A 57161-nucleotide genomic window follows, 5' to 3' on the forward strand; every position below is an offset into this window, starting at 1 on the left:
TGTAGCGGTAAAAAAGAATATCAATGTTAAATATTACGACCCAAGGGACTTGGATATCACGGCTTTTAAACTAGAAAATGAAGGTAAAAACGTGTTAGTGGTTGGTCACAGCAATACCACCCCAACCTTTGTAAACAATATGCTTGGAATTGAAAAATATAATCAGATGGATGATACCGACAACAGTAGTCTTTTTATTGTGAGGATTATCGATGGCGAAGCAACAGATATTCTACTAAAAATGGACTAGTTTTCAGTTACGTGAATTTTCGAAAGCTCTATTTTAGAAAGTAAATCCAATTCATCTTTTTCAAACAATTGTCCTATTTCCATAATGTCTGAACCTTTGGTTTTAGGTTTATAATTGTTGTAGTCCACAAAGCGGATTCCATCCACATAGCGTTCATTATATGCCTCTCTAAAACGCTGACCACCCCCATTCACATGAAAATCATAAGCTAGATAATCCGGTTTATACGTTTCCTTGTTAAACCAATACACATAGGTGTCATCAAAATCGTCTCCTCCGCCTACTTGATCAAACGTCACTTTTACTTTATAATATTCTTTTCCTTTAACAGTTTCTTCTCCAAGCAATTCCTTGTTCACCGCATTATCATTCAAGCCATAAGGCAACCTTGCAAAATAGTGCACAGAATTAACCGAATTCGCATAGCGGGTTGAAATAGAATCCGGCAGATGCACCAGGGTGTCGTTCATAAAACGCTGAAAAGCACTATTGGTTTTGATATCAAGAATGGTCACAGAGTCCATAACCAAGATTCTCTTAAATACCTTCTTCCCGTCAACATTTTGAGATATATATTTTCTATTGCGGAATTCGAATGAGCTCCCCTTGTTCGCATATTGTTTTCCCCCGCTCACTTCTATAGACTTATTTACAATCTCTTGAACGGTAATAACCTCCTTGGCTTTTTCCTTGCAGGATAAAACGGTCAGTGTTAAAATTCCGATTAAAGCTCTTCTCATTGGTCTTGTTTTTCTTTACAATCGCAAAATACACCGTAACATTACAATTTTCTTTACTAAGAGTTTCTATTTTTGCCAACAATGCAGAAAAATATCAACATAAAGAATAAACGCGCCCGATTTGATTATGAAATCCTGGACACCTATGTCGCCGGATTGGTGCTTGGAGGTACGGAGATAAAATCCATTCGGTTGGGCAAGGCATCCATTTCCCAAAGTTTCTGCGAGTTCAATGATTCGGGAGAACTTTATGTCATCAACATGCAGGTAGACGAATACAGTCATGGTGGATATTACAATCATAAACCAAAAGCCGAACGCAAACTGCTTTTAAATAAAAAGGAGTTAAAAAAATTACGCAAAGAAGTAACCACCTCAGGACTTACCATAATCCCCCTCAACTTATTTATCAATGAAAGAGGCCTGGCCAAATTGAACATCGGGCTAGCAAAGGGTAAAAAATTATACGACAAAAGAGAAACTATCAAGGACCGGGACAATAAACGTGACCTATCTCGAATCAAGAAAGATTTTAAGCGCTAGTTTTTATTTTCCAATAAGGGCACAAAGCGAAATGCCCCCAATTCCTGTTTTTCAAATTCTTTCTCAGATTTCCGGGTGAATAATGTCATTACCTGTTCATCTTCTCCTACCGGGATAACAAGTCTCCCTCCTATCTTCAACTGTGACATTAGTGGTTTTGGAACCATAGGAGCGCCTGCGGTTACAATTATTCCATCAAAAGGGGCTTCTTCTGGCAGTCCTTTATACCCATCACCAAAAATCACCTTTTTAGGTCGGTAGTGCATTTTATTAAAAAAGAGTTTAGTCTTTTTAAAAAGTTCCAACTGCCTTTCTATGGTATAAACTTTGGTTTTTAGATTTAACAAAACGGCGGTTTGATAGCCACTGCCTGTGCCAATCTCCAAAATCTTGTCGTTGGGTTTTATCTGGAGCAATTCAGTCTGAAACGCAACCGTATAAGGTTGCGAAATGGTTTGTTCCGCCCCTATTGGAAATGCTTTATCTTGATATGCATGGTCCTCAAAACCACTATCTAAAAATAAATGTCTGGGAATCGTTTTTATGGCATCCAAAACCTTTTTGTCCTGTATCCCCTTGGCAGATAGTACTTCTGCCAATTTATTGCGCATTCCCTTATGCTTCAATGTATCCTTCATGTATTTGGTCTGGTACACGAATTTAAAAAGTTCTGAAGGATTTTATCAATAGAAGCACTCTTATTTTTGCTGAAGAATCATCCCATATCCGTATTTTTGACAAAAACAGGAAGTATGTTAAAAGTAGGTGTTCTTGGTGCCGGACATTTAGGGAAAATCCACCTTCGGCTCTTAAACGAATCCAATAAATATGAACTCGTAGGCTTTTATGACCCCGACGAGATCAATGCTAAAAAAGTAGCTGATGAATTTGGCTATTCCTACTTTGAAAATATTAATGCATTAATGGATGCGGTAGATGTGGTTGACATTGTTACTCCGACCCTTTCCCATTTTGATTGCGCAAAAAAGGCCATTGAAAAAGGCAAACACATCTTTATCGAAAAACCCATTACCAATACTGCCGAAGAGGCTGAAGAGTTATTGAGTTTGTCAAAAAAGCATGGCGTGAAGGGGCAAGTTGGACATGTAGAACGGTTCAATCCAGCATTTCTCTCCGTTAAAGACAAGATTGAAACCCCTATGTTCATCGAAACACATCGCTTGGCGGAATTCAATCCACGTGGCACGGATGTTCCTGTTGTGTTGGACTTGATGATTCACGATATTGATGCAATTTTGAGTGTTGTGAACTCCGATGTAAAGAATATAAATGCCAGCGGTGTCTCTGTTATCAGTAAATCCCCTGATATTGCCAATGCCAGGATTGAATTTGAAAATGGGTGTGTCGCCAACCTTACTTCCAGTAGAATTTCGTTGAAAAACATGCGCAAATCCAGATTCTTTCAACGTGATGCCTATATCTCTGTCGATTTTCTGGAAAAGAAGGTAGAGGTTGTTAAAATGAAAGATGCTCCAGAAAAACCTGGTGATTTTGACATGATTCTTCAAAACGCGGAGGGAGAGAAAAAGCAAATCTATTTTGAGAACCCGGATATAGAAACAAACAATGCCATTCTGGACGAATTGGAAACCTTTGCAGAGGCAATTAATAACAATACAGAACCAGTGGTGACCTTGGAGCAGGGAGCAAAAGCCCTTAAGGTGGCTTTGCAAATCATCGAATCCTTTAAAAATTAAATTGATGAAGACAATTGCTGTAATTGGAGCAGGTACAATGGGTAATGGAATTGCCCACGTTTTTGCCCAAAGTGGATTTCAAGTAAAACTAATCGATATTTCACAAGCGTCTTTGGATAAGGGAATAGCCACTATATCGAAAAATCTGGATAGAATGGTCGCCAAAGGCACCATAGAGGAGAAAGACAAGGAAAATACCCTTGGAAATATCGCAACTTTCACGGAGCTAAAAGAAGGTGTGCAAAAGACCGATTTAGTTGTAGAAGCAGCCACGGAAAACCTAGATATTAAACTACAAATTTTTAAAGATCTGGATGAAATCTGCGATGCAAATACCATATTGGCCACAAACACTTCATCCATTTCAATAACGCAAATAGCGGCAGTTACAAATCGGCCAGATAAGGTCATTGGAATGCATTTTATGAATCCTGTACCCATAATGAAACTTGTTGAAATAATTAGAGGGTATAGCACATCAGATGAAATCACCAAAACCATAATGGAATTGTCCAAACAGTTGGGTAAAACCCCTACAGAAGTTAATGACTATCCTGGTTTTGTCGCCAATAGGATTTTAATGCCCATGATCAATGAGGCCATCGAAACACTTTACAATCAGGTGGCAGGGGTGCACGAAATCGATACGGTAATGAAATTGGGCATGGCTCATCCTATGGGCCCGCTTCAGCTTGCTGATTTTATTGGATTGGATGTATGCCTGTCTATTTTGAATGTCATGTACGATGGGTTCAAAAATCCAAAATATGCCCCATGTCCCCTATTGGTCAACATGGTTATGGCAGGAAAACTAGGTGTAAAATCAGGTGAAGGTTTTTATGACTATTCCGAATCCAGAAAAGCGGAAAAAGTTGCTGCCCAATATAAATAGAGAGCAATGGCCCTAATTCAACCTTTCAAGGCCATTCGCCCTACCCCGGACAAGGCGGCATTTGTTGCTTCGCGCTCTTATGAGGAATATTCAAAGGAAGAACTCAAATCCGTGCTGAAGTACAATCCTTTTTCCTTTCTTCATATCATAAATCCAGGTTTTAAATTCCATAAAAGTATTTCCGGAAAAGAACGGTTTAAACTCGTTCATAATCGATATATGGAGTTTTTGGAAGATAATATTTTCCTGAAAGACAATAAACCTTGCTTTTATCTGTATGAAATCACTAAGGGGGATTTAACAACCCTGGGATTCTTTTGTGCTTGCAGTGTATCGGATTATCGAAAAGATGTTATCAAAAAACATGAAGACACTATTCAAAGAAGGGAAAAGCTTTTTGCAGATTATTTGAACACGGTTGGCTTCAATGCTGAACCTGTGTTGATGACATATTCAGATGATAGCAACGTTAGCTCAATTTTGGAAAAGGAGGCCGTCAAACGGCCTGACTATGATTTTACCACTCCAGATAAGGTAAGTCACAAACTTTGGAAAGTGGAGGACGCAAAAGTTATTGCAAGTCTTCAGCGTTCATTTGATAAAATGGACGCTTTGTATATTGCTGATGGACATCATCGAAGTGCTTCTTCCAACCTTTTGTCTGAAAAAATGAGAACTAAGAATCCATCGCATTCAGGAGATGAATCATACAATTTTTTTATGGCCTATCTGATTCCCGAATCGAATATAAAGATTTATGAGTTCAATCGTATGGTCAAGAATCTTAATGGATATTCAAAAGAAGAATTCCTGATTCAACTTGACACCTATTTCAGAATTGAAAAAAAAGATGATGGCTTATATAAACCTACTCGAAAACATCACTTTAGCATGTATTTGGATGGAGATTTCTATTCCCTTTATTTGAGAAAACGAGTGTATGAGTTTACAGATGCGCTCAGTGAATTAGACACGCAAATTCTATATAAAACCATACTGGAGCCCATTTTGGGGATTTCAGATTTAAGAAATGACAAACGTATTGCCTATGGCTATGGAAAACACAATGTCCTTAAAATGAAGGATGGCATAGACAAAGGAGAATTTGCTGTTGGGTTCAGTTTAGTTCCTATAAATATGAATGAAATTAAAGCTATTGCTGATGCGGGATTGGTAATGCCCCCTAAAAGCACTTATATTGAACCCAAACTGCGAAGCGGTTTAACCATTTATGAGTTATAAATTTTGATTACTAAAAGTATGTCCATAAAAGACAATCTTATCGGGCTAAAAGCAAGGATTTCTGAGGAAACAACTTTGGTAGCTGTCTCCAAAACCAAGCCCAATGAAGCCATTTTGGAAGCCTACGAAGCTGGTCAACGTGTTTTTGGAGAGAACAAAATTCAGGAAATGACCCAAAAGTGGGAAACGTTACCAAAAGATATTGAGTGGCATATGATTGGTCATGTGCAACGTAACAAGGTCAAATATATGGCCGAGTATGTCTCTTTGATTCATGGTGTGGACAGTTTTAGGTTGTTAAAGGAAATAAATAAACAGGCAGAAAAGCATAATCGGGTCATCCAATGCCTGTTTCAAATGCATATTGCTGAAGAAGAGACCAAATTTGGCCTTGATAAAAGGGAATTGGAAGAAATCATAATCTCAGAAGAGTTCAAACATCTCAAGAATATTAAAATTGTTGGGGTGATGGGAATGGCGACCTACACCCAGAATGAGTCCCAAATACGAAAAGAATTTGCCCATTTAAAAACTATATTCCAGTTTTTGAGCACTAAATTATCTGATATCAAGGTGTTGTCTATGGGCATGAGTGGAGACTATAACATTGCCATAGAAGAAGGCAGCACCATGGTACGCATTGGAAGTAGTATCTTTGGTGCACGAAACTATTCATAATATACTACCACATTTCATGTACGCCATACTCGATATTGAAAGCACTGGAGGAAAGTATAATGAAGAGGGCATTATGGAAATCGCTATCCATAAATTTGATGGACATAAGGTTGTAGACAAATTCATGAGTTTGGTGAATCCTGAGCGGGAAATTCAACCTTTTGTGGTAAAACTCACGGGTATCAATAATAAAATGCTGCGGACGGCTCCAAAGTTCCATGAAGTGGCCAAGCGTATTATTGAAATAACCGATGGCACCATACTCGTAGCCCACAACGCGCAATTTGATTATCGAATACTAAGGACAGAGTTCCGACGTCTAGGGTATGATTTCCAAAGAAAAACACTATGTACAGTAGATCTTGCAAAAAAATTGTTGCCAGATGCCGAATCACATAGTTTGGGCAAACTAGTGCGCTCATTAGGTATACCCATGAGTGACCGTCATCGCGCAAATGGCGATGCAATTGCCACCTTAAAGCTTTTTAAATTGTTATTGGATAAAGATTCCCAAAAGACCATAATCAAAGAGGTGCTTCGCGAGGAATCACAAGGCGAATTATCCCCGACTCAATTGGATATCGTTTCCGGACTTCCTTCTGAAACCGGTGTATATTATATGCATGATAAGGATGGAGAAATTATTTTTCTAGGTAAGACCAAAAACGCCAAAAAAAGGGTCAACCAGCATTTTACCAACCTAGGCCAATTGGCCAGAAAGCTTCAGAAAGAAACGAAGAAAGTTTCATTTGAGCCCACGGGTAGTGAATTGCTCGCCATCCTAAAAGAATATGTCGAACTGAAAAAGACAAGACCCAAGCATAATAACATTACCAAAAAAAGTCTTTTTTCACATGTGATTAATTTTTCAAAAAATGGAAGCCCACATATTGAATTGGAAATTGTAAAAAACAAGTTCAAAAAAAGACAGAAAATTGGATTCAACGGAATTCCTTCAGCCAATAGCTTCCTGAAAAAAATTAGTCAAGAGTTTGAGTTATGTCCTTCTTCCCTAGGTCTTGAAGATACCTGTGACCATTCAAAAAATGGATGTTCCGACGGCTGCTCCGATTTGGAAAATGCAATGGAGTTCAACCAGAAAATTGAAGATGCCCTAGATAAATACAGTATTAAAGGTAAGACCATCGTTTTGCTTGACAGGGGTCGGGAACATGGTGAACAAAGTTTTATCTTAGTGAAAAATGGGATATTGAAGGGCTTTGGATATGTACAGCTTAATCATCAAATAAATAATATTCATATCTTAGAATCGATTATCACCCCTATGCCAAGTGACGAAAACACCACTTTTATTGTCGAATCTTATTTGAGAAAAAATAACAATCTCAAAATTTTGGAGTTAACACCCGCCCTTTGAAAAAACAAGAAGTACATTCCGGTTGGAAACATAGGTTACATGAAATTATTTATGAAGCCGATACACCATTAGGAAAATTCTTTGATATTGTTCTTGTTGGATTAATCGTCCTAAGCGTCATTTTGGTGATGCTCGAGAGCATCAAGGAAGTAGACCAGAATTACCATCGGGTTTTGCTCACATTGGAATGGGTAGTTACCATTTTTTTTACGCTGGAATACATCGCCCGACTGATTAGTATCAAAAAGCCTTTGAAGTACGTATTCAGCTTTTATGGGATTATTGATTTTGTTTCTACCATTCCGCTTTACTTATCCTATATTCTGGCAGGCTCTCAAGTCTTATTGGCGGTGAGAGCATTCCGACTATTGCGGATTTTTAGGATTTTAAAACTGGTCAAATTTATGGGTGAGGCCTCCCAGCTGAAAGCTGCATTAAGAGCGAGCAGGGCAAAAATCGCTGTTTTTATCTATGTGGTTCTTATTCTTTCTGTGATTATGGGAACTATCATGTATCTTATTGAAGGTGACGAAGCCGGTTTTACGAGCATTCCCAGAAGTATCTATTGGACCATTGTGACCTTGACCACAGTTGGGTATGGAGATATTGCCCCACAGACTAATCTGGGACAATTTTTGGCTACGGTCATTATGATATTAGGATATGGAATTATTGCGGTTCCAACGGGTATCGTTACCGTTGAATTCTCCAGACATAAAAATGGTGATAAACAGAAGAGTGTAGTGCACACCAACACCCAGGCCTGTCCAACCTGTGCCGCCGAAGGCCATAGAGACGATGCCACTAACTGCTATAAGTGTGGCGAATTGTTATGACTTCCAAAACATTGATTGCAGTTGTTGGCCCCACTGCCATTGGAAAAACCAAGTTGGGAATTCAACTGGCCGAACATTTTAACACCGAAGTTGTTTCGGCAGATTCCCGCCAGTTTTTTAGAGAAATGAATATTGGCACTGCTGTTCCGTCGGAAGAAGAACTAAATACGGTTCCTCATCATTTCATTCAACACAAAAGCATTTTTGAACCCTATTCCGTAGGTGATTTTGAAAAAGATGTTCTCGCAACCCTCGACAAAATCTTTAAAATTAAAGATCATGCCGTTATAGTGGGAGGAAGTGGATTATATGTGGATGCAGTAATCAAGGGACTAGACGAATTTCCCAAAGTTAAACCCCAACTTCGCGAAACCTTGAATCAAAAATTTAAAGAAGAAGGACTACCTTACCTTCAAAAAGAATTATTATCAAAGGACCCTGAATATTATGCAATTGTAGACATTGAAAACCCCCATAGACTAATTCGAGCTTTGGAAATCTGTATGACCACAAACCAACCCTATTCTTCCTTCCTCAATCAAAAAAAGGCAGTAAGAATGTTTGATTCGTTATACGTCGGAATTGATGCAGATAGGGAGGTTATTTATGAACGTATCAATAATCGGGTCGATTTGATGATGGAGGCTGGTTTACTAACCGAAGCTGAAAAATTATATCCCAATCGACACTTAAATGCACTACAGACTGTTGGATATCGCGAGCTTTTTCAATATTTTGACGGTAATTTCACTTTGGACTTCGCAATTTCCGAAATCAAAAAGAATACCCGGCGATTTGCAAAAAGACAGCTCACATGGTTGCGAAAAAACAACTCCATTTTATGGGTGGGATATGACGATGAACCGGAGGCAATTGCATCGAAAATTAAACAGCATCTTTTAAACACGTCAGATGAGTGATTTTGGTAAAGTTTTATTTATCATGGGAGTTTCCGGGACCGGAAAGTCCACCATAGGAACAATGGTTTCCGAATCATTGGGAGTTCCTTTTTATGATGGAGATGATTTCCACCCTGAGGAGAATATAAAAAAGATGAGTGCCGGACTACCTTTGGATGACAATGATAGACAAGGTTGGCTCGAAAAGTTGAATGCCTTGGCAAAAGAACAAAAGTCCAAAGGAGCTGTAATTGCTTGTTCGGCTTTAAAGGAGCGTTATAGAGAGATATTGCGAAACGAAATTGAGGGTTTCGTTCATTTTATTTACCTGGAAGGTTCTTTTGAACTCATAAAATCACGCATGGAGCTTAGAAAAGGGCATTTTATGCCAGCAGAACTGCTAAAATCCCAATTTGAAACTTTGGAACCTCCAACGGATGCTATCAATGTTTCCATATCACATCCTCCTGAAAAAATTGTTCAATTAATTTTAGACCAAACGCAATGGTAGAGACTAATTTGATTTTCGCCGTTTTGGGCGGTATCGCTATACTCTTATTTTTAATCCTGAAACTGCGAATCCATGCTTTTTTGGCATTACTCATCGGTAGTATAACGGTAGGACTGATTGCCGGTTTAGATGCCAAGGAAATCATCTCTACCGTTCAAGAAGGAATGGGCAATACCCTCGGGTTTGTTGCTACGGTGGTAGGATTGGGAGCTATGTTTGGGGCTATTTTGGAAGCTTCCGGAGGCGCTAAAACCATTGCTGATTTTATGGTCGCAAAATTTGGTTTGAAAAAGGCTCCTTCAGCTATGGTAATTTCTGGTTTTTTAATCGCTATTCCCGTATTTTTTGATGTTGCCTTTATCATTTTGGTTCCGATGATCTATGCTTTGCAACGTAAAACTGGAAAGTCCCTTTTACTCTATGCAATTCCGCTTCTGGCCGGGTTGGCCATAACACATGCCTTTATTCCACCTACCCCAGGACCAATCGCCGTTGCTGATATTATAGGTGCCGACTTGGGATGGGTAATATTGGTAGGGTTTCTAGCGGGGATTCCAACTGCATTAATAGCCGGATTATTATTTGGAAGGCACATCGCGAAGAAAATCTTTGTTGCGGCTCCCGAGCAAATCGAAAATTCCACCCCTTCGGCTTTACCTCCAATAGGTCAAACCTTGTGGATCATTGCTTTTCCGATTGTGTTGATTTTATTGAATACCATCGCTTCTACTGGAGCTTTGGGAATTTCGTCCCCTATCGTATTAAAAACGATTGCGCTCGTTGGACATCCATTTTCTGCTTTAATAATCGCAAATCTATTGGCATGGTACTTCTTTGGATTAAAAAGAGGGTTTACAAAAGCTCAACTTTTCGATATATCCACCAAATCCCTGGCACCGGCAGGAACTATTATTCTTCTTACAGGTGCTGGCGGTGTTTTTAAGCAGGTGTTAACCAACACCGGTGCTGGTGAGCTATTGGCAACTTCCCTTAGCAATGCTGGATTTCCCATTTTGGCCTTTGCTTTTATCAGTGCGGCGATTGTAAGAATTGTCCAAGGTTCCTCAACTGTGGCAATGATAACCGCGGCAGGATTGGTATCTCCCTTGTTGATAAATGCTTCTTTGAGTCCAATAGAATTGGCTTGTATGGTAATTGCCATAGCATCTGGAGCCAGTATTTTTTCGCATGTAAATGATAGTGGGTTCTGGTTGGTGGGCCAATATTTGGGTATTTCGGAAAAACAGACCTTCAAATCCTGGACCATCATGACCACAATTTTGGCATTTACAGGAATGGCAACGGTCTCTGTACTATACTTTTTTGTATAAAAAAACCACCTTTAAAAGGTGGTTGAATTTATAGTTGGGTAAATCTTTATTGATTTTCTGCTTTGACTACTAATCGGAATCCTTCTCCATGGATATTCAAGATTTCAACTACATCATCCTTCTTCAAATATTTTCTGAGTTTGGCAATATAAACGTCCATACTTCTAGACGTAAAATAGTTGTCATCTCTCCATATTTTTGTCAGTGCCAATTCTCGAGGCATTAAATCATTCTCATGCAACGCCAGGAGTCTCAATAATTCGTTTTCCTTTGGTGAAAGCTTTACAGGCTCTTCCTCCATATATTTTAGGAATCGAAGTTTTGAATTCAAATGGAAATTTCCAATTTCAAATTCAAATTGTTTGCTGTCTGCCAATGTGCTAGATGCTTTTCTTTGAAGTATTGCTTTAAGCTTCATGAGCAACACCTCAGAATCGAAGGGCTTGTTCAAATAATCGTCGGCTCCAGCTTTGTAACCTTTTAAAACATCTTCTTTCATGGTCTTGGCCGTCAGGAATATAATTGGAACGTTTTCATTCTTTTCCCTGATTTCCCTAGCTAGTGTAAATCCATCTTTATAAGGCATCATAACATCTAAAATGCAGACGTCATAATTATCTTTTTTGAACTTCTCAAAACCTTCCATACCGTTTTTGGCCAATACAACATCAAAGTCGTTCATGGACAAATAATCCTTCAACACAATCCCAAAATTTGGGTCATCCTCAACCAACAATATTTTCTTCTTCTCTGTTTCCATAATTCTGTTTTTCTATATTAAAGGAAGCTTTATATAAAAAGTACTTCCTTTTCCTTTTTCACTTTCAGCGTATACTTCGCCCTGATGATCTTCAATAATTCGTTTAACATACGCCAGACCCAATCCATGGCCTTTTACGTTGTGAATATCTCCTGTGTGTTCCCTATAAAATTTCTCGAACACCTTTTTTAGAACCACCTTGCTCATTCCAGCTCCTTGGTCCTGTATTTTAATAATTATACTATTCTTCACCATTTCGGTGTACACGTCAATCTTGGGTGGTTCTGGCGAGTACTTAATAGCGTTGTCCAACATGTTAACCACCACATTGGTAAAGTGCATGTCATTTGCCAAAACCTCTGACCTCTCAGCATCTAAATGAGCATTGATATAACCTCCACGGTTCTTCACAATCAGTTCTACATGGGTTATGGCATCTGTAACAATATCATGTGCATCTACCCTATCTTTATTGATATCCAATTGGTTTTTTTCCAATTTGGAAATCCGCAATACATTTTCAACCTGGGCATGCATTCTTTTGTTCTCCTCTCTAATCATCCCCAAATACCGTAGCACCTTTTCTTTATCTTCAATAGACTTTGGATTTCGTATCGCTTCAACCGCCAAGTTTATTGTAGCAATCGGAGTTTTGAACTCGTGTGTCATATTGTTAATGAAGTCTGTTTTTATCTCGGATATCTGTTTTTGTTTTATAAGTTGATAAATAGCGCTTGAGTAAGCAATCACTATAACCAAGGTAAAAATCAAAGACAACAGCGCCATTCCCATTACAGATTCAAATATGAACTTCTTCTCTTTTGGAAAAGTCAGCAACAAAGAGAAGTTTGTATTTCCCTCACTATCTTTAAAAATCGGAGCCTCATACATTCTAGACTTTGAAAACTTGAACTTTTTCGATTTAATTTTTGTTGGATAGCCTTGGCTATATACACCATATTCAAAATCGATACCTATGTTTCTGTTCCGTAGTTCCTGATCCAGGAGTAATTCCAATTCTGTTTTTGAAACTCTTTTATGAATTGGTTGACTCTTGGCGTATTCTGTAAAGACATCTTCCAAAGCAGCTTTATCAATGCTAGAAAGTCCGCCAATCTTCTCTGCTCTCTGAATTGGAGTAAGGCTATAACTCTTTCCGTCCAAACCGTACTCCTCCTTGAACACAGCTCTAGTGCGTTTACTGGTGTAATTTTTTATTATGGTGCTGTCTTCACCACTCGAATTATCAAAGAACGTTGATGTTATATTGTAATCTTCTTCTAATATCCCATGGGAGTAGAAGAGAATTTCGTCAGAGTTCACATCCCTGTCAACGAAAAAAAAGTTCCTGAACTGGGTTGTTTTGGGTTCTCCAACACTGTCCGCCAGTGAAGCTATCCGGTCAAGGTAAAAATTCATTTCACTCTTCTCCACCCTGCTTGCTACCTTGTCCAATATGTCTGTAACCGTTCTTGAGAATTGCTCCTCTTTGTCGTCAACCGATGTTCTTATCCAATACACTTGAACAAAGATTATCCCTGTTAGAGATAAACTCATAAGAATGACGAGAAGAACGAATAGCTTCTTGTTCATCGGGGTAAAATTAGAAATTTAACATTTAGGCTTTCCACCGTTTAACCTAACCTTAACAAAAATGTTAAAATTTTGAATTAGTGTGCGTACACATCTAGCATGCGGTGAAGTTTTTTCACCTCTTTTTGTGTAGTCGTCAAATGGATGTTTTCAATACAAAAATCTGCCAATTCAATTTTGTCCAAATCATCCATTTGGTTCTTCATCCTATCTAGAACCTCTTTTTCGGAAACACTATCTCTATCCATTACGCGTTGAAGCCTAAGTTGAACTGGAGCAGTCACCAACAATACGTAATCATAGTTATCTTGAGCATTATTTTCAAAGATCAATGCGGTTTCTTGAATCACATAGTTTGAGGTCTGAGTATTGGTCCAATTCAAGAAATGCTTTCGAACCTCAGGATGCACAATATCATTTAATTGCTTCAAAAGGCTAGGGTCTTTAAAAACTTTGTTCGCAATAAAACGTCTGTTCAATTTACCTTTGGAATATGCTTTCGTGCCTAGTAGACCCACTATAGACTCTTTTATTACCGGGGATGAAGTCATTAACTCTTTAGCTTCCAAATCAGAGTCATAAACAGGCACATTAAGTTCGCGGAACATATTTGCCACAGTGCTCTTGCCACTTCCTATCCCTCCTGTAAGTCCAACAATAATCATTTTTGCTCTAAAACGAAGTTTACCTTATTCTCCAATAATCGTACCCCATGTGCTTTTGATGGTTCACGGGTTATCTGCAAAAAGAGCACGTTATCTTTGGAGTTTGCCAATTGACCATAATCTCCTTCTACTTCAAAGTCACTGGGTGTTATAACCTTTAGTTGTTCAATTGTGGCTTTGCAAAGCACAGGCACAGTTGCCGGAAAGGTCTTTATTTTATACTCATCTGGTAAGTTCAAGACTTTTACGGGCACCTCATAGACCTTCTCCGAAAACCGAACCACCTTGCCTGATATGTTGACCCGACTAATTGAAAAAATACTATTGGTCATGTTTTTGGGGAACACCAATGGAATGTCTTCAGAAAAATCAGAAGCAATATTGCTCAATTCAATTTTGGTCGTTGTTATTTGTTGTAAAGTATCAATTTCGTTTGGTGGGCCTTTCACCAAAACCGTTTGTGGCTCAATAACTGGCTCGCCTTCCAAAATGTAGTTTTGTTGAAATTGGATGTCCAAGACTGCCTTTACCGGGACCTCTTTGGATGCTACCTGGTACATATCAACAAAAAGTTCATCACGATATAAATCTATTAGTGAAATATTTTGCGAAAGCTGACTTTCAATCTGTTTTTTGAGCGCATCCTCGGTCAACTTGTACCCCTGGTTTTCATAAACAGATTGCGATAAGTCTATATTAATTTTTTTATTGAATATGTTGAAATAAAAATGTCTAAAACCACTTGTCTTGATTTTTGCCTCCATAGACCTGGAAGAATTGTTCCCCAATAGCAGCGTATCAGGTAAATTTTCGTAATAGAGATAAAAATTGGCCCTTGACTCATAGGACTCTGACAAGTTGCTCAAAAACCAAGCTAAAAAAGAGCACAACAAAAAAAGTGAAAACACTTTCACCTTTCTGTTATTGACTCTTGTCAAAAGCTTTTTGAACACCCTATCGTTTTTTAAAAAACAGTTTTGGAAGCAGTTCTTCAGGTTCCTTGCTACTAAAATTAAGCAACATTGTCGATTTGAGAAAACCTATCCCATATCCTGTAAACTGTATTATGGCCGCGAAAATTGCAAGAAAGGCAACTTTTAAATTTTTAGCACTGGCCAGAGCATCAATAAATAACACAAAAAAATAGGCGGAATATACGATTATTGGTATAGCAAATCCCATTAGTAACAACACGAGAGACAGACTGAGACCAAGAATAAAAATCGTCGGAAACCAATAAGTTATTTTAGCGGTACCGGGGTGCCATTTATTCAAAATAGGTCTGACCATCCCAAATTTATTGACTTGAATATAGAATTTGTTCCAATCTATTCGTCTTTTATGGAACACAAATGCATTTGGAAATAATCTAGACGTGTAACCCGATTTCCAAATACGAAAAGTGAGGTCTGGATCCTCACCTGGGTGTATTCTTCCAAAACCACCTACCTTTTCATAGGCTTCTTTGGAAATTCCCATGTTAAAACTTCTCGGCTGAAATTTGCCCACCGACTTTTTCCCACCACGAATTCCTCCAGTAGTAAAAAATGAAGTCATTACATAGTTAATCGCCTTCTGTACGATGGTAAAAGATTCATCAGCCGCATCAGGACCTCCAAAACAATGCACAAAGTCCGTTTCAAGTTCCTTATGGACTTCAGCAAGATATTGTTTGGGTAGAATACAGTCTGAATCCAGAATGATAAAATAGTTTCCTTTGGCCTTAGACATTCCAAAATTTCTGGAGTCACCTGGGCCTGAATTTGGTTTGAAGTAATAGGCTATCTGCAATTGATTTTTGAATCTCTGTACCACATCCTCTGAACTTTCATTGGATCCATCTTCAACAATCACAATTTCAAAATCCTTCTGAGTAGTTTGCAAACAAAGACTCTCCAGTAGTTCCCGAATTTCTTCTGGCCTATTGTACACGGGTACTATTATGGATAACTTCAATTCCATTAAAAAACAGAAAAGCCATCCTTTGAAGGATGGCTTTTTTATTTATATTTTTTGATTATTCGCTAAACTCATCGACAACCTCTTGGCTTACGCCGGTGTTCGAAAATCCGCCGTCGTGAAATAGATTCTGCATAGTCACTTTTCGAGTCAAATCCGAAAAAAGGCTGATAGTATAATCTGCGCAATCCGCAGCGGAGGCGTTTCCTAGCGGTGACATTTTCTCAGCATAACTGATAAATCCACCAAAACCTTTCACACCTTGTCCAGCTGTTGTAGGAGTCGGGGATTGGGAAACCGTATTCACTCGTACCTTCTTTTCCTTTCCGAAGAAATATCCGAAACTACGTGCAACTGATTCCAAATAAGCTTTGTTATCTGCCATATCGTTATAATCAGGGAACGTACGTTGTGCCGCCATATAGGTAAGAGCCACAATACTACCCCATTCATTCATGGCATCTGCCTTAAAAAGTGTTTGCATCACTTTATGAAACGAAAGTGCGGATACATCCCAACCTTTGGTGGTGAAATCGTATTTCTCATCGGTGTAAGCTCGTCCTTTCCTAACATTGACCGACATTCCGATGGAGTGCAACACAAAATCCAATTTTCCGCCTAGAATCTCCATCGACTTCTCGACTAAATTTTGCAAATCTTCTTCGCTGGTAGCATCTGCTGGAATAATTTCAGAGCCCGTTTTCTTAGCCAGTTCATTTATTTGCCCCATCCGCATTGCAATGGGTGCATTGGTGAGCACAAATGTGCCTCCCTCTTCGTGAACACGTTCTGCCGTTTTCCAAGCAATGGAATTTTCATCCAATGCTCCAAAAATGATTCCCTTTTTACCTTTTAAAAGATTATATGCCATAGTGTATAGATCGTTGGTTTTGCCGACAAAGATATTTATTCTTGACGAGTTTTAGGTTTTTGATTTTAACTGTTCAAACTGCAATTAGATTACTGTAACAATTGTTTCGCATGGGCCAATGCAGATTCCGATAAAGTCTTACCTCCAAGCATTTCAGCCAATTCGCTAATTCGCTCTTCTTCATTTAATTTTTTCATTCGAGTTGTGGTACCCAGGGTGCTTTCTTCCTTAAAAACTTTAAACTGCTGTTTGCCTTTTGACGCAACTTGTGGTAAATGTGTAATCGAAAAAACCTGCATCGTAGAACTCATTTGTTGCATAATTTCTCCCATTCTATTCGAAATCTCACCGGAGACCCCGGTATCGATTTCATCGAACATCATGGTTGGCAGTTGTTCGTACTTTGCTAGGATGGATTTTATTGTGAGCATGATGCGAGAGAGCTCACCCCCAGATGCCACTTTCTTCAATTCTCCATAATCAGAACCTTTGTTAGCGGAAAACAGAAAGCTCAAATCATCATTCCCATTAAGCTTAAAAGTATTCGAGGGATTCAGTTCGATATTGAACGTTGCTGAAGGCATTCCCAAACCATGCAAACTATCTTGAAGCATTTGCTTTAGTTTTGGAATTACTGAATTTCTTGCTTTTCTGATCTTAGCGGCACAATTTTCAAGTCGGTGTTTGACTTTAGCCACCACTTCTTCCTTCTCTTCTATTTTGGATTCAATATTTGCAACAGTATCAACCTGCTGAGAAAGCTGATTTTTTATCCGAATAAGTTCTTCAACAGTTGCAACCTGATGCTTCTTCTGAAGGTCATAAAGCTGTTGAAGTCTTCCGTTTACCACATTTAATCGCTCAGGGTCCGCTTCAACTCCATCTTTCAGATTTTCCAATTCATTGGAAACGTCATCCATCTCCACCACCACGCTTTGTATGCGCTCATTCAATGCTTCATACTCCTTACCATATTCGGACAAATTCTGGAAAGTCTGCTTAAGTTCTGAGAAACGACCTAACAAACCCATTTGTTCATCGTTCAACAATTGATGACCTTTGGCGAGCAACTCCAAAATATTCTCCACATTGCTCAATTGTCCGTATTCAACCTCGAGCTCTTCCTGCATTCCTTCCTTCAGAAATGCATCTTCCAATTCTTTCAACAAAAAGCTATTGTAATCATGCTCTTTTGTAGAGTTGGATTGAAAATCCAGCAATTCTTGCAGTTCGTCGGAAGCGGTTTTAAACTGGTTTAAGTTTTCGGTATATTTTTCAAGATTTTCTACGTTGCCTGCTAAAGCGTCTACTACTTTCAATTGAAAATCGTTTTCGGTCAGTTGCAGGGTTTGATGTTGGGAGTGCACATCGATTAACTGATTTCCTAACTGCTTTAAAATATCCAGATTTACCGGGGAATCATTTACAAACGCTCTTGATTTTCCACTAGGCAAAATCTCTCTTCGCAGGATGGTAACTTCCTCATAATCCAGATCATATTGATCAAAGAAATTGTTCAGCTTATACATAGAAACTTCAAACTCAGCTTCTATAATGCACTTTTGTTCCTTGTTTTTCAGCGAAGAAAGGTCTGCACGCTTGCCCAGGACCAAAGAGAGTCCACCTAACAAAATTGATTTACCCGCCCCTGTTTCACCAGTAATGGTGGTAAAACCATCAGAGAACGTAACATTCACGTCGTCAATTAAGGCGTAATTCCGAATTGAAAGATTTGTAAGCAATGTCGAAGATTTTCCCCGTAAATATAAATCTCTTTGGAGAAATGGGCTAGTATTTTATCTCGTTCCAGGTACTGGAATAGAATGGCGCCACTTTATTAAGGGTTTCCTTGAGCTTTACCACATCGATTTTTGGTCCATCGGAGAAGATATTCCGGATTTCTTCAGATTTTGCATCAAAGAAAGTTTGAATCAAAAAGGCGTTAGGTCTTCTTTTAATGAGCGTTTCAAATAAGCGCATACTTCCAGCAATAATTTGTTTGCCGGTGCTGTTGTTATCTCCTAAAATATCCAATCCCTTTCTGTGGTAGTTGTACATGGCTATGCGATATTCCCGAAAAGAATTGCTCAATAGGTTGTCTACCAACTCAAAACGACTTCTCTCCCCTGTTTCCTGATTCCAGCCAGATGAGTTCGAACCCTGGGCTTGCGTCACAATGTTTTGTGCTTGTCGGTACATATCGTCCCCTCCTTCCAAAGAAAAGGTATCTGCATCCAGACCTAACATAATGTATACGTAATAAGAAATAACCGCCACAAGATTAGATTCAAATGCATTTTCATTGTAGGCCAAGGGTTGAAATTCTTGGTATTGAAAATTAAAGACATCATCTTTATAGTTAAAGATGGGGCTTTCATATGAAGTGTTATAAACCGGTCTTGAAGATTGGATTTGGATATTGGCCTCGAAACGGTCAGATTCGTATTGGGTGACCGTAATGAACATTCGGGCATTTACCCTTTCATTCTCACGATAGGTGCGATTGGTCCATTTATTCTTGTTCACAAAGTCATTAAGTGAACGTTCCAATGTCTTAAAAATCTGCTGGTTGGTCTGACTTACCTGGTCAGAATTTACAGTGATAGTACAATTCATTTCCTGTGCAACGATGGCATAAGAAAATGATAGAAAAAAAGCGACAATTAAAAGATTACGCATGGACTCTGGCAATGATTTCTTCCCAAATATCGGAAGCTACTTCGGGCTTCGTCTTCAAAGCAAACGTTTTTATATCCAAATTCTTATCAATAAAGGTGATTTTATTGGTACTTCCTCCAAAGCCAGCGCCATCGTCCTTTAACGAATTAAGGATTATGGCATCAAGATTTTTTCGCTTCAGTTTTCCTTTGGCATTCTCAAGTTCGTTTTCCGTCTCAAGGGCAAAACCAACCAAAAATTGATTTGTCTTTTTCTCACCCAAAGAAAATAGGATATCTGGGTTGCGCTCTAACTCAATGTGCATATCCCCTTCTTTCTTTTTAATTTTTTCAGCTGCAATATGTTTTGGACGGTAATCCGCAACCGCAGCTGCGCAAATTGCAACATCCATATCGTCATAATATTCATGACAAGCATCAAACATATCTTGTGCGGAGGTTACCCTTACCAAGTTTATAGTATTCTCCTCGGTAACACTCAAATTTGTGGGTCCAGAAACCAATACTACATGGGCTCCAAGACTTGCTGCTTGCTTTGCCAATTCAAAACCCATTGTTCCAGAGGAACGATTGCCCAAAAATCGAACTGGGTCGATTGCCTCATGGGTTGGTCCAGCAGTAATCAGGACTTTTTTCCCGCTTAGGGGAAGATTTTTGCTTAAGTCTTTAAGAAGAAAATCAACTATCGCTTCCGGTTCTGCCATACGTCCTTTACCATGAAGTCCACTGGCCAATTCACCGGATTCTGCCGGAATCATTGTATTGCCAAAAGATTCCAGTTTCTCGAAGGATATTTTGGTAGAAGGGTGCTTGTACATATCCAAGTCCATTGCCGGAGCAAAATAAACCGGGCATTTTGCGGATAAATAGGTCGCCATCAACAAATTATCACAAGTCCCATGTGCCATTTTGGAAAGTGTATTCGCGGTAGCAGGAGCAACAATCATAACATCGGCCCACAAACCAAGTTCTACATGGTTGTTCCATGATAAACTACCATCTTCCTCATTGACAAAATCCATTAGTACTGGATTTTTGGAAAGTGTGGATAATGTAAGGGGGGAAACAAAAGAGCTGGAACTTTGGGTCATTACTACTTTGACCTGAGCACCAGCTTTTATCAAAAGCCTAACAAGAAATGTGGTCTTATACGCGGCGATTCCTCCGGTAATGCCCAAAAGGATGTTTTTACCGCTAAGCATTTCTTAGGCGTCTTTCTCTGTGTTTCTATAATAGATTTTGTCTTCCAACCACTCTAACACTGCCAAAGCATGGGGTTTTGGAAGTTTTTCGTAAAACTTGGAAACTTCGATCTGCTCTTTATTCTCAAAGACCTCTTCCAAACTATCGCTGTAAGTTGCAAACTCTTCCAACTTCTCCAACAATTCCTTTTTAATCTCAGAATTGATTTGGATGGCACGTTTGGAAGCTATCGAAATGGCTTCGTAAATGTTATCTGTTTTTTCATCGAACTCATTTCTGTTATGGGTAACAGTAGAAACGGGTGCTTTGGTATTTTTCAAATCTTGCATGGACTGCGTGTTTAAACTATTTATTTGGAATTGGAATATTCTCCCAATTCCTTTTGGATTTTGCTGGACAAATTATCAGCTTTCTTTTTGAATTCTGTTTCTGGATAGTATTTCAAAAGGTTGTCGTAAGAGGCTTGTGCATCTTCCAAACGTTCTTTTCTTCTATCTTCCACACTGTTCATGGCCAAATTCGTTGTGGCCTCTATTCTGTAATACAAGGCTTCCTCTCTGTAAATGGAACCAGGATTATCGGAAATAAAATTATCCAGTGCAGTAATGGCGGAAACCAAAATAGGATAATTGAACTGCCCTAACTTGTTAAACTGTTTGGCTATTTCAAGTTGTTTTTTCTCTTTCTTAGCGGTAAGCTCTTTGGCCATTGCGTTGGCTTCATCAAAGAACTCAGATTCTGGGTATGTGTTGATAAAGGATTGTAATTTCACCAATGCCTTATCAGTATCTGTTTGGTCTAACGAGTAGGCAGGTGAAAGCTCATAGTAGCTTTTCGCTCCTAAAAAGTTCGCTTCTTGAATCTTATCACTTCGTGGATATGACTTTATAAATCGTTCAAATTGATATCCAGACAGATAATAATCTTCTGTTTTGAAATAGGTGTTTGCAAAAAAGAACATTACACGCTCTCCCTGAGGCTTGCCCACATAACGTGGTGCTATTTGTTCGTAAAGTCTTTTGGCTCTTTTAAAATCCCCTTCGTCATAATATTTTTGGGCCAAGTCATATTTCGCCTTTACATCCTCATTTTTAAGTACTTTCTGGTACTCGTTACAGGATGAAAAAACAAATGCAAATAAAAGTAGTAGGTATACAGGCCTCATTCTCAAAAATATTTTGCAAAATTAGTGATTATCAACGGATATAAAAAATCATATCCTTATCGAAAATAAGAGCAAGATTGTGCATCCGCCAAGGTTTTGGCGAACATTTAACACCTCTTAAGCATAAACCCTGTCAAAGGATTTCAAAAAATTGGCGATCCTGGTCTTCAAATTGGGTGTTGCTTCCACGAGAGGTAACCTTACAACACCTGAACAAATGCCCAAAGTTTCAAATATCGTTTTGATTCCAGCTGGATTTCCTTCTTCAAAAATTAACTGCATTAAGGGCTGAAGGGCATGATGCATTTTATAAGCTTCATCCGAGCCATTATTAATGCCAAGTTCAATCATTTTGGAAAAAGAATCGGGCAGTCCTTGCCCCAAAACCGAAATAACACCTGACCCTCCTGCCAAAACGGTTGGAAGTGCTGTAAAATCATCTCCGGAGATTACCATAAAGTCTTCAGGTTTATCCTTAAGAATTTCATCAATTTGAATCATATCACCACAGGCTTCCTTAATAGCAACAATGTTTTCAAAATCCCTAGCTAAACGAAGTGTCGTTTCTGGTAACATATTACTTCCTGTTCGAGCAGGAACATTATACATTATAATCGGTTTAGGCGTTGCTTTTGCAACTGCTCTGAAATGCTGATATATCCCTTCTTGGGTAGGTCTATTATAATAAGGCGAAACAGATAAAATTCCATCGAAATCCGACAAATCTGTTTGCGAAACTTCTTCAACAACGGCAGCGGTATTGTTTCCTCCGATTCCCAGCACCAAGGGCAACCTTCCGGAATTTGCACGAACAATAACATCAATAACAAGCTGCTTATCTGCTTTCGATAAAGTTGCCGATTCCGCTGTTGTTCCCAGCGCCACCAAATAATCGATACCTCCTTGCACACAATGTTCCACAATGAGTTCTAAGGCTTTCACATCCACAGAAAAATCTTCGTTAAAAGGTGTTACCAAAGCGACACCAGTGCCTGTAAATTGTTCCATCACAACTCTTTTAAAACTTTCAAATACTTTTTAAGTTCACTTTTAAACATCTTAAAATCGGACAGTTTGGTGTTCAGTATTAAATCATTGATTTTTGGATCTAAAGCTCCAAAACCAACCTTCAATCTTGCAGGAGTTTTTACTGACAAGAGTTTCATCATTAAATTATCCTCTTCATAATAGTTGATCAAAATGTCGTACTCCCTTCCTAAAAACTCCAACACATATCCATTTTCTATAACACCCTTCCAACCTAAATCTTTGTCGGAAAAAATTTGGATGGCATAGGGTGAATTTTTGTCGTATTCCCGCTTATATCCAATAATCTTTATGGCATTGGGCCTTAATGAATATTCATCTATAAGCTCGTAGAACACCTCTGCATTCTGGAAGTTATCCACATCCACAATGCAACCTATACTGGTAATCCCATGTTCCCTATCTACTGTTTTAGGAGGCTTTTCCATTTCCTCCTTTAAATATTTAAGACCCGATTTAACCTTAAATTTATCTTGGAACCCTTTTAAAAACATATTTTTTATGCATTTTTACAAAGGTAATTATTCCATAAGATTACTTTACAAAGATAAGCACGTGTATATTTTAAAATTAAAACAATTTGTTGCATTTGTAACTTTTTGTTTATTTCTATCCTGTCAGCAAGAGAAAGGGCAGCTTACAAAAGTTCAAGGGAAACAGCTGAAAATTGATACTAGTTTGGCCAGCGTAGATTCGATTTCGGACTATATAGCTCCATTTAAGAGTCGAATTGATCAGGTCTTGGATAGCGCTTTGGCCTATGCCCCCAAAACCATTCCGTTGGATGATGCCCCGCACAATACCTCTTTGGGGAATTTGATGGCCGACATTGTATTTGCCGAGACCAGTCCCCTTTTCAAATCAACTACAGGAAAAGATTTAGATTTTGTTGTTCTGAATAGAGGTGGCATACGTACCATCGTTTCCAAAGGCAATGTTTCAGCAAGAAATGCTTTTGAAATCATGCCTTTTGAGAATTATATTTCAGTTGTTGAATTGGATGGAGCTGCGGTCAGAGAACTTATCGACTTCTTAGTTAATGCGACCAGGGCACATCCCATTGCCGGTATGCAAATTGTTCTAAATAAAAATGGAGGTCTGGAGTCTGTGGATATCCAAGGGAGTCCATTTGATGAAACCAGAAATTACTACGTAGCCACCTCTGACTATCTGGTTCAAGGTGGACCTAGCATTGGTTTTTTTGATGAGATGGTGAATGTAACTGACACTGGTTATCTTTTGCGTAACGCCATTATAGATCATTTAAAAAAAATAGATACCGTAAAAGCTGCGGTGGATAACAGATTTATTCAATTAAAGTAAATGAAGCGTAGGGATTTTTTACGGAACACCGCGGCCACCTCAGCCCTTATTGGTTTTGGTGGATTGAGTTTTAATTCGTGCAAAGGATGGGGTTCACGACAGATTACCATTTTACATACCAATGATGTTCACAGTCATATAGACCCTTTTCCTACCTCCCATTCACAATATGCCAATTTAGGCGGTGTGGCCCGAAGAGCGAGTTTGGTTGAGCAGATTCGAAGCGAAAATCCTAATACGTTACTACTGGATGCCGGCGATATTTTTCAAGGAACCCCCTACTTCAATTTTTATGGTGGCGAATTGGAATTTAAGCTGATGAGTAAGCTCAAATACGATGCGGCTACCATTGGAAACCATGATTTTGACAACGGAATTGACGGTTTGTTGGCCCAAGTTCCCAATGCCACATTCAAATTGCTATCTGCCAATTACGATTTTTCAAACACCGTGATGAACGGTTTTGTAAAACCCTATCAAACTTACCTTTTGGACGGAATCAAAGTTGGAGTCTACGGTATTGGTATTAAACTGGATGGCTTGGTAACCAAACGACTTTACAAGGAAACAGAATATCTCAATCCTTTTGAAATTGCCTTGGACACGGAACGTCTTCTAAAAGAAGAAGAAAAATGCGATCTAATTATCTGTCTTTCCCATTTGGGATATGATTATCAAAACCCTGATCGTCCTTCTGACACGCAATTGGCACAACGAACCCATTATACAGATTTGATTATTGGTGGGCACACTCATACTTTTTTAGACAAACCAGACGTTCGAATCAATCAAAAAGGAAACTCCGTGTTAGTAAACCAAGTTGGTGCTTATGGTCTTAATTTAGGCCGCATTGATTTTTACTTTGATGAAGCAAAAAACGCTTCTGCAAATGGAGTCAGCATCTCGGTGTAACTGCACCCTGTGACTGATTCATCCCAGTTGATTCGAAAACCAGACTATACCAGGTTAGATTTTCATTTTCTTGAATGAACCTCCACATTGAATAAAATAGAAATAGGTTTGTTATTTACTTAACATTTCATGTATTTTACCATTGTTTTACAACAAAACGAAATGTACCTTTTAAGCTATAACTCAAATAAACTAAACTGTTAGGGGAATGCCGGGTAAATTACCCGGCATTTTTACGTATTGATAGCAGACTCTACCAACTCTTGCAGTTCTTCTTCAAAAGTAGATTCAGGGAATGACCTACCAGCCTGTCTGTACCAATAACCCGCATTCCAATCATCTCCTTCTTTTCTATGTAAATAGGCATGAATCCAGTTTCCCATAGTACTATTCATGTCTTGGGCAATGTTATGCGATGCATCCCAGTTGCCCTTGGCATCCCACCACAAAGATTGTAGCGCCAAGGACCAAGCAGCAGGTGGTTCCGAGGAGTTCAATGTATCTTGAAAATTATTAAAAGTTTTGGGTATCATTCCATAAATTTAAGGGCGTAGCCACGTATCAGGATTCAAATAGAACATTTTTTTCCAACCTTGGACTGCATCCGAATCTTTCAGATGTAAGTAAGGAAACGGTGTAGTTATGGCATAATGCAAATGATCTGGTTTTCCCACAGCATTCCCGGTATTGCCAACTGTTCCTAAAACAGAGCCTATTTTAACAGGTTTTAAAGGAAAAGTGTCAATAGCATCCAAATGTGCATAGTAATGAAATCGCCACTTTGGACCCAAGACCATAACGGATTTCCCACCCTTGCCCCCTTCATGCGTATAAACCACAATACCATACGTTGATGCGATTACCGGAGTTCCCTTTTCGGCAAAAATATCTATGCCTTTATGAGTGACGGAACTCCCCCAAGGGTATGCCCAAAACGAGTTTTTATCCCAACTATCGGTAGTTGCACCATCAACAGGGATAATTATTTGTTGGGGACATAAAAACCCAATCAAAATTGCAAGAAGGGGTAACCAAAACCACCTTTTAAAGTATCTGTACCGAACCAAAAAAGCAAAACTTGTCAGCAGAAAATACCAAAAACGGCGTGTGGTGTTGGTAATCATGAATCAAGTTTGGATAAAAAATCTTGCTCTGAAATTATGGGCACACCAAGTCCCTCGGCTTTTGTTTTTTTGCTAGGCCCCATATTGGCTCCGGCCACTAAAAAACTAGTTTTGGACGATATGGAAGAAGCTACTTTGCCCCCATTATCCTCAATGAGTTTCTTTAATTCGGTACGACCAATAGATTCAAATACGCCGGAAACCACAAACGTCTGCCCTTTTAAAGTATCTGATTGATTTTCCAATTGCTCCTCCGAAAGTGAAAATTGCAAACCGTACGATTTAAGTCTTCCTACGATTTCTACATTGGTTTGGTTTGCGAAAAATTGCACCACACTTTCCGCTATGCGCTCTCCGATTTCATCGACCGCGACAAGTTCTTCCTGTGATGCTTCTTGCAATGCATCAATATTCTTATATGCTTTGGCCAATTTTTTCGCCACTGTTTCACCAACATATCGAATACCAAGTCCGAAGAGTACTCTCTCGAAGGGAATAGCTTTGGAAGCTTCGACTCCTTTTACCAAGTTTTCGGCAGATTTCTCTGCCATTCGTTCCAAGGGCATCACCTGTTCTTTAGTTAAGGTATACAGGTCTGCATAGTTTGCAATCAGTCCTTCCTTGAACAATAACTCCACCGTTTCACCTCCCATTCCCTCAATATCCATAGCTTTTCTAGATATAAAATGTTGGATACGTCCAGTAATTTGGGTTGGACAACCTGTGTCATTAGGACAAAAATGTTGAGCTTCTCCTTCCTTTCGGATCAATAATGTGTCGCATTCAGGGCAGTTTTCGATATATTTTGTCGGATTTGAATCCGTTGGGCGCTTTGTAAAGTCGACTGCAATTATCTTGGGTATTATCTCACCACCTTTTTCAACAAAAACAGTGTCCCCTTCTCGAATGTCCAACTTCTCAATCTGATCGGCATTGTGCAGTGAAGCTCTTTTAACTGTCGTACCAGCCAACAAAATCGGTTCAAGATTGGCCACCGGTGTAATTGCTCCGGTACGTCCAACCTGATAGGTAATCTCATTCAAAACTGTTGACACCTGTTCCGCCTTAAATTTATAGGCCATGGCCCAACGTGGTGCTTTGGCGGTATAGCCCAGTTCCTCTTGGTAGCGAAGACTGTTCACTTTAATAACAACTCCATCTGTTTCATAAGGTAAGTCATGTCGATGTACATCCCAGTACTCCACAAATTGCATCACCTCGGAAGTTGTTTTGCAATGTTTTGCTACCGTCGGCACTTTAAATCCCCATGAACGAGCCTTGTCCAAAACTTCAAACTGGGAAGTGATGTTGAGATTCTTACCCACAATGCTATATAATAAGCATTCCAAGGGTCGTTCCGCCACCAAAGCACTATCCTGTAGTTTTAAACTTCCAGAAGCAGTGTTCCTCGGATTCATATATGCTTCTTCACCATTGGCAATCCGCTCTTGGTTCATTTTAGCAAACCCTTCCAAGGTCAGGATGATTTCTCCTCGGATATCAAATTTTGGCGGATAGTCTCCTTTCAATTGCAGAGGCACTGACTTAATGGTCTTAATATTGGTGGTTACATCATCTCCTTGGTAGCCATCACCTCGAGTAACCGCCCTGATAAGTTTTCCATCTTCATAGGTAAGACTGATGGATGCTCCATCATATTTTAATTCACAAGTGAACTCCACAGGAACATCGCCGAGAATACGCTGAATGCGCTTTTCCCAATCCTCAAGGTCTTCTTTGGAATATGAGTTATCCAAGGAATACATGCGGTGCTCATGCCGGATGGTTTCAAAATTTTTGGTCACTGCTCCCCCAACACGAAGTGTCGGTGATGTGGCATCATAGAACTCAGGGTGTTCTTCTTCCAGCTTTTGAAGTTCTTTAAGTTTTACATCAAACTCATAATCGGAGATGGTAGGTTTATCCAATACATAATAGCTATAATTATGCCTCCTTAATTCATCTCTAAGAATGGTAATTTTTTCTTTAACGGTCATCTAAGTCTGCTCTTTTGCGATCCACTTTGGAACTGCCGTAGGTTTATATGCCTCCATTTTTGCGATAAGCCTTTCTGGAGTATCATCAATCAACAGCATATCCCGATTTTCTTGTTTTAAAAATCCATTAATCACCATAGTGTCCAAAAACTGAAGCATAGCATCAAAAAAACCTTTTGTATTCAATATTCCAATTGGCTTTTGATGCAGTCCAAGTTGTCCCCAGGTTATGATTTCAAATAATTCTTCCAAAGTACCAAAACCTCCTGGAAGCGCAATAAAACCATTAGACAGTTCGTGCATTTTCAATTTTCTTTCATGCATGGTTTCCACCACAATCAGTTGGGTAATATTTGGATGAAGGATTTCCTTGCGTTTTAAAAAATCAGGAATCACACCAATTGCCTTCCCATTTTTAACCAGAACTCCGTCCGCCACTTGTCCCATTAATCCTACTTTGGCTCCACCATAAACCAAATTGATGCCATTTATCGCCAAATGTTCGCCCAATTGAAAGGCCATTTTTATCACTTCGGGATCATTCCCTGTGCTACTTCCACAAAAAACCGCAATGCTGTCCATATCAATTTAATTTACCTTTTAGCATTCTATCATTTCCGTAGAGGTCTTTTCGAAGTTCAATTTCCAAAAAATTATGTTCTTCTAAAAGCACTTTTGTTTCCTTACCTAAATATTGATTGATCTCGAAGAACAGAATACCTTTATCTTTTAAATTTTTATCTGCAAATTGAATTATTCTCCTATAAAATAGCAACGCATCATTGTTGGGAACAAATAGTGCCAAGTCTGGTTCATATTCTATGACATTTTTCTTCATTTCGTCCTTTTCCAACTCTCTTACATAGGGTGGGTTGGAAACAATAATGTCAAACCGAAGTTCTAACCCCAATTCAGGGTTAGAATCGAGAATATCTTTTTGAAGAAAGTTGACATCAGCATCATTTAAGACCGCGTTTTGGTTTGCAACCTTCAATGCTTTTTCCGATACATCTATGGCATATACCTTGGCGTTTGAAATGTTCTTGGCTAAAGCTATGGCAATACAACCACTTCCGGTCCCAACATCAAGTATGTTTAGGTCTTGACTGCGTTCGACCTCACAACAATCAACAATCCATTGCACCAATTCTTCCGTTTCTGGTCTTGGAATAAGAACATCTTCATTAACCATAAACTCCATACCCATAAAGTGTGAACTACCTAATATGTATTGTATTGGTTTCTCTTTCTTTAAAGCCGCTAATGTTTCAAATAGTGGAGTTTCTTCTTCTTTGGTCACCACTAAGTTTGGTTGCATTACCAAAATAAATCGTTCCAATTTCAAGAAATGTTCGATAGTCAGATAAAAAAAAGTGTCAACCTCTTCTGGCGGATAAATCCCGTCCAGTTCCAAGTGAAAAATGTTCTTAATTTCCTTGAGTAGCACCTATAATTTTTTAATCATCCAAACTGGACATGCATAATGACCAGTATCCCCAATTCTGGCATCTAGATACTCATAGCCTTGTTGGTTGTAGAGTTTTTGAGCAGCTTCCATATAGGGCATAGTTTCAAGATAACATTGGTCAAATCCGAATTCCTTTGCCTTACCCTCACAAATGGATATTAATTTAGCTCCGATTCCTTTTCCTCTTGCCTTAGGTGACACATACATTTTCTGAAGTTCGCATATGTTGCCCTCATAATTCTCCAGTTGCGCTATTCCTGCGCATCCCATAATCTCCCCAGCCAGCTCCGCCACATAGTAGATTGCCCTTGGAACATCATAGGCGGTATACATATCGTCCAGTGCCTTATCTGCATATGCGGAACCTACTTTGGGCACACCCATTTCTAACAAAACTTCTCGAACCAATGTCGCTACACGCTCATTGTCTTCAGGGGTTATTTCCCGAATAACAACATCATTCATAATGTATTTTATTATCCTATTTTTGCTAGGTGAAGATACATGAAAAATACATGTTGCGGTGCATTGAATTGGGCAAAAAAGGGCTTGGGCGCACCGCACCAAATCCGATGGTTGGAAGTGTTATCGTGTATCAAGAAAAAATTATTGGGGAAGGTTATACCAGCCCATATGGAGGAAATCATGCCGAGGTAAATGCCATTGATTCGGTGGAAGACAAATCACTGCTTCCAAAATCTACTTTATATGTAACTCTGGAGCCTTGTTCCCATCATGGAAAGACACCTCCCTGTGCCAATTTGATTGCCAAACATAAGATTCAACACGTTGTAATTGGACTTCAAGACCCCCATAGCAAAGTTGCCGGAAAAGGAATCCAAAAACTCGAAACTTCAGGATGCAAGGTTATTGTTGGGGTATTAGACGAATTATGTAGAAAGCATCATAGGCGATTTCTAACTTTTCATGAGAGAAAAAGACCCTATATCATTCTTAAATGGGCTGAAACTCAAGATGGATTTATTGCTCCGAATAAATCATTAAGAAAAGACAATCCGCAGCCTTTTTGGATTACAAATCCACACTCGAAACAATTGGTTCATCGGTGGAGAAGCGAGGAACAAGCCATTTTGGTGGGTACCAATACGGTTTTGGAGGACAATCCCAAACTTACTGTCCGGAATTGGCATGGGAAACACCCAATCCGCGTAGTTCTAGACCGTGAACTGAAAATACCCGAAGTATTTCATGTGTTTGACAAAAGTGTAAAAACAATAGTACTAACAGAGACATTCGAGTCATCGCTGTATCTAGAAGGTATTGATTACGAAGTAATCGATTTTACGAAACCTTTAGGTTCAGAGGTTTGCGAAGTGCTGTACAGGCATTCCATTAACAGTGTTTTGATTGAAGGTGGTTCCCAAACACTGGAAACTTTCATTCAAGAAAATCTTTGGGATGAAGCGAGGGTGTTTACAGGAGCATCTCATTTTGGAACAGGGATTAAAGCTCCTGAACTTTCAGGGAAACCCATGGAACTTATCACAATTTTATCAGACACCTTAGCAACTTATACTAATGATTAAGAACATTATTTTTGATTTTGGGGACATTTTCATCGATTTGGATAAACCGGCCACGGGCAAGGCTATGGAGAAATTCGGATTTGAACATCTTACACTAGAACTGGACATCCTTTTTAAGGAATATGAAAAGGGATCGATAAGTTCACCTCAGTTTCTTGAAAAAGTATCCCACCATTTCCCTAGAGCCAGCGAAAAAGAATTGATCGATGCTTGGAATGCCATTCTTAAAAATTTTCCGGATTCGAGGCTGGAATTTGTTGAAAATTTAGCCAAAGAAGGTGATTATCGCCTCTTTCTCCTAAGCAATACCAACGATATTCACATTGAATATGTAAAACAGGAAATGGGAGATGAAAAATTCAACCGGTTTAAAAGCGCTTTTGAAACTTTCCACCTATCCTATGAAATGGGAATGCGCAAACCCGATGCCGAAATTTTTGAGTTTGTGCTCAAAGCCGACAATCTTGTCGCTTCTGAAACCTTATTTATTGATGATACCAAAGAAAATACCGACACGGCTTCAATCTTAGGAATCAATGTATGGAACTTACAAGTTGGAAAAGAAGATATAACCCAGTTAAAGTCCCATTTATAAATGATCTATTTAGTTTTAAGTGTACTGTGTACAAGTTTCTTGTTTGTGATTTTTAAGCTTTTCGATGTATATAAGGTCCAAACATTATATGCCATTGTTGTGAATTATGTGGTGGCATGCACCGTAGGTCTTTTAATTTCGGACAATGAGTTTAATTTTGCGGAAATCACTCAAAAGTCATGGTTTTTGGGTGCCATTGCTTTGGGAATCTTTTTTATCCTAGTATTCAATTTAATGGCCAAAACAGCGCAAGTGGCCGGGGTTTCCGTCGCATCAGTAGCTACAAAAATGTCGTTGGTGATACCTGTTGTTCTAGGAGTAGTCCTCTATCAAGAAAGGCTGTCAGGCTTTCAGATTGCTGGGATATTTCTGGCGTTGGCAGCGGTCTATTTCGCTTCCATGAAAGATGATGGTATGGAAATCTCCAAAAAATCACTGATTTTACCCTTGCTCGTCTTTTTAGGCTCTGGAATTATAGACGCAAGTATTAAATACTTTGAAACCGAGCATTTGGAGCCAGAAGAGGTTTCTATTTTTTCGGCCATGCTTTTCGGGTTTGCCGCAATTTCGGGATTTTGTTTTATTGGGATAAAGGCGGTCAAAACTCCATTGAAGGTAAATTTTAAGAATGTTGTGGGTGGAATTTTATTAGGTGTTCCCAATTTTTTCTCGATTTTCCTGCTGGTAAGAGCTCTTCAACATGGAGGAATGGACAGCGCTGCCATATTCACCTTAAATAATGTGGCAATTGTAATGCTTACAACACTTTTGGGTATTGTGTTATTCAAGGAAAAAATGAGCTCCAAAAACTGGGGAGGTATAGCTCTGGCTGTGGTTAGCATTATACTTGTGGCTCTCTTCTAATGGACAAAGACCGGTACAAAACGCTTTTAAAACCATCTCCTGAAATTCTTTTTAAGGATAGGAAGAGTAAATTTTTTGGTTATGCTTTTCCAATTTCCAACGAATTGGAGGTGAAACCTATTATTGAATCTTTGCGAAAAGAGCATCATACCGCCAACCATGTCTGCTATGCATGGCAATTGGGCACAAAACAACCGAAGTACAGGGCCAACGATGATGGGGAACCCAACAATTCTGCTGGAATGCCTATCTATGGACAAATTCAGTCTTTTGAGGTCACCAATGTACTTGTTGCGGTTACCCGAATCTTTGGAGGCACGAAACTCGGAGTAGGTGGTTTGATCCAAGCCTATCGAACCGCAGCACAAATGGCCCTTGAAAGTGCTTCTATTATTGAAAAAACAATAGAAGTTCAATTTGAGTTGAGTTTTGATTACCCACAAATGGACAGGGTAATGAGAGCCATCAAACAAAAAGGCATAAATCTGGTTTCCCAAAAAATGGAGTTACGATGCGAGTTGATTATTTCGGTCCGTGAAAGTGAAGCAGAACAAACAGCTCAAGTTTTTGATGAAACGCAACATGTCAACATCAAAAGGCTAGGATAAAACCCAAGGTTTTAAGTTCGAAAGCGGAATAAGTATGGTTTTTGTAAAAAATCAGTTGAAGTCTATTTTTTCCAAAATATGGTCGGGACATTTTATCGGTCTATTCGTTTCCTTGTCCATGAATGCCAAAACGGTCTTTGCAATGGCCAACAGCTCATTTGATTCATTATATATTTTATAATCAAATTCAATCTTAACTAACGGGGGTTTTTTAATTGTGGTCTCTACTGTAAGTAGGTCGTCGAACAATGCGGATTTTTTATAATCAATTTGTAAGGAAATTACAGGGAGTATGATTCCATTTTCTTCCATCTCTCTATAAGAGGTTCCAATGCTTCTTAACCACTCTATCCTTCCCATTTCTAAATATTGTGCGTAGTTGCCATGGTGCACCACACCCATCTGGTCAGTTTCAGCATATCTAACACGAAAAGAAAAGGAATTTTGGTTCATATAGTTGTCGAAAAATTATATATTTATTGTCTTGGTTATTCTTAAAGAAACATGCGAAAAAAAAACAGAATATTCAACCCTAAAATCATTTTTTTTTTCAAAGATTTGTTCACATATTTGTCGCTGTCAAAAAGCATCTGATTCCCCTCAGATGTTTGAACCAAAAGCTTAAAGCTAACCAACAAAACTAAGGAAAGACTTTTATGAGTGTTACTGCAAATTCCGTATGGAACAACTGTTTGGCTTTTATCCAGGATAATATCCAACCGCAGGCATTCAAAACTTGGTTTGAACCTATCAAGCCTATCAAGTTAACAGACAATGCACTAAGCATTCAAGTTCCCAGTAAGTTTTTTTACGAATGGCTAGAAGAGCATTATGTGAAACTTCTAAAAGTTGCCTTGACCAAAGAGTTGGGCAACAACGCCAAGCTTATCTACATCATTAAGATGGAAAACAAGTATGGTAACAAGGAACCGTTTACAGAACAGATTCCTAGTGCCAACCGAACAGCAGTTGGTCCACAAGAATTGGATGTTCCAATTACATCTAAAAGTCCAGAGCTTAAAAACCCGTTTGTAATTCCGGGTATCCGAAATATAAAGATTGAATCCCAGTTGAATCCAAACTATAATTTTGAGAACTTCTTAGAAGGTGACTCAAACAGATTGGCACGTTCAGCAGGTATGGCAGTAGCCAATAAACCAGGAGGGACTTCCTTCAATCCATTGTTGGTTTTCGGAGGCGTTGGATTGGGAAAAACACATTTGGCTCACGCAATTGGTGTAGAAATCAAGGATAAGTATCCTGAGAAGACTGTACTTTATATTTCTGCGGAGAAATTCACCCAACAATACATTGAATCTGTAAAAAAGAATACTAGAAACGATTTTATCCACTTTTACCAACTTATCGACGTGCTCATTATTGATGATGTGCAATTCTTATCTGGTAAATCCGGAACACAGGACGTATTCTTCCACATCTTTAATCACTTGCATCAAAACGGAAAACAGGTAATCCTGACTTCGGACAAAGCCCCTGTTGATATGCAAGATATTGAGCAACGTTTATTGTCCAGGTTTAAATGGGGATTATCAGCTGAACTGCAAAGTCCAGATTACGAGACAAGGGTTTCCATTTTAAAGAACAAATTGTACCGCGACGGGGTGGAGATGCCAGAGGACATTATTGACCATGTGGCAAAGAACATTAAAACCAATATTCGAGAATTGGAAGGGGCCATAATCTCTTTGATTGCACAGTCTTCTTTCAACAAACGCGAGGTTACCTTGGAGTTGGCTCAGCAGGTGGTCGAAAAATTTGTCAAGAATACCAAGAGGGAAGTTTCTATTGATTACATCCAAAAAGTGGTCTCCGATTATTTTGAAATGGATGTGGCCACCCTTCAATCCAAAACAAGAAAAAGACACATAGTTCAGGCCCGTCAGCTCGCTATGTTCTTCGCTAAAAAATTCACGAAGGCATCTTTGGCAAGCATAGGTTCCCAGATTGGAAAACGAGACCATGCAACCGTATTGCACGCCTGTAAAACCGTGGACAACCTAGCAGAAACCGATAAGCAGTTCAGAAAGTATATTGAAGACCTGAACAAGAAATTCTCCTAATTTTATTTCATGAAAACCAAAGTTTTGATGGTCTGCCTTGGAAACATATGCAGGTCTCCTTTGGCGGAAGGTATTTTAAAATCCAAAGTTGACCCCAGTCAAGTTTTTGTCGATTCAGCAGGAACCGCGGGCTACCATGTTGGCAATCCTCCTGATGAGAGGTCGATAGCCGTGGCCAACAAGTATGGGATTGATATCAGCACTCAAAAATGCAGGAAGTTCTCCAAAACGGATTTTCGCGATTTTGATTATATATATGCGATGGACAAAAGCAATTTCTCCAATATCATTAAGCTTGCCAACGGTAAAGTAGATGAAAGAAAGGTGAAACTATTGTTGGATGAAGTGGATTTGGGATTGAGCGAAGTCCCCGATCCTTACTACGGAGGTGAAGATGGATTTGAAAAAGTCTATCAAATGGTCGACCTTGCATGTCAGGTCGTTGCAAAAAGATTGAATTGAATGGAAGAGGTTAAACCAAGTCTTGTTTCTGGAAAAGTTTATTTGATACCTACAGCGTTGGGCGATAATGCCCCTCTGGAAGTGCTGCCCATCTCCATTAAAAGAGCAATTGAAAACATTGACCACTATATTGTGGAAAATGAGAAAACTGCCAGAAGGTTTATCAAAAGAATAAGCCCTAGCAAGGCTCAACCAAGCCTTCATATTGAAACCTTGAACAAATTTACCGACCCAGCAATTATTCCTACTTATTTGGACCCCTGCATATCAGGGCATAATATTGGAATTCTTTCTGAAGCGGGTTGCCCAGGAATTGCCGACCCAGGTGCATCAGTAGTTAAAGTAGCCCACGAAAAAAGGATTCAGGTTGTTCCCTTGATTGGTCCTTCTTCCATTTTAATGGCCATGATGTCCAGTGGAATGAACGGGCAAAATTTTGCTTTCAATGGGTATTTGCCCATTGACACTTCGGAAAGAAAAGCAATGATCAAAAACCTGGAACGACTTTCTAAAGAAAAAGGTCAGTCCCAGATATTTATGGAAACTCCGTACCGAAACGATAAGTTATTGAAAGAGCTTACGAAAACGCTGCATAAAAGCACTCGTCTTTGTATAGCAAGCGATATTACCTTGCCAACTGAATTTATTCAGACTAAAAGTGTGCATGAGTGGAATGAAATTACGCTTGACCTGAACAAGCGACCTACTATTTTTATCATCCAGGCATAAAAAAAGCCCAGAATGAATTCTGGGCCTCTATCCAAATCGAAAATACTTATTTATTAAACTTTAGCGTTTCTTTTTTGTTGAATGCTTGAAATATCAAATCCAGCAAACTTGCCCATGTAGTATGATATGCTACTTCCATAGGCATCAGCCACATCATTCTTTCCATAAGAACGCAGATATTTCTTTACATTCCCGGCCCCTGCTAAATGTGCAGCAGCCAAAATACCGGATTCTGTAATTACGACACCTCTAATCTTTTTTCCATTAAAACGCTTGATGTCACGTCGCAATATCCACTTGTTTCGTGCAATATTGGTCTCGAACGTTCTTTCCTGAAGTTTGGGGTTGTTCAAAAAAGAGTTGGCATCATATACGCCCATAAGATTTAGAGTACCCAATCCAAATTGGTATTTTCCTAGGTAACCAAATGTGTTGACCACATTGTACCTTCCTTGCGATTCTTTAAACGCAAGAGCTTCTTTAAAACCATTGTACGCATTTCCTAAGTAGGGAGGATTGACCAAGGTACTTTCTGTAACTTCCGCATATGGAAGCACAAAAGCCTCATCATTGGTCGCAGCTTTTAACGAGTCAGGGATTTGGTAATCCACATGCTTCGCTGCGGTGTATGAACCGAAGCTGGTTAAAATCACAATCATGGCAAGATGCAAAACAAAACTTATCCATCTTTTCATAACTCAAATTTTTAATGTCTCATTGCCGAATTACAATGAAATCAAATTTGGCCGGCAAATATAGGGGGAGACATTAGATTAACAAGTTCAAAGCTCCTAAGATTTTCTTAAATACGGTTCGAATTACGTTAAATCGCTGAAAATTAACGCTAAAAGGTATTATCTATATACTTTCTTAGCATTGAGCCATTTGACGTATTGCACCTTATTTCGGTTATGTTGCGCAAGTGTCTTGGCAAAAATGTGGTATCCAAAGTTGGAAACATCAGCTACAAAAAAGAGATAATCGTGCTTTTCCGGGTTTAAAACTGCTTCAATAGACGAAATATCGGGCATGGTTATAGGACCGGGGGGCACTCCTGGATATTTATAGGTATTATAATGAGATTCCATTTCCAAATCCCTATACAATACACGTTTAATTATGGTATCATAGTTACCTGTTTCTTTTTTAATGGCGTAAATTACCGTTGGGTCAGCTTGAAGGGGAATTCGTTGTCTTACTCTATTAAGATATACACCAGCTACTCTTGGCCTTTCATCTGCTTTAGCCGTTTCCTTTTGGACAACGGCGGCCAAAGACATGACTTCGGTTGGAGAAAGGTTTAGTTTTTCTGCTTTTTCCAGCCTGCTTTCATTCCAATACTTTTTATACTCCTTTAGCATTCTATCTCGAAATTCCTCGGCATTTGTATCCCAGAAAAATTCATAGGTATTAGGGAGATACATACATAATTTGGTATCCGTATCAAATCCGGAAGCTTCTAGAAATGAAGTGTCATTGAAAGCAGTTAACAAGGCAAGACTGTCGGCCTCAATCTGAAGGGAAATTCTTCCTGCCAAAGTTTCCAAGCGTTCTTGATTATTGAAAGACACTTTTATCGGAATGTTTCCGATGCGAAGTGTATTTATGATATCATTGTTGCTCATGCCCTTTTTAATGGCATACTTCCCACCTTTTATATTATTGGAATATCCTTTACGATCTGCTACAGATTCAAAGGATGAAATATCCTTAAGCAAGGGTTCAAGGCTTTGCTTTACATCTGCAATTGAAGCGCCGGAATTAATATACACGTAGGCTTCATTGTTATTGAACTGGGTGTTGGGGCTAAAAATGGCAGAATAGATTTGATAGACCACAAATCCACATATTAAAAGACCTAAAATGGCTACCGCCCAAAGCATTTTCTTAAGATACACTTGAATTAATTTTTTGAAGCAATATTTCGTTCTTGAAACCATTGCTAGTTCTTATCCATTCTTTTTTGAGTCCAATTTTTTCAAAACCCAATTTTTCAAATAAATGGATACTGTTTTCGTTTTCTTCCAGGATATTGGCATACAGTTGGTGCAAATCTAGAATTGTAAAAGCATAATTACACAATAAAGAAAGAGCTTCAGCTCCCCTACCTTTGTTTCTATCCTCTGGTTTTACAATGACAATTCCCATTCCTGCTCTTTTATTTTTAGGGTCAAAATCAAATAGGTCGATAAGGCCTATACAAACATGGTTCATATCACAAATGCACAAGCGTAGTTGTTTTACCTCGTAAATATCACGGTGCGCATTCTCCAGATAAAGTCTGAGTACTTTTTTAGAATAGGGTTTTAGCGTTCCACTTATTTCCCAAATAGAGGTGTCATTTTCAAGCTGATAAAGAAACTCGAGGTCCTTTGGTTCTAGGGCCCTTAAATAAACATGCTTTCCTTTTAAGTCTACCATGTTACCTCTCCTTTATATACTTGCTTGGCGGGGCCTTTTAAAAAAACATTGGTGTACAAACCATTTTCTTGCTCAAAACTGACCGATAAATTTCCTCCCGGCATATTAATTTTCACCTTATCAGAAGCGGTCTTTCCCATTTTATGCATGGCGATAGCTACTGCGGTTACACCCGTGCCACAGGATAGGGTCTCATTCTCAACACCGCGCTCATACGTTCGAGCATTAAAGGAACCATTATCACCTTGCGATACAAAATTGATGTTACTTCCTGACTTTCCGTACATACCGTAGCGAAGCTTGGCACCAACCGTCTTAACATCCATCTCCTCCAAATTATCCACCAACTGCACATGATGTGGTGAACCGGTATCCAAAAAGGTATAGGTAGGTTTTTCCTTTATCTCTGCAACATTCCCCATTTTCAACTTTACCTCATCCCCTTCAATAGTAGCGTTATGGAGTCCATCGATTGCGGTAAAAGTGGTTTCCCTGTCTATCATGCCCAGATAATGCGCAAAGGCAACAGCACATCTTCCTCCGTTACCGCAAAGACTTTGGCTTGCGTCGGAATTATAGTAGATCATATTAAAATCTGAATTTTCATCATTTTCTATAAGAATCAAACCGTCCGCTCCTATGCCAAATCTTCGATCACATAGTTTTATAATCAATTTGGTATCGCTTTTGGGAAATACAAGTTGGCGGTTGTCTATCACAACAAAATCATTGCCCGTTCCTTGATATTTGAAAAATTCTAGTACCATAATTGCTTACAAAGGAACAAATATAGGGTATTCTTTAAGGAAAATTTTGTAGTTAAAAACGAGTTAAACCGACCAAGTAAAAGACGAATACATTTAATTTTGTTTAATCAGAATGTTAAATTATTATTGAAATATGAAGAAAATAGCCAGTTTGTTCCTCGTATCCCTTTTCGCGGGAGCAATAACATTAGGAGCCTATAAATTATTTTTTGAAAAAGACACATACACTTTAGTGGACAATGCCCACGAAACCCCATTTTTAAGAACCAGTACCGCGCCCACTTCTGCACTGGGTGCCGGAATCAATGAAGTGGACTTTACCATTGCAGCAGAGAAAACCGTAAACGCGGTGGTCCATGTTAAAAATTTGAGCATCAGCAAAGGCAGCAATAATCTTGCTGATTTCTTTTATGGTTTTGAACGCAAACAAACCCCGCAAATCGGAACCGGTTCTGGAGTGATCATTTCACCCGATGGGTTTATCGTAACCAACAATCACGTGATTGCCAATGCCAGTCAACTAGAAGTATCCCTGAACAACAAAAAAACATACAAAGCAGAGGTCATTGGAGCTGACGCGGAATCGGACATTGCACTTTTAAAAATTGAAGTAGATAGGCCTCTACCCTATTTGGCCTTTGGTGATTCAGATAACTCAAGAGTTGGGGAATGGGTGCTCGCAGTTGGAAACCCTTTTAGTCTTACTTCTACGGTAACAGCAGGAATTATCAGTGCGAAGGCACGGTCGTTGACCCTAGGCCAGCAATCGTTTATTCAAACAGACGCAGCGGTAAACCCAGGCAATAGCGGCGGTGCATTGGTCAACACCAATGGTGACCTCATTGGGATAAATACTGCAATTACCTCTCAAACTGGGTCTTATGTAGGATATTCTTTTGCAGTACCCAGTAATATTGCCAAAAAAGTTGTTGAAGACATTATGGAGTTTGGCAATGTGCAAAGAGGGTTACTTGGAATTAGAGGCGGTGATTTAAATCCGCAAAGCGCTACCGAGCTTGGACTAAATGAGATTGAAGGTGTCTATATTTCCCAAATTACAGAAGATTCTGGAGCTGAAGCGGCCGGCTTGAAGGAAGGTGATGTGATTAAGCAAGTGGACGACATTAGTGTTCGTAAATTTTCTGAATTAACAGGTTATTTACGTTCCAAACGACCTGGGGATGTCATTGATGTTACTGTGGAACGAGACGGAAATAGGTTAACAAGAAAGGTGACTTTGAAAAAAGACCAGACCACAATTCTTCCGGCTACCGGGTTTACTGTCAAAAACTTATCAGAAAAAGACAAAAGAACCTATGGTACAAAAAAAGGTGTAAAAATTGTTGATGTACCTCAAGGATATGAAAGATATGGACTTGAAAACAAAATCATAATTGCGGTAGGCGATAATGAAATAGATGATATCGACGACGCCAAGGAGCATTTTGGGGAAATTTCAAAATACGGTAGAACCAGTTTCACCATGATTAATGAAAAGGGAGAAAAAGAACGACTAATTCTCCAATAGTACATTAGAAAAATAAGTTTAAAAAGGGCGTCTGATAAAGGACGCCTTTTTTATTTAAAATTTCCTTTACGAAAACGTTTGAAATATATAATTTTGCCGAAAATTTAAAAGACAACTTCAACCAAAATCCATGAGTGACATTAAGTCTTACGAAAAGGAACTTGCATTCCAAGCAGACAGAAGAAAAGCTACCACAGAGTTTATTAAAATTATTAGTGACCTATGGTACGATAAGGCCATAGAAGTTGTGCTTTTTAAAAATCAAATAATTGACAAAAATGTCAGTGACATTATCAATTTACATGAATATGCAGGTGAATTTGTACAAAAACCGATCTCCATATTCGATTCTGTTGAGATTCTAAGGGCAATAAACGATATTAACCTTCCTCCCGCCAAACTTGATATTGGTAAGTTGACCTATGAGTATCATTCAGATGATAATAACCATTTAAATGTGAAGGCATTTGTGGTAGAAAAATTGAAAGATGCAAGCTCCTCCAAAGAGATAAAACCAAAAGATGTTGTTCTTTATGGATTTGGTAGAATTGGGAGATTGGTAGCCCGCGAGTTAATGGCCAAAACCGGAAGAGGAAGTCAACTAAGGTTAAGAGCTATTGTTGTAAGAGGTGAAGTTAATGAGGAGATTCTAGAAAAAAGGGCTGCTTTGCTAAAAACAGATTCTGTCCATGGTCAGTTTCTAGGTACTGTGGATATCGACGTAAAAAACAACGCCCTATTGGTAAACGGCACCACGGTAAGATTCATTACTGCGGACAAACCAGAATCTATTGACTATACCCAATATGGTATATACAATGCATTGATAATTGACAATACAGGTGCATTTAGAGATAAAACCGCTCTAGAAAGACATCTAGAAGCTAAAGGAGCTAGTAAAGTATTGCTGACAGCCCCCGGTAAGGAAGTTCCAAATATTGTACACGGTGTAAATCACACCGAGTTTGACCCAGATAAGACAAAAATCTACTCGGCCGCTTCTTGTACTACAAATGCCATTACACCCATTTTAAAGGTAATCGAAGATTCTCTGGGAATAAAAAAGGGGCATTTGGAAACTATACACGCCTATACCAATGACCAAAATCTTGTGGATAACATGCACAAAAAATACCGTCGCGGTCGTGCGGCGGCTCTCAACATGGTTATCACTGAAACTGGTGCTGGTGCCGCAGTAGCCAAAGCTCTTCCTTCACTCAAGGGCAAACTGACCTCAAATGCGATTCGGGTTCCCGTACCTAATGGTTCTTTAGTTATTTTGAACCTTGAAGTAAAGAACAAGACCTCAAAGGATAGTATCAATACCATACTTAAAAAGTATGCATTGGAAGGCGACTTGGTTGAACAAATAAAATATTCCTTGAGTAATGAATTGGTTTCCTCTGATATTGTTGGAGCTTCTGCTCCTTCTATTTATGACAGTAAAGCCACTTTAGTTTCTGCAGATGGAAAAAGTATAGTGCTATATATATGGTATGATAATGAATATGGATATTCACATCAAGTCATCAGACTGGCCAAGTATATTGCCAAGGTTAGAAGGTATACCTATTATTAGCATCAAATTTACGGTTGTAACTGCTGAGTATTCATGAATTTCTTTTGATTTTTAGTTTATTGGCGTAATTTCGCCCTACCCTTAATCAAAATAAAACACGCATTGACCATGAAATGTTTAAGAATTCTTTTTACCCTGGCCCTACTAACCATATTCTGCACTGCCAGCGCACAGCAAGATACTCAACCTACTAAAGATGAAACCTTGGTAGGTCAATTTCAAGAATTGGAACGAAAGTCCGGTAACTACCGTGCCAATGGTATCCGCTATGAAGTAGTTAAGGTTGGAGATCTTTATAGAATAAAAGGGAATATTTTCGATTCCATAAATACCGCCAACGCTACTATAAAAGACTTATCATCGACAATTACAAGCAACAAGGCTGAAATAGAAGATCTAAATTCCAAATTACAGGAAACCACAACTAATCTAAAGAATGTAACCGAGGAAAAAGACAGCATGTCATTTTTTGGTGCATTGGTTAGCAAGGGCACATATAAACTCATTCTTTGGGGCATTATTCTTGGTCTAATGTTGTTCTTGCTCTTTTTCATATACAAATACCGAAACAGTAATTTTCTTACGCATCAAGCGAAGACCGCTCTTGCTGATTTAGAAAAAGAATACGAGCAACATCGAAGACGTTCTTTGGAACGCGAGCAAAAAATCAGCCGTCAATTGCAAGATGAACTGAATAGGCAGAAAAACAAGTAATTAAAGGACCCGGGCGAGGATGGTATTTTTCCATTCCTACCTTTAATTATTCTAATGAACTCTGTTGCTTAATTGCAACACACAAAGTATGGAAATCAAAAAAGCTTCACTGGATGATTTGGAACTCATTGTTCCCCTTTTTGATGCCTACCGCGTATTTTATGAGCAAAATTCAGACTGCGATGCTGCCCGTATTTTCTTAAAAGAGCGATTTCTCCGGAATGAAACATTGCTGCTTTTAGCGATGGATAATGGAAAACCAATAGGGTTTACACAGCTCTACACGACGTTTTCATCAGTATCTATGCAACCCATATACATATTGAATGACCTTTTTGTGATTTCCGAATCAAGAAAAAAAGGAGTTGGAGAAGCATTATTGAATGAGGCCAAAGAATACTGTAAAAAAGCTGGGTATAAAGGTTTGGCCTTGGAAACTGCAGTGTCCAATCCTGCTCAAAAACTGTATGAACGGTTGGGATGGGTCAAGGATGAATCATATCTTCATTACTTTTGGTCTAATACTTAAGTATTGGAATAAACCTCCTTATTCATGCGGATAGACATTATCACCGTTTTACCTGAACTATTGAAGAGCCCATTTGAAGCATCCATACTCAAACGTGCTATAGAAAAAGGTCTTGTTGAAGTTCATTTTCATAACCTGAGGGATTATTCCAAAGGAAACTACAAACAAGTGGATGATTATCAATTTGGAGGTGGTGCCGGGATGGTGCTTATGATAGAGCCCATCGACAAATGTATCTCACAACTGAAAAAGGAGCGGGAATATGACGAGATTATCTATATGACCCCAGATGGAGATACTTTAAACCAGGCTGCAGCAAATGAGATTTCCCTCAAAAAAAACCTGATTATTCTTTGTGGTCATTACAAAGGGGTAGATCAGCGAGTTCGGGATTTGTTTGTAACGCGTGAAATTTCTATAGGAGATTATGTGCTTTCAGGAGGCGAGCTTGCAGCGGCAGTGTTGTGTGATTCAATAATACGATTGTTACCTGGGGTATTAAATGATGAAACTTCAGCTCTCACAGATACCTTTCAAGACAATTTATTGGCCCCTCCGGTTTATACAAGGCCTTCCGATTATAAGGGCATGGAAGTACCTCCAATCTTGTTGACTGGAGATTTTCCAAAAATTGAAAAATGGCGGGAAGAACAAGCTATAGAAAGGACTATAAAAAGACGACCTGATTTATTGAAATAATATGGACAATTCACAAACATTTATTTATGCTATTGGATCCTTGCTGGGAGTATTGGGTCAAATAGTAGTAATTATCGCTTGTATCATCTTGATCAGCAAAAAAAAGAATAGCGCTACGGTGCTTATGCTTATTGCAAGCATTTTAGCCTTAGTAGTAACAATACTCAATTTTTCTGGAAATATTATTGCAGCCCAAGCTGGTGTAGATTCGGTATTAACTTGGAGCAAGATTTTTGCATTAATAGGACCTCTACCCTACGTCTTATTTGCCATTGGACTCATACTCTTCGCTACAAACCATGTCAAAAAGTTGGAAGACTTTCAATAGCAGTTCTAAAAAGTAAAAATTACCTTGTCAATTCTAAATATTGCACTATTTTTGCAATCTCAAAATTAACCTCTGACGAAAACCGTGAAAGTTAATCTTGTAAAAACTTAAAAAACAATACAATGGAATCCTTAATAAAATTTGTCGAAGACGAATTTGTTCCAAAAAAAGAATTTCCAAAGTTTTCATCTGGTGACACAATCACTGTGTACTATGAAATCAAGGAAGGTGAAAAAACTAGAACTCAGTTCTTCAAAGGTGTAGTTATACAACGAAGAGGAACAGGGTCAACTGAAACGTTTACAATTCGTAAAATGTCAGGTACCGTAGGAGTAGAAAGAATTTTTCCAATCAATATGCCGGCACTCCAAAGAGTTGAGGTGAACAAGAAAGGTAAAGTTCGTAGATCTAGAATCTTCTACTTTAGAGGCCTTACTGGTAAGAAAGCCCGTATTAAAGAGATTAGAGGATAGTTCATCGATCCATATCATAAAAAAAGCACCCTCTACAGGGTGCTTTTTTTATGAACAATTGTTAATAACCATGGTTCATATCATGTTGATTTTTAATCCCTTACAAAATTTGGAAATCTGGGAGTTTATTATAATTTAGTCAAAGAAATGTAGAGGAGATTATATCAAATTTATGTTTTGAATTTAAAGTTGACGTTCTTTAAACTAATGACTCCCTTTTTAATTGGTAACACTACTAATCACAAAAGGAATTTCGAATCCAGGGAAGTTTCGGCAGAACTGAAGAAGAAATAATGAGTTTTATGTGCGGACGGAAGAGCAATTTTCCGTTTTGATAAAACTCAGGAATCCATTAGACACTTTGCAAGATGTTGTTTAGTTGAAAAATTAAGGACATAGTGTTGAGTAAACGTCAAAGGGGTAACGGACGCAATCAATGGTTGCGATTTTGTGGCAACACAAAATGATGTCTTATAGCCCTTTTCAGAAAGCCATATCAATGTGCAAACATAGATATGGCTTTTGTTTTTGGTATTTCCTCAAAAAACCATCTCTTTTTTTAGCAATATACCCTAGTATCAAAATGGGCATAAGTCGTATATTTGCACCGCTCTAAAAAAATACCTTAATGGCTAAGATTTTTTACACGAAGACCGATGAGGCTCCTGCCTTGGCAACACTTTCCTTTTTGCCTATTGTAAAAGCATTCACCAATACGGCTAATATTGCGATTGAAACAAAAGACATTTCCCTTGCAGCAAGAATACTAGCGGTTTTTCCTGAGTATTTGGAAAAAGAGCAACAAGTATCAGATGATTTGGCCCTACTCGGAGAATTGGCCAAAACTCCAGAGGCAAACATCATCAAACTTCCGAACATAAGCGCTTCAATACCTCAGCTGAAAGAAGCCATTGAAGAATTGCAACAAAAAGGGTTCAATCTGCCTGATTATCCAGATGAACCAAAAAATGAGGAAGAAAAAACCATAAAATCAAAGTACGACAAGATTAAAGGGAGTGCGGTAAACCCAGTGCTTCGTGAAGGGAACTCAGATAGAAGAGCACCCAAAGCCATTAAGAACTATGCCAAAAAGAATCCGCATAGTATGGGAGCATGGAACCCAGATTCCAAAACGCATGTTGCAACGATGTCAAAGGGTGATTTTAGAAGTAACGAATTGTCTACTACTCTTGAAAATGCGGATGACATTCGAATCGAATTAGTGGATGAAAATGGAAACACTACCATTTTAAAAGATAAGGTTGCCCTTCAACAGGATGAAATTATTGATGCCACCGTAATGAGCAAGCGAGCGCTTGTAGACTTTCTTCAGAGTGAAGTTGCAGATGCCAAAGAGCAAGGCTTATTGCTTTCGCTCCACTTTAAGGCTACAATGATGAAAGTTTCCGACCCTATCATTTTCGGGCACGCTTTACAAGCATATTTTTCAGATTTGTTCAATACTCATGGAGAAACCTTGGAAAAAATAGGTGTCAATGCCAACAATGGACTGGAAACTCTTCTGGATAAATTGGAGGAGTTGCCCGATTCTGAAAAGTCAGAAATCAAAAAGGCCATAGCTCAGGGCATCGAAAATGGACCTGACCTAGCCATGGTAAATTCAGATAAAGGTATTACCAACCTTCACGTTCCCAGTGATGTCATCATAGATGCTTCCATGCCAGCGATGATTAGAAATTCTGGCAAGATGTGGGACAAAAATGGTGAACTTCAAGATACAAAAGCGGTTATTCCTGATAGCAGCTATGCAGGAATTTATCAAGCTACAATCGATTTCTGCAAAGAACATGGTGCTTTCGACCCAACCACGATGGGAACCGTACCTAATGTTGGTCTTATGGCTCAAAAAGCGGAGGAGTATGGCTCTCATGACAAGACTTTTGAGATTTCAAACGCTGGAAGTGTTCGAGTAGTAAGCAATAGTTCAAACCAAACGTTGATTGAACACAATGTTGAAGAAGGCGATATTTGGAGAATGTGCCAGGTTAAGGATGCTCCTATTCAAGATTGGGTAAAGCTAGCAGTAACACGTGCAAGAGCAACCGACACTCCAGCTGTTTTTTGGTTGAATGAAGAGCGCGCGCACGACAGAGAACTGATCGTCAAGGTCACAGAATACTTGAAAGATCACAATACTGAAGGATTGGATATTCGGATCCTATCCCCTATTGAAGCTACTAAGTTTACGTTGGAACGCATAAAGCAAGGAAAAGATACCATTTCAGTTTCAGGTAATGTGCTTCGTGATTACCTAACCGATTTATTTCCGATACTGGAAGTTGGCACTAGTGCTAAAATGTTATCCATTGTTCCTTTAATGAACGGTGGAGGGCTTTTCGAAACTGGTGCTGGAGGGTCAGCTCCAAAACATGTAGAGCAATTTTTGGAAGAAGGCCACCTTCGTTGGGATTCGTTGGGTGAATTTTTGGCTCTTGGTGTTTCCTTAGAACATTTTGGGGAGAAAAATCAAAATCAAAAAGCCGCGGTCTTGGCCGATGCATTGGATAAGGCAACTGAAAAGTTCTTGGATAATGACAAGTCCCCTTCAAGAAAAGTGAATGAATTAGATACTCGAGGAAGCCATTTTTATCTAGCACTCTATTGGGCAGAGCACCTGGCCCATCAGGATGCAGATACTTCACTCAAATCCATTTTCGGAAAAGTATTTGATGCGCTAAAAGCAAATGAAGAGCAAATTGCCAAAGAGCTCATCGAAGCTCAAGGAAGTTCGGTTGAGATTGGTGGCTACTACTTGCCGGAGGCCTCAAAAGCTTCAAACGCTATGCGTCCTAGTAACACTTTGAATACCATTTTAGAAACAATAGCCTAGGTCTCACTAGTTTAAGAAACTGTTAAACTGTCCCTTTTTTGAAATGATGATTGTCTATTTTAGACTATCATTATTTATAAATCATTAGTTTGAGGCAGTTCCTCTTTGTAATTCTTTTTCTATTGGCGAATATTGGTTGTGAAGACGCAATCAGTTTGGACTTGCCCACATCCGATTCCAAATTGGTAATCGACGCCTTAATTGGTTACAATGAAAGCAATGGAAGTCCAATAATCTCAGGACGGGTAAAACTTACCTTGACTGCTCCATTCCTAGCCGAAGAAGTCCCCCCAGCAATTGGTGCTAGTGTAATCATAGTTGACGATGAAACCGGACAATCTTTTAATCTAACGGAAAGTCAACCAGGCGTGTTCGGTGTCAATTTTCCAGAATTCCAATTTAACAGACCATATACCTTGGTGGTCAACTATGATAACCAGGTGTATTCCGCAACACAACAAATGTACCCTTCACCAAAAATCGATAGTGTGGAGCAAGGCGACGGATTTTTGTTTGAAGAGGATGAAACTGAAGTCCTGGTATCCTTTACCGATATCCCTGAAGTGAGAAATCATTACTTATTTTCCTTTGGGTTCAGCAACTTTTTAGTCGTTGACGATGATTTTTTTCAGGATAGCCAACTAACTTTTTCTTATTTCTATGAAGATGTGGTTCCAGGAGATGTACTTGCCATTACCATCTTTGGTATTGATAAAGATTTTGCAAACTATGCCAATTTAGCCTTGGTTCAATCTGGTGAAGACACCGGGGATGGCCCATTCTCAGTACCGCCATCCAACATTCGCGGAAATATTGTGAATGTCACAAACCCAGGAGATAATCCATTCGGATACTTTGCAATAGGCGAATTTGACACAAAATTGCTTACTGTCAAATAAGGTTTCTATTTACATTTTTATTTGTCATACCCAATATGTAACTTTAAACAAATAGTTGCTATGTCCAAAAGATTACTCATTGCTCTCCTAATTCTATTTCTAAATCACAGCCTACTTCAAGCACAACAAAAATATACACTGAGCGGAACCATTTCCGAAGCAAGCAGTAACGAAACTTTGATTGGTGTTACCATCGCGTTTCCAAGTTTGCAAACTGGGGTAACTACAAATGAATATGGCTTCTATTCCATCACGCTTCCAAAGGGAACCTATGATGTAACTATTAGTTACTTAGGGTATCAGGACATTAAGGAAACCATCAACCTTAATAGAAATCAAAAAAAAGACTTCAACTTAAATCAGCAGGCTGAAGAATTGGAGGAAGTGGTGGTTACCGATGAGTCAAAACAACTGGACATTAGAAAGCCGCAAATGAGCGTAAACACACTTGCGGTTCAAACCATAAAACAGATTCCCGTAGTGTTGGGTGAGGCTGATGTCATAAAATCCCTCCTGCTCTTACCTGGGGTCACTAGCGCTGGAGAAGCTTCCTCAGGATTCAACGTTCGTGGAGGGTCGGCTGACCAGAATCTGATTTTACTGGATGAAGCCACTATATTTAATTCCTCTCACTTGTTTGGATTCTTCTCCGTGTTCAATCCCGACGCCATTAAGGATGTGAAATTATTCAAAGGAGGTATACCGGCCAGGTATGGCGGAAGGGTTTCCTCTGTCCTAGAGATATTTCAAAAAGAAGGAAACAGCAAGGATTTGAAAGTAAATGGAGGTATTGGAGCTGTTGCAAGTAGAATACTCATTGAAGGACCCATAACCAAGGATAGAACCGCTTTTTTAGTGGGCGGAAGAGCATCCTATGCGCATTTGTTCTTACCACTCTTCGATGTTGATAACAAGGCCTATTTCTTTGACCTGAATACCAAGTTCAACCATAAAATCAATGATAGAAACAATATCTACGTGTCAGGATACTTTGGAAGGGATTTATTCAGCATCAACGACAGTTTTGTAAATACATATGGTAACGCAGTTGGAAACTTTAGATGGAACCATTTATTTTCAGATAAGTTATTCTCTAATCTGTCACTGATTTACTCAGACTATTTTTATGGCCTGGAATTGGACTTTGTTGGTTTTGAGTGGGATTCAGGAATTCAGAACTTTAACCTTAAGTACGACCTCAAGCACTATATTAGTGACAAGTTCCAGGTAAATTATGGGTTAAATAACATCTATTACGTGTTTAACCCGGGGAAAATAAAGCCGAATAGTCCAGATTCGGGAATTGTCGAGGAACAACTAACAAAAAAATACGCCAATGAAGCTGCTGCCTATGTGGATGTTGAGCAAAAAATCACAGAAAAACTCAGTGTAAACTATGGTCTAAGAGTCAGTCTTTTCAATCGACTTGGGCAAGATGAACTGTTCGTTTATGAAAATGACCAGCCCGTGGTTTTTGACCCTTTTCAATTGGTATACCAAGAAGCAGTTCCCATTGACACCATTAATCCAGGAAGAGGACAAAACCTCTCAACCTTTGTGAACCTGGAGCCCAGGGTTTCGGTGGCTTACGCAATGAATGAAGATAACTCCATCAAGGCAAGCTACACACGCTTAGCGCAATATTTACATTTGTTATCCAACACAAGCTCTCCCACACCTTTGGACGTATGGACGCCAAGTGGTCCTTTTGTGGAGCCACAATTACTCGACCAGTACGCATTGGGATATTTCAGGAACATCAATGATGGAGAATATAGCCTTGAAATTGAAGGGTTCTACAAGGACATTCAAAACAGAATCGATTATATTGATGGAGCCGATTTGATAGCAAATGATGCCATAGAGCAAGTTATTCTAAATGGTGAGGCAAGGGCCTACGGATTAGAATTCCTATTGCGAAAAAATGAAGGACGATTCCAAGGTTGGTTAGCTTATACCCTATCCCGTTCTGAACAACGTACCCCTGGCCGAACCCCAACCTTTGATAATGGCCGATCCAATTTAGAGACTGGTATCAACTTTGGAGAATGGTACAGTACTCCATTTGATAAAACTCATGACATAGCTCTTTACGGCAGTTATGACCTTAACGATAGATGGAATTTCAATGCAAATTTTATCTATCAAACAGGCCAACCTACCAATTATCCCATCGGCCAATTCGATTTCCAGGGTCTTGTAGTGCCCTTTTTTGGCTTACGGAATCAAACTCGACTACCGGACTACCATCGTTTTGATGTGTCCGCCATACTCAAAAACAAAAAAAGACGAAATGGTAATTTTCAGTCCGAGTGGGTTTTTAGCATTTACAATCTCTACAATAGGCAAAATGCAGCGTCGATCAATTTTAGACAGAATCAAGATACAGGAAGAAATGAGGCCATAAGAACCTCGATATTTGGGATTATTCCGGCGATAACCTATAATTTTAAGTTTTAATATGCGATACAAGTATTTGATCATTGGATTGTTGTTCGCATTATCAGGGTGCGAAGATGTAATTGATGTTGAAGTCCCAACCACGGAAGCACGTTTAATTGTGAACGGGCTTTTAAGAGTTGATGAAAGTCAGCAGTTTGTCCCCGTTGAAATTAGGGTTACAGAAACCAACAATTTTTTTGAGGAAACTCCGGTGACCTCTCTGGAAAGCGCAATAATTATCTATGGCCAGCCAAACCCTGATGCTCCAGAGCTTCTAGATAATATAGCCACTTCTTCTTTGGCAGAATCTGCACCGGGTTCAGGCATTTATATTCCTGACCCTACATTTGACGCCGATCAGCGAATCCAGACTTCATCACTTTTACCAGGCACAGTATTTATCCTTATCGTGGAGCATAAAGGAAGACGATTCGTAGCAAGAACGCCATATTCCAAAACAGTTCCTTTTGACAATCTAGTTCAAGGCAATGAAACCCTTTTCGATGAGGATGATACAGAAATCAAAATTACCATTTCGGATGTTGAGGACATTGACAACTATTACGTTTTTGATTTTGGTTTTGGTGAATTTTTGGCGCTGGATGATCAATTTATTGATGGACAAGAATTTGAATTTTCTTATTTCTATCAAAAAGATCTAGAAGCCGGTCAGCAAGTTGAAATCAGTATTTTGGGTGCCGATCAGCAGTTCTTCAACTATATGGATCTGTTGGTGGAGCAAACCCTAAATGACGGAGGTGTGTTCGAAACTCCTGCAGCGACTGTAAGAGGTAATGTTTTCGACGTTACCGGATTGGATAACAATTTGCTTTTTGACAATGTAAACCGTCCCGAAGATTTTCCCTTGGGGTATTTTGCTGTAGTTGAAGAATTTAAGCAAACTGTTCAAATTGAATAATCCTAACACCCAAAATTTGAGACCCTTAACAACAAAAATATTGTCCATTGCCAAATTTGGTCTCTTTCTGCTTATCCTCCAGTCTTGTGAAGATGTCATAGATGTTGAGCTCCCCGAACCGGAACCTAGACTTGTGATAAATGGTATTGTCAAAGTTGACCCAAATCTAGAATTTGTACCTGTTCGGATAAAGGTGACGGAATCTTCAGGTTTTTTTGGCGAAAACACAGTAACACAACTGGAGAGTGCAGTAATACTGGCCGGAGAAGAAGATCCAGACTTTCCAGGGAATTTCAGTTTGGGAACCTCCATTCTTAAAGAATTTGAGCCAGGTACTGGCATATACGAACCAGACACTGTTGGCAACGATGTGGACGAAAGGATTAGAACGGAGTTTTTGAACACAAATACCATTTTTTTCCTAATTGTTCAGCACAAAGGGAAGAGGTATGCAGGTCGAACTATGTATTCACCTACAATTGCCATTGACAATTTGGAGCAAGGGACTGAAACTTTGTTTGATGAAGACGATACGGAAGTAAAAATTACCATTACGGATATCCCAGAAATGGAAAATTATTATGTTTTTGATTTTGGTGATGGAGAATTTCTAACCCTGGATGATCAGTTTTTTGATGGACAGGAATTTGAATTCTCTTATTTTTCTGAAAAGGAATTGGAGCCAGGGGAAGCGTTGGAAGTAAGCCTATTGGGCGCTGACCAACAGTTTTTTAACTACATGGACTTACTTATCGAGCAAACAGAGGACGACGGCGGTATTTTTGAAACTCCTGCTGCCACAGTTCGAGGTAACGTCTTCGATGTCACTGGTCTCGATAATATCGAAATTTTTGATAATGTGGAACGACCTGACTCATTTGCTCTGGGTTATTTCGCAATTGTGGAAGAATTCAAGCAAACTTTGATCATTGAATAACTACAACAATGCATGAAGGACAATAATTACCAATAAACCTGTCAATCCCTGAAAAAAAGTTGCAACGGTATGTCCTCGTAATGCCGTTTTCATATCCATATTTGAAAACTGGGATACCACCCAAAAATAACTGTCGTTAATATGGGAAACGGTCATTGCGCCTGCCCCAACTGCCAATACACTCAAAGCTTTATCAGTCAGAGATTCCAATCCAAAAGTACCCAGTAACGGGGCTATTATGGCTGCGGTGGTAATAATGGACACAGTAGATGACCCCTGGGCGGTTTTTAAAACTGCCGCTATGGCAAAACAAATTAACAAACCCGTAGTTCCTGAGGCTTCGCCAATATCGAAAATCGACGCTATATCCATGGATCGTAAAATAGCACCAAAAGCACCTCCAGCACCTGTGATCAAAACAATGGCTCCTGCTTGCTTTAAAGCGCTTGAAACCCAAGTATTGCGCTCTTTCGACTTGACACCCCTAGCCAATGGAAAAGCGAAAAAAACGCCTATGAGCAAGGCAATTATTGGGCTCCCAATAAACCCAAGAACTTTAAAAACAATTCCTTCACCAAACGGGTGTGTTGGATAATCCGCTATCGATTTCAACGCTATTAACAATACGGGGGCCAGCAACGGCAAAAAAGCAAGGATAGGTTTAATGTTTGGAACCTCTGTATCTTCTTCGGTAACCGCATGCTCCTTTTTCTCCTGTTCTTTCAAAGATTTACCAATGTATCGTGCCCAAAAGTATCCTGCCAAGGAAACAGGTATTGCCGTGGCAAGACCTAGAATCATTACCAATCCCAAATCAGCTTCCAACACGGCTGCCGCTGCCAAAGGTCCTGGCGTGGGGGGAACAAAAACATGGGCCGAGTACAGACCTGTTGCCAATGCGATGGCAAAAACCATCACAGGTACCCCAGATTTCTTGCTCAAAGCTTTATTTAATGAGGATAAAATCACAAAGCCAGAATCGCAGAACACAGGTATGGAAATTACAAACCCAGCTAAATTTAGTGCCAAAGGAGAGCGTTTTAACCCAATAAGTGATAAAATGGAATTAGCAAGTATTTTGGTACTCCCTGTTTTTTCCAAAAACACCCCGATTATGGTTCCGAAGGCTATCACTAAACCAATACCGGAAAGTGTTTTTCCAAACCCCTCACCTAGGGTGGAGACAATTTTCGTGGAATCCATACCCAACATAAGTCCAGAAAAAACTGCAGCAAGAGTAAGTGACAGTACAGGATTCATTTTAAACCTGACCGTGGCGATTATGATAAAAAGTATGGCTATAAAAAGTGTGAGCAATTCCATGATGAAATTTAAAGATGCTCTCTAAATATAAAGTATTCTTGCTACTTTTGAAGTCAATGGGAACAGACAAACAACTTTTGGCAAAGGGAATTAAATCTTTTGGTTATACGGCTATTCTTATGTTCTTAAGTCCAGCTATTTTAAGCCAAGCCTTCAAAAATGAAGAAAATCCTTTGTACATTCCCGTGTTAATACTAGGGTCAATATTGGGGCTATTGGCTATTTATATGGGATTCAAATCCGTCAATATTGTAATGGACGCCCTTTTCGGTAAGAAAAACAAAGATTAGTTTTTTTCGGCAGGAGGCTTCTTCCATTTATTACTCAGTTGAGCATAGTCATAATCCAAAACAGATTCTTGTCGCTGTAGTTTATTGGAGGCGAAAGCGCGCTGCAAAATATCTTCTATGAGATAATCTTCATGAATTCTTTCTGGATGAAATTCTTCTTTAATACTGATTTTAAAGGCTTTGGCCGTAGTGTTGTACCAAAATGCGCGCCAACCATTCCGAAGTTCCTTGACCAAATCAAAAGCCGTTTTTCCTGTTTGCCGATATATCAACTTTATAAGGATTTGTCCTTCGGTCCTTGTTAGTTTTTTTAGTTCGTCTGAAAATTCTCCTTCAACATATTTTTGAACGGTCTTGGTGTATTTTTTTCGATGACGCCTCTTCTTAATTTTAACAAGGCTATCATTCATCTCCTCCAATCGTTCAGCCGCCAGTTTGGCGTAGGGATAAACCTTTAGGGTTTTACGACGAAGAATATAATATCGGAGCTTCTCCTTTCTATTCTCGAATTCCAGATTGCCAAATAAGTAAACTTCATCCAAGGCAATGGAACTATACAAAATGGAATCGCCTTCGAAGCGAACGTAATAATCCTGCACAGAATCTTTCTCCGTCTCTTGGGAAAACCCACTGACACCTATCAGCATTAAAAACAGCACAGTATAATATCTCAACATTCGGGACACTCTAAAATTTAGCCAAAATTAAGGATAAACCCATAACACTGCTATTAAATAAAAGTGAATATTGTTATGTTTGTGGACTAAATCATTTTCATGGCTGCATCAAAAATCATTACTGCTAAATCGCTTAAATTCTTTGAAAAATATCTAAATAATGCCTCACCAACAGGTTACGAATGGGAAGGTCAGAAGATTTGGATGGAATATCTGAAACCTTATGTAGACGATTTTATTACGGATACTTATGGGACGGCAGTTGCGGTTGTGAATCCAGACGCACCTTACAAAGTTGTTATTGAAGGCCATTCCGATGAAATTTCGTGGTATGTCAACTATATCACTGATAATGGATTACTTTATGTTATTAGAAATGGTGGTAGTGATCATCAAATTGCTCCATCAAAATGGGTGAACATCCATACTAAAAATGGTGTTGTAAAAGGTGTTTTCGGATGGCCTGCTATCCATACCAGAAATAGAGCAAAAGAAGAACCTCCAAAACTTGACAATATTTTTATAGATATAGGAGCTAAGGACAAAGAGGAAGTAGAAAAAATGGGAGTTCATGTGGGTTGCGTAATTACCTATCCCGATGAGTTTCAAGTGTTGAACAAGGACAAGTTTGTTTGTCGCGCTTTGGACAATCGAGCTGGCGGATTTATGATTGCTGAAGTTGCTCGATTGTTACACGAAAACAAGAAAAAATTACCCTTTGGACTATACATTACGAACTCAGTTCAAGAGGAAATTGGCTTGAGAGGAGCCGAAATGATCACCCAGACCATAAAACCGAATGTTGCCATCGTCACGGATGTATGTCATGATACCACCACTCCAATGATCGACAAAAAGAAAGAAGGCGAAACTTCCATTGGCTCAGGACCGGTTATTTCATATGCTCCTGCAGTACAAAACAAACTTCGTGAACGCATCATTGAAACTGCGGAAGCCAAGAAAATACCTTTCCAAAGATTGGCATCATCCAGATATACCGGAACTGATACCGATGCCTTTGCGTACAGTAACGGTGGAGTAGCTTCCGCTTTGATTTCTTTACCGCTACGCTACATGCATACTACTGTTGAAACAGTGCATAGAGATGATGTGGAG

62 protein-coding genes (2 of these 62 only partly in view) are annotated in these 57161 nt (G+C 39.1%); 34 read left to right on the forward strand and 28 right to left on the reverse strand.

Going from position 1 to position 57161, the window contains the following annotated elements:
- On the forward strand, window positions 1–250 hold the 3' portion of the coding sequence (locus ACOKFG_RS13025; RefSeq protein WP_422861415.1) for a SixA phosphatase family protein. It extends 281 nt beyond the left edge of the window; the window shows 250 of its 531 coding nt (coding positions 282–531); its start codon lies off the left edge, out of view; the stop codon is at window positions 248–250.
- Here the strand turns inward: ACOKFG_RS13025 and ACOKFG_RS13030 are convergent.
- The gene (locus tag ACOKFG_RS13030) at window positions 247–990 is read right to left on the reverse strand and encodes a DUF6503 family protein (protein ID WP_298790231.1); all 744 of its coding nucleotides are present in this window, start codon (window positions 988–990) and stop codon (window positions 247–249) included. The two genes, ACOKFG_RS13025 and ACOKFG_RS13030, sit on opposite strands and share 4 nt — an antisense overlap.
- Before the next feature lie 81 nt (window positions 991–1071).
- Here ACOKFG_RS13030 and smpB point away from each other — a divergent pair, with 81 nt between their 5' ends.
- The gene (gene smpB / locus ACOKFG_RS13035; protein ID WP_298790233.1) at window positions 1072–1533 is read left to right on the forward strand and encodes an SsrA-binding protein SmpB; all 462 of its coding nucleotides are present in this window, start codon (window positions 1072–1074) and stop codon (window positions 1531–1533) included.
- Here smpB and ACOKFG_RS13040 read toward each other — a convergent pair.
- Window positions 1530–2171, reverse strand: a complete 642-nt coding sequence (locus ACOKFG_RS13040) for a protein-L-isoaspartate(D-aspartate) O-methyltransferase (protein WP_298790235.1) — start codon at window positions 2169–2171, stop codon at window positions 1530–1532. The two genes, smpB and ACOKFG_RS13040, sit on opposite strands and share 4 nt — an antisense overlap.
- A 114-nt stretch (window positions 2172–2285) precedes the next feature.
- Here ACOKFG_RS13040 and ACOKFG_RS13045 point away from each other — a divergent pair, with 114 nt between their 5' ends.
- The 9 genes from ACOKFG_RS13045 to ACOKFG_RS13085 are packed head-to-tail and all read left to right on the forward strand — an operon-like array spanning window position 2286 to window position 11018.
- Window positions 2286–3251 (forward strand): Gfo/Idh/MocA family protein, encoded by a 966-nt coding sequence (locus ACOKFG_RS13045; protein WP_299485682.1) that lies wholly within the window; start codon window positions 2286–2288, stop codon window positions 3249–3251.
- 4 nt (window positions 3252–3255) lie between these two features.
- Entirely contained in the window at window positions 3256–4143 is an 888-nt protein-coding gene (locus ACOKFG_RS13050; protein WP_299485684.1) for a 3-hydroxybutyryl-CoA dehydrogenase, read from the forward strand.
- Window positions 4144–4149: 6 nt separating this feature from the next.
- Window positions 4150–5385 carry a DUF1015 domain-containing protein gene (locus tag ACOKFG_RS13055; RefSeq protein WP_299485686.1) on the forward strand — a complete coding sequence of 412 codons (1236 nt, stop codon included), beginning with the start codon at window positions 4150–4152 and terminating at the stop codon, window positions 5383–5385.
- A gap of 18 nt (window positions 5386–5403) precedes the next feature.
- A complete protein-coding gene (locus tag ACOKFG_RS13060; RefSeq protein WP_299485688.1) occupies window positions 5404–6063 on the forward strand; it encodes a YggS family pyridoxal phosphate-dependent enzyme in 660 nt (219 codons plus the stop codon).
- A gap of 16 nt (window positions 6064–6079) precedes the next feature.
- A complete protein-coding gene (locus tag ACOKFG_RS13065; protein WP_299485690.1) occupies window positions 6080–7441 on the forward strand; it encodes an exonuclease domain-containing protein in 1362 nt (453 codons plus the stop codon).
- A complete protein-coding gene (locus ACOKFG_RS13070; protein ID WP_299485692.1) occupies window positions 7438–8277 on the forward strand; it encodes an ion transporter in 840 nt (279 codons plus the stop codon). The genes ACOKFG_RS13065 and ACOKFG_RS13070 overlap by 4 nt, the downstream gene beginning before the upstream one ends.
- Window positions 8274–9197 (forward strand): tRNA (adenosine(37)-N6)-dimethylallyltransferase MiaA, encoded by a 924-nt coding sequence (gene miaA / locus ACOKFG_RS13075; protein ID WP_299486472.1) that lies wholly within the window; start codon window positions 8274–8276, stop codon window positions 9195–9197. Before ACOKFG_RS13070 ends, miaA begins: the two co-directional genes overlap by 4 nt.
- On the forward strand, window positions 9190–9687 hold the full coding sequence (locus tag ACOKFG_RS13080) for a gluconokinase (protein WP_299485694.1): 498 nt from the start codon (window positions 9190–9192) through the stop codon (window positions 9685–9687). The genes miaA and ACOKFG_RS13080 overlap by 8 nt, the downstream gene beginning before the upstream one ends.
- Window positions 9681–11018, forward strand: coding sequence for a gluconate:H+ symporter (locus tag ACOKFG_RS13085; protein ID WP_299485696.1), 1338 nt, complete (start codon window positions 9681–9683; stop codon window positions 11016–11018). Before ACOKFG_RS13080 ends, ACOKFG_RS13085 begins: the two co-directional genes overlap by 7 nt.
- Window positions 11019–11064: 46 nt before the next feature.
- Here the strand turns inward: ACOKFG_RS13085 and ACOKFG_RS13090 are convergent, their stop codons facing one another.
- The 13 genes from ACOKFG_RS13090 to ACOKFG_RS13150 form a co-directional block, all read right to left on the reverse strand.
- Window positions 11065–11778, reverse strand: a complete 714-nt coding sequence (locus ACOKFG_RS13090) for a response regulator transcription factor (RefSeq protein ID WP_298790256.1) — start codon at window positions 11776–11778, stop codon at window positions 11065–11067.
- A 12-nt stretch (window positions 11779–11790) separates the two neighbouring features.
- Window positions 11791–13371: a sensor histidine kinase gene (locus tag ACOKFG_RS13095; protein WP_298790257.1), complete on the reverse strand. Its 1581-nt coding sequence runs from the start codon at window positions 13369–13371 to the stop codon at window positions 11791–11793.
- Between the two features lie 77 nt (window positions 13372–13448).
- Complete coding sequence (coaE, locus tag ACOKFG_RS13100; RefSeq protein WP_299485698.1) at window positions 13449–14036, reverse strand: dephospho-CoA kinase; 588 nt, start codon at window positions 14034–14036, stop codon at window positions 13449–13451.
- On the reverse strand, window positions 14033–14902 hold the full coding sequence (locus ACOKFG_RS13105; protein WP_298790261.1) for a YbbR-like domain-containing protein: 870 nt from the start codon (window positions 14900–14902) through the stop codon (window positions 14033–14035). The genes coaE and ACOKFG_RS13105 overlap by 4 nt, the downstream gene beginning before the upstream one ends.
- Window positions 14903–14990: 88 nt before the next feature.
- Window positions 14991–15998, reverse strand: coding sequence for a glycosyltransferase (locus tag ACOKFG_RS13110; RefSeq protein ID WP_422861416.1), 1008 nt, complete (start codon window positions 15996–15998; stop codon window positions 14991–14993).
- Window positions 15999–16053: 55 nt separating this feature from the next.
- Window positions 16054–16866 carry an enoyl-ACP reductase FabI gene (locus ACOKFG_RS13115; RefSeq protein ID WP_422861417.1) on the reverse strand — a complete coding sequence of 271 codons (813 nt, stop codon included), beginning with the start codon at window positions 16864–16866 and terminating at the stop codon, window positions 16054–16056.
- 89 nt (window positions 16867–16955) lie between these two features.
- The gene (gene recN / locus ACOKFG_RS13120) at window positions 16956–18608 is read right to left on the reverse strand and encodes a DNA repair protein RecN (RefSeq protein ID WP_422861418.1); all 1653 of its coding nucleotides are present in this window, start codon (window positions 18606–18608) and stop codon (window positions 16956–16958) included.
- A 46-nt stretch (window positions 18609–18654) separates the two neighbouring features.
- Window positions 18655–19545 (reverse strand): DUF4835 family protein, encoded by an 891-nt coding sequence (locus tag ACOKFG_RS13125; protein WP_299173841.1) that lies wholly within the window; start codon window positions 19543–19545, stop codon window positions 18655–18657.
- Window positions 19538–20746, reverse strand: a complete 1209-nt coding sequence (gene coaBC / locus ACOKFG_RS13130; RefSeq protein ID WP_422861419.1) for a bifunctional phosphopantothenoylcysteine decarboxylase/phosphopantothenate--cysteine ligase CoaBC — start codon at window positions 20744–20746, stop codon at window positions 19538–19540. Before coaBC ends, ACOKFG_RS13125 begins: the two co-directional genes overlap by 8 nt.
- A gap of 3 nt (window positions 20747–20749) precedes the next feature.
- Window positions 20750–21076 carry a DNA-directed RNA polymerase subunit omega gene (locus ACOKFG_RS13135; RefSeq protein WP_116183203.1) on the reverse strand — a complete coding sequence of 109 codons (327 nt, stop codon included), beginning with the start codon at window positions 21074–21076 and terminating at the stop codon, window positions 20750–20752.
- Window positions 21077–21096: 20 nt separating this feature from the next.
- Entirely contained in the window at window positions 21097–21912 is an 816-nt protein-coding gene (locus ACOKFG_RS13140; protein ID WP_299173846.1) for an outer membrane protein assembly factor BamD, read from the reverse strand.
- Between the two features lie 117 nt (window positions 21913–22029).
- On the reverse strand, window positions 22030–22920 hold the full coding sequence (gene dapA, locus ACOKFG_RS13145) for a 4-hydroxy-tetrahydrodipicolinate synthase (protein WP_422861420.1): 891 nt from the start codon (window positions 22918–22920) through the stop codon (window positions 22030–22032).
- The gene (locus tag ACOKFG_RS13150) at window positions 22920–23453 is read right to left on the reverse strand and encodes a DUF6913 domain-containing protein (protein ID WP_422861421.1); all 534 of its coding nucleotides are present in this window, start codon (window positions 23451–23453) and stop codon (window positions 22920–22922) included. The genes dapA and ACOKFG_RS13150 overlap by 1 nt, the downstream gene beginning before the upstream one ends.
- A 7-nt stretch (window positions 23454–23460) precedes the next feature.
- On the opposite strand from ACOKFG_RS13150, the gene ACOKFG_RS13155 reads away from it, so the two are divergent.
- Window positions 23461–24282 (forward strand): 5'-nucleotidase C-terminal domain-containing protein, encoded by an 822-nt coding sequence (locus ACOKFG_RS13155; protein WP_299173853.1) that lies wholly within the window; start codon window positions 23461–23463, stop codon window positions 24280–24282.
- Window positions 24283–25194, forward strand: a complete 912-nt coding sequence (locus ACOKFG_RS13160) for a metallophosphatase (RefSeq protein ID WP_422861422.1) — start codon at window positions 24283–24285, stop codon at window positions 25192–25194.
- 233 nt (window positions 25195–25427) lie between these two features.
- On the opposite strand, the gene ACOKFG_RS13165 is transcribed toward ACOKFG_RS13160, so the two are convergent.
- Genes ACOKFG_RS13165 through ACOKFG_RS13190 form a run of 6 tightly spaced genes read right to left on the reverse strand, consistent with a single transcriptional unit; the run spans window position 25428 to window position 30248 of the window.
- Window positions 25428–25727 (reverse strand): hypothetical protein, encoded by a 300-nt coding sequence (locus ACOKFG_RS13165; RefSeq protein WP_298790285.1) that lies wholly within the window; start codon window positions 25725–25727, stop codon window positions 25428–25430.
- Between the two features lie 9 nt (window positions 25728–25736).
- The gene (locus ACOKFG_RS13170; RefSeq protein ID WP_298790287.1) at window positions 25737–26318 is read right to left on the reverse strand and encodes a M23 family metallopeptidase; all 582 of its coding nucleotides are present in this window, start codon (window positions 26316–26318) and stop codon (window positions 25737–25739) included.
- On the reverse strand, window positions 26315–28315 hold the full coding sequence (ligA, locus tag ACOKFG_RS13175; RefSeq protein WP_299485713.1) for an NAD-dependent DNA ligase LigA: 2001 nt from the start codon (window positions 28313–28315) through the stop codon (window positions 26315–26317). The genes ACOKFG_RS13170 and ligA overlap by 4 nt, the downstream gene beginning before the upstream one ends.
- Complete coding sequence (locus tag ACOKFG_RS13180) at window positions 28316–28897, reverse strand: TIGR00730 family Rossman fold protein (RefSeq protein ID WP_422861423.1); 582 nt, start codon at window positions 28895–28897, stop codon at window positions 28316–28318.
- A gap of 1 nt (window position 28898) precedes the next feature.
- A complete protein-coding gene (gene prmC, locus ACOKFG_RS13185) occupies window positions 28899–29762 on the reverse strand; it encodes a peptide chain release factor N(5)-glutamine methyltransferase (RefSeq protein ID WP_298790292.1) in 864 nt (287 codons plus the stop codon).
- Complete coding sequence (locus tag ACOKFG_RS13190) at window positions 29763–30248, reverse strand: GNAT family N-acetyltransferase (RefSeq protein ID WP_298790294.1); 486 nt, start codon at window positions 30246–30248, stop codon at window positions 29763–29765.
- Between the two features lie 29 nt (window positions 30249–30277).
- Here ACOKFG_RS13190 and ribD point away from each other — a divergent pair, with 29 nt between their 5' ends.
- From ribD to ACOKFG_RS13210, 4 genes are read left to right on the forward strand one after another with little or no spacing between them, the layout of a single operon-like run.
- Window positions 30278–31330 carry a bifunctional diaminohydroxyphosphoribosylaminopyrimidine deaminase/5-amino-6-(5-phosphoribosylamino)uracil reductase RibD gene (ribD, locus tag ACOKFG_RS13195; RefSeq protein WP_298790296.1) on the forward strand — a complete coding sequence of 351 codons (1053 nt, stop codon included), beginning with the start codon at window positions 30278–30280 and terminating at the stop codon, window positions 31328–31330.
- Window positions 31323–31925 carry an HAD family hydrolase gene (locus tag ACOKFG_RS13200; protein ID WP_298790298.1) on the forward strand — a complete coding sequence of 201 codons (603 nt, stop codon included), beginning with the start codon at window positions 31323–31325 and terminating at the stop codon, window positions 31923–31925. The genes ribD and ACOKFG_RS13200 overlap by 8 nt, the downstream gene beginning before the upstream one ends.
- Complete coding sequence (locus tag ACOKFG_RS13205) at window positions 31926–32789, forward strand: EamA family transporter (protein WP_298790300.1); 864 nt, start codon at window positions 31926–31928, stop codon at window positions 32787–32789.
- Entirely contained in the window at window positions 32789–33397 is a 609-nt protein-coding gene (locus tag ACOKFG_RS13210) for an IMPACT family protein (protein ID WP_422861424.1), read from the forward strand. The genes ACOKFG_RS13205 and ACOKFG_RS13210 overlap by 1 nt, the downstream gene beginning before the upstream one ends.
- 51 nt (window positions 33398–33448) lie before the next feature.
- On the opposite strand, the gene ACOKFG_RS13215 is transcribed toward ACOKFG_RS13210, so the two are convergent.
- The gene (locus ACOKFG_RS13215; RefSeq protein ID WP_422861425.1) at window positions 33449–33850 is read right to left on the reverse strand and encodes an acyl-CoA thioesterase; all 402 of its coding nucleotides are present in this window, start codon (window positions 33848–33850) and stop codon (window positions 33449–33451) included.
- Between the two features lie 203 nt (window positions 33851–34053).
- Here ACOKFG_RS13215 and dnaA point away from each other — a divergent pair, with 203 nt between their 5' ends.
- From dnaA to ACOKFG_RS13230, 3 genes are read left to right on the forward strand one after another with little or no spacing between them, the layout of a single operon-like run.
- Window positions 34054–35478 (forward strand): chromosomal replication initiator protein DnaA, encoded by a 1425-nt coding sequence (gene dnaA / locus ACOKFG_RS13220; protein WP_298790306.1) that lies wholly within the window; start codon window positions 34054–34056, stop codon window positions 35476–35478.
- A gap of 9 nt (window positions 35479–35487) precedes the next feature.
- The gene (locus ACOKFG_RS13225; RefSeq protein ID WP_422861426.1) at window positions 35488–35940 is read left to right on the forward strand and encodes a low molecular weight protein-tyrosine-phosphatase; all 453 of its coding nucleotides are present in this window, start codon (window positions 35488–35490) and stop codon (window positions 35938–35940) included.
- Window positions 35941–36669: an SAM-dependent methyltransferase gene (locus ACOKFG_RS13230; protein ID WP_299173891.1), complete on the forward strand. Its 729-nt coding sequence runs from the start codon at window positions 35941–35943 to the stop codon at window positions 36667–36669.
- A gap of 53 nt (window positions 36670–36722) precedes the next feature.
- On the opposite strand, the gene ACOKFG_RS13235 is transcribed toward ACOKFG_RS13230, so the two are convergent.
- The 4 genes from ACOKFG_RS13235 to dapF all read right to left on the reverse strand — a co-directional run bounded on the left by ACOKFG_RS13235 (window position 36723) and on the right by dapF (window position 39857).
- Window positions 36723–37364 carry a hypothetical protein gene (locus tag ACOKFG_RS13235; RefSeq protein ID WP_299173894.1) on the reverse strand — a complete coding sequence of 214 codons (642 nt, stop codon included), beginning with the start codon at window positions 37362–37364 and terminating at the stop codon, window positions 36723–36725.
- A 159-nt stretch (window positions 37365–37523) separates the two neighbouring features.
- Window positions 37524–38567 carry an endolytic transglycosylase MltG gene (gene mltG, locus ACOKFG_RS13240; RefSeq protein ID WP_422861427.1) on the reverse strand — a complete coding sequence of 348 codons (1044 nt, stop codon included), beginning with the start codon at window positions 38565–38567 and terminating at the stop codon, window positions 37524–37526.
- Window positions 38557–39090, reverse strand: a complete 534-nt coding sequence (locus tag ACOKFG_RS13245) for a GNAT family N-acetyltransferase (protein WP_298790316.1) — start codon at window positions 39088–39090, stop codon at window positions 38557–38559. The genes mltG and ACOKFG_RS13245 overlap by 11 nt, the downstream gene beginning before the upstream one ends.
- Window positions 39084–39857 carry a diaminopimelate epimerase gene (gene dapF / locus ACOKFG_RS13250; RefSeq protein ID WP_422861428.1) on the reverse strand — a complete coding sequence of 258 codons (774 nt, stop codon included), beginning with the start codon at window positions 39855–39857 and terminating at the stop codon, window positions 39084–39086. The genes ACOKFG_RS13245 and dapF overlap by 7 nt, the downstream gene beginning before the upstream one ends.
- A gap of 133 nt (window positions 39858–39990) precedes the next feature.
- On the opposite strand from dapF, the gene ACOKFG_RS13255 reads away from it, so the two are divergent.
- The 12 genes from ACOKFG_RS13255 to ACOKFG_RS13310 all read left to right on the forward strand — a co-directional run bounded on the left by ACOKFG_RS13255 (window position 39991) and on the right by ACOKFG_RS13310 (window position 53755).
- Window positions 39991–41385 carry a trypsin-like peptidase domain-containing protein gene (locus tag ACOKFG_RS13255; RefSeq protein ID WP_422861429.1) on the forward strand — a complete coding sequence of 465 codons (1395 nt, stop codon included), beginning with the start codon at window positions 39991–39993 and terminating at the stop codon, window positions 41383–41385.
- Window positions 41386–41515: 130 nt separating this feature from the next.
- Entirely contained in the window at window positions 41516–42964 is a 1449-nt protein-coding gene (locus tag ACOKFG_RS13260; RefSeq protein WP_298790322.1) for a glyceraldehyde-3-phosphate dehydrogenase, read from the forward strand.
- Between the two features lie 108 nt (window positions 42965–43072).
- Complete coding sequence (locus ACOKFG_RS13265; protein ID WP_422861430.1) at window positions 43073–43678, forward strand: tRNA (guanine-N1)-methyltransferase; 606 nt, start codon at window positions 43073–43075, stop codon at window positions 43676–43678.
- Window positions 43679–43766: 88 nt separating this feature from the next.
- On the forward strand, window positions 43767–44207 hold the full coding sequence (locus ACOKFG_RS13270) for a GNAT family N-acetyltransferase (RefSeq protein ID WP_298790326.1): 441 nt from the start codon (window positions 43767–43769) through the stop codon (window positions 44205–44207).
- Between the two features lie 24 nt (window positions 44208–44231).
- Window positions 44232–44906 (forward strand): tRNA (guanosine(37)-N1)-methyltransferase TrmD, encoded by a 675-nt coding sequence (trmD, locus tag ACOKFG_RS13275; RefSeq protein WP_298790328.1) that lies wholly within the window; start codon window positions 44232–44234, stop codon window positions 44904–44906.
- A gap of 1 nt (window position 44907) precedes the next feature.
- Window positions 44908–45234 carry a hypothetical protein gene (locus tag ACOKFG_RS13280; protein ID WP_299173919.1) on the forward strand — a complete coding sequence of 109 codons (327 nt, stop codon included), beginning with the start codon at window positions 44908–44910 and terminating at the stop codon, window positions 45232–45234.
- A gap of 122 nt (window positions 45235–45356) precedes the next feature.
- Complete coding sequence (gene rplS, locus ACOKFG_RS13285; protein WP_298790332.1) at window positions 45357–45707, forward strand: 50S ribosomal protein L19; 351 nt, start codon at window positions 45357–45359, stop codon at window positions 45705–45707.
- 628 nt (window positions 45708–46335) lie between these two features.
- A complete protein-coding gene (locus tag ACOKFG_RS13290) occupies window positions 46336–48558 on the forward strand; it encodes an NADP-dependent isocitrate dehydrogenase (RefSeq protein ID WP_422861431.1) in 2223 nt (740 codons plus the stop codon).
- An 89-nt stretch (window positions 48559–48647) separates the two neighbouring features.
- Window positions 48648–49457, forward strand: coding sequence for a DUF4249 family protein (locus ACOKFG_RS13295; RefSeq protein ID WP_299173925.1), 810 nt, complete (start codon window positions 48648–48650; stop codon window positions 49455–49457).
- A 60-nt stretch (window positions 49458–49517) separates the two neighbouring features.
- Entirely contained in the window at window positions 49518–51917 is a 2400-nt protein-coding gene (locus ACOKFG_RS13300; protein ID WP_422861432.1) for a TonB-dependent receptor, read from the forward strand.
- A gap of 1 nt (window position 51918) precedes the next feature.
- A complete protein-coding gene (locus ACOKFG_RS13305; protein WP_299173927.1) occupies window positions 51919–52818 on the forward strand; it encodes a DUF4249 family protein in 900 nt (299 codons plus the stop codon).
- 16 nt (window positions 52819–52834) lie between these two features.
- Window positions 52835–53755: a DUF4249 family protein gene (locus tag ACOKFG_RS13310; protein WP_422861433.1), complete on the forward strand. Its 921-nt coding sequence runs from the start codon at window positions 52835–52837 to the stop codon at window positions 53753–53755.
- On the opposite strand, the gene ACOKFG_RS13315 is transcribed toward ACOKFG_RS13310, so the two are convergent.
- Window positions 53756–55078, reverse strand: a complete 1323-nt coding sequence (locus tag ACOKFG_RS13315; protein WP_299173932.1) for a GntP family permease — start codon at window positions 55076–55078, stop codon at window positions 53756–53758.
- A 56-nt stretch (window positions 55079–55134) separates the two neighbouring features.
- Between ACOKFG_RS13315 and ACOKFG_RS13320 the strand changes: the two genes are divergently transcribed.
- Window positions 55135–55368, forward strand: coding sequence for a DUF6095 family protein (locus tag ACOKFG_RS13320; RefSeq protein WP_298790347.1), 234 nt, complete (start codon window positions 55135–55137; stop codon window positions 55366–55368).
- On the opposite strand, the gene ACOKFG_RS13325 is transcribed toward ACOKFG_RS13320, so the two are convergent.
- On the reverse strand, window positions 55365–56045 hold the full coding sequence (locus ACOKFG_RS13325) for a DUF4294 domain-containing protein (protein ID WP_298790349.1): 681 nt from the start codon (window positions 56043–56045) through the stop codon (window positions 55365–55367). The two genes, ACOKFG_RS13320 and ACOKFG_RS13325, sit on opposite strands and share 4 nt — an antisense overlap.
- 99 nt (window positions 56046–56144) lie before the next feature.
- Here ACOKFG_RS13325 and ACOKFG_RS13330 point away from each other — a divergent pair, with 99 nt between their 5' ends.
- Window positions 56145–57161, forward strand: the 5' portion of a protein-coding gene (locus ACOKFG_RS13330; protein WP_298790351.1) for a M42 family metallopeptidase. Its footprint extends 72 nt past the window's final position; 1017 of the gene's 1089 nt are visible here — the first part of the coding sequence; it begins with the start codon at window positions 56145–56147; its stop codon lies beyond the right edge, outside the window.

The organism is Flagellimonas rhodophyticola (genome assembly GCF_049332665.1).
In the GTDB taxonomy this organism is placed as follows: Bacteria; Bacteroidota; Bacteroidia; order Flavobacteriales; family Flavobacteriaceae; genus Flagellimonas.

Excerpts from the sequence above, each read along its gene's own strand:
- ACOKFG_RS13030 (WP_298790231.1), bottom strand. The coding sequence starts at position 990 with ATGAGAAGAGCTTTAATCGGAATTTTAACACTGACCGTTTTATCCTGC.
- smpB (WP_298790233.1), top strand. The coding sequence starts at position 1,072 with ATGCAGAAAAATATCAACATAAAGAATAAACGCGCCCGATTTGATTAT.
- ACOKFG_RS13040 (WP_298790235.1), bottom strand. The coding sequence starts at position 2,171 with ATGAAGGATACATTGAAGCATAAGGGAATGCGCAATAAATTGGCAGAA.
- ACOKFG_RS13045 (WP_299485682.1), top strand. The coding sequence starts at position 2,286 with ATGTTAAAAGTAGGTGTTCTTGGTGCCGGACATTTAGGGAAAATCCAC.
- ACOKFG_RS13050 (WP_299485684.1), top strand. The coding sequence starts at position 3,256 with ATGAAGACAATTGCTGTAATTGGAGCAGGTACAATGGGTAATGGAATT.
- ACOKFG_RS13055 (WP_299485686.1), top strand. The coding sequence starts at position 4,150 with ATGGCCCTAATTCAACCTTTCAAGGCCATTCGCCCTACCCCGGACAAG.
- ACOKFG_RS13060 (WP_299485688.1), top strand. The coding sequence starts at position 5,404 with ATGTCCATAAAAGACAATCTTATCGGGCTAAAAGCAAGGATTTCTGAG.
- ACOKFG_RS13065 (WP_299485690.1), top strand. The coding sequence starts at position 6,080 with ATGTACGCCATACTCGATATTGAAAGCACTGGAGGAAAGTATAATGAA.
- miaA (WP_299486472.1), top strand. The coding sequence starts at position 8,274 with ATGACTTCCAAAACATTGATTGCAGTTGTTGGCCCCACTGCCATTGGA.
- ACOKFG_RS13080 (WP_299485694.1), top strand. The coding sequence starts at position 9,190 with ATGAGTGATTTTGGTAAAGTTTTATTTATCATGGGAGTTTCCGGGACC.
- ACOKFG_RS13085 (WP_299485696.1), top strand. The coding sequence starts at position 9,681 with ATGGTAGAGACTAATTTGATTTTCGCCGTTTTGGGCGGTATCGCTATA.
- ACOKFG_RS13090 (WP_298790256.1), bottom strand. The coding sequence starts at position 11,778 with ATGGAAACAGAGAAGAAGAAAATATTGTTGGTTGAGGATGACCCAAAT.
- ACOKFG_RS13095 (WP_298790257.1), bottom strand. The coding sequence starts at position 13,371 with ATGAACAAGAAGCTATTCGTTCTTCTCGTCATTCTTATGAGTTTATCT.
- coaE (WP_299485698.1), bottom strand. The coding sequence starts at position 14,036 with ATGATTATTGTTGGACTTACAGGAGGGATAGGAAGTGGCAAGAGCACT.
- ACOKFG_RS13110 (WP_422861416.1), bottom strand. The coding sequence starts at position 15,998 with ATGGAATTGAAGTTATCCATAATAGTACCCGTGTACAATAGGCCAGAA.
- ACOKFG_RS13115 (WP_422861417.1), bottom strand. The coding sequence starts at position 16,866 with ATGGCATATAATCTTTTAAAAGGTAAAAAGGGAATCATTTTTGGAGCA.
- ACOKFG_RS13125 (WP_299173841.1), bottom strand. The coding sequence starts at position 19,545 with ATGCGTAATCTTTTAATTGTCGCTTTTTTTCTATCATTTTCTTATGCC.
- coaBC (WP_422861419.1), bottom strand. The coding sequence starts at position 20,746 with ATGCTTAGCGGTAAAAACATCCTTTTGGGCATTACCGGAGGAATCGCC.
- ACOKFG_RS13135 (WP_116183203.1), bottom strand. The coding sequence starts at position 21,076 with ATGCAAGATTTGAAAAATACCAAAGCACCCGTTTCTACTGTTACCCAT.
- ACOKFG_RS13140 (WP_299173846.1), bottom strand. The coding sequence starts at position 21,912 with ATGAGGCCTGTATACCTACTACTTTTATTTGCATTTGTTTTTTCATCC.
- dapA (WP_422861420.1), bottom strand. The coding sequence starts at position 22,920 with ATGGAACAATTTACAGGCACTGGTGTCGCTTTGGTAACACCTTTTAAC.
- ACOKFG_RS13150 (WP_422861421.1), bottom strand. The coding sequence starts at position 23,453 with ATGTTTTTAAAAGGGTTCCAAGATAAATTTAAGGTTAAATCGGGTCTT.
- ACOKFG_RS13155 (WP_299173853.1), top strand. The coding sequence starts at position 23,461 with ATGCATTTTTACAAAGGTAATTATTCCATAAGATTACTTTACAAAGAT.
- ACOKFG_RS13160 (WP_422861422.1), top strand. The coding sequence starts at position 24,283 with ATGAAGCGTAGGGATTTTTTACGGAACACCGCGGCCACCTCAGCCCTT.
- ACOKFG_RS13165 (WP_298790285.1), bottom strand. The coding sequence starts at position 25,727 with ATGATACCCAAAACTTTTAATAATTTTCAAGATACATTGAACTCCTCG.
- ACOKFG_RS13170 (WP_298790287.1), bottom strand. The coding sequence starts at position 26,318 with ATGATTACCAACACCACACGCCGTTTTTGGTATTTTCTGCTGACAAGT.
- ligA (WP_299485713.1), bottom strand. The coding sequence starts at position 28,315 with ATGACCGTTAAAGAAAAAATTACCATTCTTAGAGATGAATTAAGGAGG.
- ACOKFG_RS13180 (WP_422861423.1), bottom strand. The coding sequence starts at position 28,897 with ATGGACAGCATTGCGGTTTTTTGTGGAAGTAGCACAGGGAATGATCCC.
- ACOKFG_RS13190 (WP_298790294.1), bottom strand. The coding sequence starts at position 30,248 with ATGAATGATGTTGTTATTCGGGAAATAACCCCTGAAGACAATGAGCGT.
- ACOKFG_RS13200 (WP_298790298.1), top strand. The coding sequence starts at position 31,323 with ATGATTAAGAACATTATTTTTGATTTTGGGGACATTTTCATCGATTTG.
- ACOKFG_RS13205 (WP_298790300.1), top strand. The coding sequence starts at position 31,926 with ATGATCTATTTAGTTTTAAGTGTACTGTGTACAAGTTTCTTGTTTGTG.
- ACOKFG_RS13210 (WP_422861424.1), top strand. The coding sequence starts at position 32,789 with ATGGACAAAGACCGGTACAAAACGCTTTTAAAACCATCTCCTGAAATT.
- ACOKFG_RS13215 (WP_422861425.1), bottom strand. The coding sequence starts at position 33,850 with ATGAACCAAAATTCCTTTTCTTTTCGTGTTAGATATGCTGAAACTGAC.
- dnaA (WP_298790306.1), top strand. The coding sequence starts at position 34,054 with ATGAGTGTTACTGCAAATTCCGTATGGAACAACTGTTTGGCTTTTATC.
- ACOKFG_RS13225 (WP_422861426.1), top strand. The coding sequence starts at position 35,488 with ATGAAAACCAAAGTTTTGATGGTCTGCCTTGGAAACATATGCAGGTCT.
- ACOKFG_RS13230 (WP_299173891.1), top strand. The coding sequence starts at position 35,941 with ATGGAAGAGGTTAAACCAAGTCTTGTTTCTGGAAAAGTTTATTTGATA.
- ACOKFG_RS13235 (WP_299173894.1), bottom strand. The coding sequence starts at position 37,364 with ATGAAAAGATGGATAAGTTTTGTTTTGCATCTTGCCATGATTGTGATT.
- ACOKFG_RS13245 (WP_298790316.1), bottom strand. The coding sequence starts at position 39,090 with ATGGTAGACTTAAAAGGAAAGCATGTTTATTTAAGGGCCCTAGAACCA.
- dapF (WP_422861428.1), bottom strand. The coding sequence starts at position 39,857 with ATGGTACTAGAATTTTTCAAATATCAAGGAACGGGCAATGATTTTGTT.
- ACOKFG_RS13255 (WP_422861429.1), top strand. The coding sequence starts at position 39,991 with ATGAAGAAAATAGCCAGTTTGTTCCTCGTATCCCTTTTCGCGGGAGCA.
- ACOKFG_RS13260 (WP_298790322.1), top strand. The coding sequence starts at position 41,516 with ATGAGTGACATTAAGTCTTACGAAAAGGAACTTGCATTCCAAGCAGAC.
- ACOKFG_RS13265 (WP_422861430.1), top strand. The coding sequence starts at position 43,073 with ATGAAATGTTTAAGAATTCTTTTTACCCTGGCCCTACTAACCATATTC.
- ACOKFG_RS13270 (WP_298790326.1), top strand. The coding sequence starts at position 43,767 with ATGGAAATCAAAAAAGCTTCACTGGATGATTTGGAACTCATTGTTCCC.
- trmD (WP_298790328.1), top strand. The coding sequence starts at position 44,232 with ATGCGGATAGACATTATCACCGTTTTACCTGAACTATTGAAGAGCCCA.
- ACOKFG_RS13280 (WP_299173919.1), top strand. The coding sequence starts at position 44,908 with ATGGACAATTCACAAACATTTATTTATGCTATTGGATCCTTGCTGGGA.
- rplS (WP_298790332.1), top strand. The coding sequence starts at position 45,357 with ATGGAATCCTTAATAAAATTTGTCGAAGACGAATTTGTTCCAAAAAAA.
- ACOKFG_RS13290 (WP_422861431.1), top strand. The coding sequence starts at position 46,336 with ATGGCTAAGATTTTTTACACGAAGACCGATGAGGCTCCTGCCTTGGCA.
- ACOKFG_RS13300 (WP_422861432.1), top strand. The coding sequence starts at position 49,518 with ATGTCCAAAAGATTACTCATTGCTCTCCTAATTCTATTTCTAAATCAC.
- ACOKFG_RS13305 (WP_299173927.1), top strand. The coding sequence starts at position 51,919 with ATGCGATACAAGTATTTGATCATTGGATTGTTGTTCGCATTATCAGGG.
- ACOKFG_RS13315 (WP_299173932.1), bottom strand. The coding sequence starts at position 55,078 with ATGGAATTGCTCACACTTTTTATAGCCATACTTTTTATCATAATCGCC.
- ACOKFG_RS13320 (WP_298790347.1), top strand. The coding sequence starts at position 55,135 with ATGGGAACAGACAAACAACTTTTGGCAAAGGGAATTAAATCTTTTGGT.
- ACOKFG_RS13325 (WP_298790349.1), bottom strand. The coding sequence starts at position 56,045 with ATGTTGAGATATTATACTGTGCTGTTTTTAATGCTGATAGGTGTCAGT.